Raw genomic sequence first — 57,671 nt, 5'->3', positions numbered from 1 at the left:
GCAACAATCTCTTGAAGCAGCGATTAAAGACTGGAGAGGGGAAGGTGAGCATTTCCTAGAGCAGGAACTTCATGCAACTCTTATCCGAATCGAAGCTGCAATCAAGCAAGCCATTGATACATGGCTAAAGGAAATTGAGCAGGCCATTAGAAAGGACTTTGCCTCGTTCTCGATCGTATATGAACCACAGCCTTTTACGCTTGAAAAGCCTTTTTACGAGCGTTTAATCGATTTAGATAGTAAACCTTATCTGACCTATTTTAAGTCCTTAAAAGCATTTTTTGAAGAAGGTGACGCAAAGCGGTTGAAGGAGCGTATAGTGGAGGATGTATCAGAACAAACGAAGAATGTGTTATTGGAGCTTGAAGAAAAGACAAAAGCAGCAGTAAATGATATTATTACTGAGCTTGAACAGGATAGTAAAAAGCAAATTAGTTTATCTCTACATCGTGAAATTGACCGATTTGATGCTCTACTTGATTCGAAGGAACAGGTAAAGATGGAGCAAGAACTACGATTGGTGCAAAGCTTAATATAATAAAAGAAGAGGCTGTGCCAAAAGGTTGTTTTTTAACCTTTTGGCACAGCCTTCATTGTCTTTATTTTATTGTTCATTGTCATCAAGAATATTTAAATTTTGTTGGCTGGTAACAGAATCATCATCTTCTGTTCTAGCTGGTTTACCATTCCCAGGTGTTTTATTGTCAGCGTCACCTTCTTGTGAGCTATCATCATCAGGATTTTCCTCATCGCTAGGATCTTCAATCTCATCAAGAGGATCTTCAATCTCATCAAGAGGATCAGGAATTTCATCGTCATCGATAGGTTCTTCCTCAACTGGTGCTGGAATAGTTACTTCGGCGCTTACAGGCTTACTCTTAACGTTTGCACTTTCATCAAAAATAGCAACAACTTCAAAACGGTACGTTGAGCCAGGCTCAGGGCTACTATAAGCGTATTGCATATCCTTCATTCGATCGAGTGTTTGCGGGCTTTCCTCATCAATAGTTAGCTGGAGTTCGAACGTCACCTTTTCACGATGTTCTTCAGGATAATTCCAGCTTACAATGATTTGATTGCGTTCTTCATCATAGCCAGCAGTAAAGTCAGTCGGTTCAGGAATTTTCATGAATTCTTCCGATACTCTTGTTGGCTCATTTCCTCTTACGAACAGTTCATAGACGATTTCGCTCTGAGGAGTGAATTCACTTGGCAGTAGTCCAGTTGACCGTTCTACACCAACTCTTACAACTGAATTTGGCATCGTAAAGTCTTCATTTTCTTTATCCTTTGAAACGCCCTCGATGATTTCTTTAAAAATAAGTTGAGCAAGTGGGCTCCCTTGATCTAAATAATTATTCTCCCCATTTTTAGAAAAACCGGTCCAAACCGCAACTGAATAGTTTGTCGTATACCCAGCAAACCATTTGTCAGGCACACCACCGCTTGGGATGTTGTGAGCCTTTTGAATCTCTTCAGAGAAGTTTGTTGTTCCGGTCTTTCCAGCAACATGTAAATGAGGGATGTTTGCTGTTCTACCTGTTCCTTCAGTCATGACAGACTTTAACATATCAGTAATCATATATGCTGTATAATCACTCATTGCTAATGTTGATTGAGGTGTCATATCAATGACTCGGCCATCTGGAAATTCTATCTTTCGAACGGTATAAGGCTTTGTATAGTAACCATTGTTTCCAAAAGCAGCATAAGCCCCTGCTAGATGTAGCGTTGAAACACCTGTCTCGAAACCACCTAAACCATACGCCTCAGGCATTGTTGATTGTCCATTTGGTAATTCAATCGGAACACCAAGTCGTTCTGCAAAACCTTGCGCTCGGTCAACGCCGACCTCTTGTAATGCTTTAATTGCAGGCACATTTTGTGATTTTGTCAGTGCCCGTCTCATTGACATAGGACCTTCATAATTTCGACTGAAGTTACGCACTTGGTCCCCAGTATTATACGTATGCGGTTCATCGACAATGACCTTTCCTGTTGACCATTGAAGATATTCAATGGCTGGACCGTAGTCTAAAATAGGTTTAATTGTCGAGCCAGGCTGTTTTTTAATTTCAGTCGCATAATTAAGTCCACGTTGGATTCCGGTATCTTCACGACCACTGCCAATCGCCTTAATTTGCCCTGTTTTCGTATCAACTAATGTAACACCTGCTTGAAAATCTTCATTTTCAGGGTATTGCTTAATATATTCGTCTGTTTGTAGAACGTTTTCTACATGCTGCTGTGCTTCAACATCTAGAGTTGTATAAACCTTTAACCCAGCGTTGTATAAATCGTTGACCGTAATCCCATCCATTTGTTCGAGCTCGGATAACACTTGGTTGTAAAATGCTTCATATGGATAAGCTTCACGTTCGGTTTGATTTATTTGCTCTGAGATTGGAACATTTTTTGCTTTTTCAGCCTCATCTGCTGTAATTTTCCCATGTTTCTCCATCAGCGAAATAACAAGGTTTCTTCGCTTCTCGGCAGCCTCAGGGTTTTTTGTCGGGTCATAATAGCTTGGTCGACGAGGAATACCAGCTAAAAGAGCTGCATCCTCAATTTCTAACTCTGTTACAGACTTGCTGAAATACGTTTGTGAGGCTTTTTCAATTCCGTATGCCCCTGACCCTAAATAAATTTGATTCAAATACATCTCCAAAATTTGGTCTTTGGTGTAACGTTGTTCTAGTTTAATAGCTAAATATTGTTCCTGTACTTTTCGTGTAAGCTTTTTCTGTTCATTTAAGAAAAGGTTCTTAACAAGCTGTTGGGTAATCGTACTAGCACCCTCAGCTCCGAATCCATCGGTAATATTGGCAGCAACCGCACCGAAAAGGCGACGAATATCGATGCCAAAATGCTGTTCAAAGCGCACATCCTCAACGGATATGAAGGCATCTTCAACGACTTGCGGAACATCTTGAATACTTACATTAATTCGCCGTTCTGTCGCATCAAGCTGGGAAACAAATTCATCATTGTCTGAGTAGATTTGTGCCGCTTGAGAAAGGGTAAGTTTTTCTTCTTCTAAATCAGGAGCCCCTTGAATCATTGCAAAAATTGTTACGCCTCCACCAATAATGGCTAAAACAATAATAGTAGTAAAAATAATAACTAGTTTCTTAAATAAACTTTTTTTAGAAGGTTTTTTTCCCTTTTGTTCATTATTACGTTTTTCTAAACGGGATTGTCGCCTTCCTTGTCTTGTATTTTCTGACATTGAAAATCGTTCCTTTCTAAATCAGCTAGTCCCTTTAACCAAAATAAACATCTTGAACAACAGATAAATAATCAATACGTGGATGATATCCTATTTTAATCAAATGGCCATATTTTTCAATATCTGTTTTTAAAATTGATTTCCGTTTTTGGTCCTGCTTTTCATAATAATCAATCAGATGGACAGCATCTAAAAGGTATACTTCGTCTGTTATTGTAAAACGAAGCAAAACGAAGCAAATTCCTTTTTGTGCAACGATTTGTTTCATATGCGAAACTTGATGTTCGTGAAAGTTTTTTAAAGGAAATGACTGCTTATTTTTCGTTTCTTTTGCTTCAAAATCAATGTACCGACCTTGAAATACACCATTAAAATCTGTAGTTGAGGCTTGTTTAAAATAAGCTTCTTTTATTACAGCTGCACTACGTTTCGGATAATCGACTTGAACAATTTGGACTGGAGTTGGTTTTTTATGAATGACTGCTTTTCCTTGATGAAGGTAGTATTCATTTGTTTCATTAATGTCTTCCTCAAGCGTCATGCCACGGTTACTATACGTCATTTGTTTTGCTTGCTTCTTTTTCATACTAGGCTGTGTTGTCGTATAGCGCCTCCCATTCGGATATCGAATCGTCATTATTTTTCACAATCCTTTCCAAATTCGATCGTATGCATGTTTAAAATTTTTCAGAACCAGCATTTACAAGGATAGATTCCATCACATTATCTTATCATAAAGAAGGAAAGGATGGGTAATGTGATTTTTGATAAAATCGTGTAGTTTTTATGTGAAAGGGTGATTTGATGGCTAGCTCTCTCAAACAAGATGTACTTGAGTCGATAATAAAAAAGACCGAAAAAGGAAATATCGATAATATTTCACGTACCGTATTTTATGAAGCATTTTATAACCGTAACCCTGAAATCCGTTGGGCACTACTTGCAGGTCTAGTTTCAAGAAATGCTGGCTGGAATATGACGGATCTAGAGAGCAAATGGTTTCAAAAACTTTTAAATGAAAACGATCGACGTGTAGTATTCTCTACCTATGAACGAGCTAATTGGACGATTTTTCAAGATGCATTCCCACAGCTTCTCATATATGAGTGGTCGAAAAAAAGCGGAGAACCACTGTTTCATTTCCTACCTAAATTCGGGGTTTCAAGATTCATGGAAAGGGAATGGAAAATGTTTTGGGAAAGGCGGGATGAACATCGTTTATGTACAGCCTTAATTATAAATGAGCAAAATGTAATTCAAAAACCTGTACTTGAAGACCCGGTTTATGAAAAGCATGTATTTTCAACGCTTCGATATTTTTTGGAGGAGCATGCACACTTTAGTTATGTGCTGTTTCCGACAAGGACGGGGGAGTTGTATGGCTTTTATGTACGCAATTTTCGAAAAGTAGAGTCAAGGATTTGGCTAGGAAAGCAGCTAGAGATGCTTCTTTTTCATCCTGATATTTATGGGAAAATTATAGATTTTCAGAAACATACGGTACATACAGGCTCAAGAAAAGATTATGAACAATTTTTAAACTGGGAAACGCAAAATAACAGTCCGTTGCTTCGTTTAACATATCCTATTATTAAACATGAATATTCAAAAAATAAAACAGACTGGTACAAAAGAGAAACAAGAGCACTGAAAAAAATGTTTATTCCTGTAAAGGAACAGACTCCGCAAGAGCGAACAAATTGGGTGAGACGAAAACAACTAGAGCTCTATTACGCCGGAAAAATAAAAGACTGGTTAAACGATTAAAAGGGGTACCCAGGTTTGTTTTGACCTTTTGGGCACCCCCTCCGACTGGTTAGAAAACAGTTGGTTTATTCGTTATTCGGCTGGGCGATTTGGGCCAGCGAGTTTTTTATCACCAGCATACCCATCGACCATTGTTTTACCTTCTCTAATCTCTTCTTTTTGTGAGGCTGTCGGTTGCTTATTTTCGTGTTTTTTATTCAAACTGGGACCCTCCTTTTTTTGATTCGGTTATATTATGTCTTTAATTATGAGGTTCCATGTATTGAATTTGTTCAAAGTATGCAATATTAAGACTTTCTTTGACGAATAGCAACTAGTTTTGTCAATAGTGAAGGTAAGAGACGGAAACAGACCGAATAAAAGGGCAAAGGAAACTCGGGAGGGATAAATATGAGAACGTTTATTGATGTAGCTGAATTATCACAACGACTTGAAATCGATTTCACGACCCTGAAGCAATGGACAAATTATTTTGGTATGGAATGGAAGGTAAACGAGTTAGGTCATGAAGGTTTAACAGAAAATCAGCTTAAAACTCTTGTCTCAATAAAATCCCAATTACAACTAGGAAAAGTACTTGATGAGATAGATTTGGATGAAGTTAAGGCAAACATGGTTGATGCCAGAGTGTACGAGAATAAGCTTAACCATGTGATTGAACAAGTGACTGATTTAGAACAACGAATCTCACAAAAAGCAGACGAGGTTGTAAGCTATCAGTTATTAAAGCAGCGGTCAGAATTAGAGGAAATGTTTGAAAAGCTTACTCGTTTAGAACAGCGTATTTCAAAAATGGAAAACAAAGTAAAGCAACCTGAACAACACGAAATGGACTACAATCATAACGAACTGCCACTAGCCGCAGGTGAAGGTACAAAAAAGAAACGAAGAACGTTGCTGGAGATTTTTTCATAAATGTAGATCCATTTATTAGCCGAGGGTAACTCGGCTTCTTTTTATAAGCGTAGATTTAAACATTCGAATATACTTAACTTTGCAACGTATCCATCGTTTGCTAAGATGGACGTGGAGGTGAAGAGTTTGATAGAGCAAGAGCGGACAAGATTAAGTCAACTTACGAAAGAGTTGCTAAAAATGAATGAAGAAGCCGAACGGTATTATATAGAGGTCGTTAAACAAGAGGGGTATGAAGTGGATTTTTACGGTAAAGTAAAGCCTTTTGCGGATAAAATGAAACAGCTTACTGACGAGTGGCTTCCGTTAGCTGAACAATTTGTAAAAACAGAGAAGCCGTTGAACTTACACCCGATTCAGTTAACACAGACTGTTGAAAATATTGAAATAGTCGCAATTAAGTCCTTTTTTGCTGATACAGGAAAGAAACGTCAAATTGAAACGTTTAAATCGGTTGCTTTTGTTCTTCACCAAGTAATAAACAGTTTACAAAAGCATTAGAGAGGGAGCTGAAAGTATGAAAGCAATCGTTGAAATGGATTGGGTAGCCCAAAGGGTGGAACAAGACTCGTTACGAGTAATTGACTGTCGGTTTAAACTAGGTGATTCTGAGGACGGGCAAAACAGGTATAATGAAAGCCATATTCCAGGAGCTGTCTATCTTGACTTAGAAAAGGATTTGTCTGGACCAATACAAGTACATGGGGGCCGTCATCCTCTACCAGATTTGAACGAACTAACAAGCAAGTTAGGTGCAATTGGAATTGATGAAACTGTAACAGTTGTTGCATATGATGATGAAGGAGGCCCTTTTGCTTCAAGATTGTGGTGGCTTTTACACTACCTCGGTCATGAGAACGTTTATGTCATGAATGGAAGTTTTTCAGAATGGGCGAAGCAATATAAGACGGCTAAAAAGATTCCTCAATTTGAAACGAAGGTTTTTAAGGCGAATATTAAACCAGACCTTCTTGCTTCCCGTACTGATGTATACAATATGGTGAAGAGTAGAAGGGGGGCACTTATTGATTCTAGAGAAACGCCCCGTTTTGAAGGAAAAGTCGAACCGATTGATAAAATTGCTGGTCATATTCCAACAGCGAAAAACTTCTTTTGGCGAGATGTATTAAAAGAGCAGGGGACTTTGAAAAAAGACGATGAGCTAGCATCCCACTTTGCAACAGTAAATGCGAATGATTCAATTATTGTTTACTGTGGCTCCGGTGTAACAGCGTGCCCAAATGTCCTTGCACTGAAGCAATTAGGTTATAACAGTGTTAAATTATATATCGGTAGTTGGAGCGATTGGATTTCATATAAGGATGCAAAAATTGAACGTACGGAATAGGAAAGAGGTCTAAAAGGATAACTTTTAGACCTCTTTTTAATACAGAGTTAAATAGTTAAAACTGTTTTATAACAATTTTAAAATTATGTTTTGAGGAAAACCTTGATTATTCAAGGTTTTTAGTTTTATTGTAGTTTTGTGTCGATAAAAAAACAAAAAAATATAAAAGAAACAGTTGTATTACAGTTTTGTCTGTTATAATATAAAACCAAGAAATAATTAACTGTTTTAAAACAGAGAACGGAGGGGCAGTTGATGACATCATAAATTAGATTGAGTAGAAAGAGGAAAGTGAGAAAGTCGGTCAAAAAAAGAGAAAAGAGAAAAGGGAGATGGAGAATATGGGAAATCAAATGAATCGGAATGAAGTAGAAAAACTACAAGAACAGTGGGGGTTAGATTCGCGTTGGGCAGGGATTACTCGACCGTATTCTGCTGAGGAGGTAGTTCGGTTACGTGGTTCTTTGCAAATAGAGCATACTCTCGCACGTCGTGGTTCTGAAAAACTATGGAAAATGCTTATTAATGAACCATTTGTAAACGCTTTAGGTGCGTTAACTGGTGGGCAGGCTGTTCAGCAGGTGAAAGCTGGATTAAAGGCTATTTACTTAAGTGGGTGGCAAGTAGCGGCGGATGCTAACTTGGCAGGTCATATGTACCCTGATCAAAGCTTGTACCCGGCGAACTCTGTTCCGCAAGTAGTAAAGCGGATTAACAACTCTCTTTCTCGTGCTGACCAAATTCAACATATGGAAGGTGAGGGTGATGTTGATTATTTTGCACCGATTGTCGCTGATGCTGAAGCTGGGTTTGGAGGGCAATTGAATGTCTTTGAATTAATGAAAGCGATGATTGAGGCAGGGGCATCAGGAGTTCATTTTGAAGACCAGCTAGCTTCTGAAAAGAAATGTGGTCATCTCGGTGGGAAAGTCTTAATCCCGACACAAACAGCGATTCGTAATCTTGTTTCCGCTCGCCTTGCTGCTGATGTTTCGGGAGTACCAACAGTTCTTATCGCTAGGACAGATGCGGATGCGGCTGATTTAATTACGAGTGATATTGATCCTGTGGATGCTCCTTTTATTACTGGTGAACGTACAACAGAAGGGTTTTACCGGACAAAAGCCGGGATTGATCAAGCAATTGCTCGCGGCCTTGCTTATGCGCCTTATGCGGATTTGATTTGGTGTGAAACGTCGAAGCCTAGTCTTGAGGAGGCGAAGCGATTTGCGGAAGCGATCCATGCAAAATTCCCTGGTAAACTATTAGCTTACAATTGTTCTCCGTCGTTTAATTGGGAGGCGAACCTAGACAAAGAAACGATCGAAACGTATCAAGTGGAATTAGGGAAGATGGAATACAAGTTCCAATTTGTGACGCTAGCGGGATTCCATGCTTTGAATTATAGTATGTTTGAGCTTGCGCGAGGTTACAAAACAAGAGGGATGGGGGCTTATTCAGAGCTTCAGCAAGCGGAATTTGCGGCTGAAGAGAATGGATACACAGCAACACGCCATCAAAGGGAAGTGGGAACAGGCTACTTTGATGAGGTTGCGCAAGTAGTATCCGGTGGAACTTCTTCAACGACAGCTTTAAAGGGTTCGACTGAGGAAGCGCAATTTCAACGATGATAATTAGGGCTATGGTCTGGAAAGTAGGGCCTGTCTTAAAGCTTAAAGCGTGCAAAGTAATGGCTCTGTTCGCTATACGATGAGAACACCGCTCATCGTGAGGCCACTGAAAAACTACTTCTTTGTAACTCAAAGAAGTAGTAATGGCTCCACGCGTTGCGCGCCCTGTTATGAGAAAACCACTCATAGCAGGGCTTTCAAAACCAGGCAACGGCTCCGCACATTACTTAAAGGGTACTGAAAAAGGGAAACCCACCCTTTTTCAGTGCCCTCCTCATCGTAAGGTTTTTAAAAGGTGTAGCGACTACGCTCATTGCATGAAGGTTGTGCCAAAAGGTTAAAAAACAACCTTTTTGGTACAGCCTCTTCTTTTATGGTTGGGATGAAAGTTACTATATGTCCAGTTGTTAATATTTATATTAACTTTACGAGGTTTGTTTATTAGTCGATTCAAACTAAGACGTTCTACCTAAATCCTTGTATTTATTAGTTTTAAAGTAGAATCGATAAACGAATAATCCTATTGTGAATTTTCTAAATTTATACTAATATTAATTTATGGATAAATAAGTTAATGTATTTATAAATGTTAGGCTTGTTTATCGATGGAACAATCGAGAGAGGGAGGGAAAATGAAGAATTTACACTCGCTTTAAAATGTATGCGTTTTCAAAAAAGTGAAGAGAGGGGAAAAATGAATGAAAAAAAATTTAGTTAAAAGGTTAACGCTTGGATTGTTACTTCTTGTTTTGATTATTCCGATAACGGTGCTTGCAAAGACTACGGAGCAACAAGTTAGTAAACCGAATAGCAATAAGCCTTACCAAAGTTACGAGGGTGAGGTGCCTCAATTTCAGAATGTCTCCGTTCATGATCCGTCAATTATAAAGGTTGATGATACATTTTATGTGTTTGGCTCTCATATTGCAGCAGCTAAGTCAACTGATTTAAAGAGCTGGACTGATTTTGCAAATGGTTATACAACCCCTAATAATGTTATTTATGGTGATTTGTCAGAAAACCTAGCTGAATCCTTCAAATGGGCTGGTGAAGATGACGCTGATAGTAAAGGGGGATATGCTGTTTGGGCGCCTGAAATTTTCTGGAACGAAGATTACGTTCATGAAGATGGAACAACTGGAGCATATATGATGTATTACAGTGCATCGTCTACGTATATTCGTTCAGCGATTGGGTATGCGGTGTCAAAAGAAATTGAAGGTCCGTATCAATATGTTGATACACTTGTGTATTCTGGCTTTACTGAAGGTGAAGCATATGATGCAAATAGCGATGTGAATAAAAAGTGGACTAATACGAATATTCAAAGCTTAATTGATGAAGAAGTACTAGCGGGACCAAGTGATAATTGGTTTAATGCGAATGGAAGCTACAATAATAGTACGTTTCCGAATGCAATTGATGCAAACCTGTTTTATGATGATGAAGGAAAGCTATGGATGACTTATGGCTCGTGGTCTGGTGGGATTTTTATGATCGAGATTGATAAACAGACTGGTGAAGCGATTTATCCTGGTGAAGATGGAAAAACATCAGATGAACGGTTAATTGACCGTTATTTTGGTATTAAAATTGCAGGTGGTTATGGAAAATCTGGAGAAGGTCCGTACGTTGTTTATGACGAGAGTACAGGCTACTACTATTTGTATGTAACCTATGGATGGTTAGGTGCAGATGGTGGCTATCACATGAGGTTATTTAGATCTGAAAACCCAGAAGGTCCTTATGTTGATGCTGAAGGTAAACCGGCTGTTTTACCTACCAACACAGATAATGCTCCGTTCGGAAATAAACTGATGGGGAACTTTTTGTTTGATCGGAAAATTGGAGAGCCTGGCACAGGGATTGGTTATGGTTATGTTTCCCCTGGGCATAATTCGGTTTATTATGATGATGAAACAGGGCAACAATTTTTAGTATTCCATACTCGCTTCCCGGAAACAGGTGAGATGCATGAGTTGCGCATTCATCAAATGTTTATGAATAAAGACGGATGGCCGGTTGTTGCACCTTATCGTTACGCTGGCGAAACGCTTGAAAAAATCAATAGACAAGACGTTATTGGTGAATATCAATTTATTAATCATGGAAAAGACAATTCTGCTGAAATAAAAAAATCTTCATTTATGCGCCTGAATAAAGATAATACTATCTCGGGGTCTGTTGAAGGTTCATGGAAAAAGACAGGTCATAGCGAAGCTGAATTGACCGTTGATGGTGTTGTCTATGACGGAGTATTTGTTCACCAATGGGATCCGACTTCAGAGCAATATGTCATGGCGTTTACAGCAGTGTCGGATAAAGGTGTATCCATTTGGGGAACGAAATTATTGGAGAAAACAGATGAAGAAGTTGTTGCGGATGTAGTGGCGGACCTTGATTTAGGTGATACCGACAATGTTATCTCTAAATTGTCGCTTCCGACAGAAGGGACGAGAGGTGCGGTCATTTCGTGGGAGACCTCAGATGCTAATGTTGTAACAGAAACAGGTGAAATTAGTAGACCTGAAGCTGGGGATGAGAGTGTGTCTGCTACCTTAACGGCAACTGTAACAAAAGGTGATGTAACTGAAACGAAAGAATTTAACATTACTGTGCTCCCGTACAACGAAGTAGGTATGTCTGCTCACTTTGAATTTGAAAATGATTTAGTGGATCAGAGTGGCAATTTTGGTTCTGGTACTGTAACAGGTGATCGTATTGATAATGAAGGTGGAGAAATTACGTATGTTGACGGTAAAATTGGGAAAGCGGCCGTTTTCAACGGTGAATCAGGTATTCGTTTACCGAATGGTTTAATTTCTAGCAATACGTACTCGGTGTCATTATGGTTGAACCCAGAAGAATTAACACCATTCACGACAACGTTCTTTGGAGCGAGGGATAGTAATAACTGGGTAAGTCTTGTTCCGAATGGTCCGGTAGACGGCAATACAATGGTTTGGTCTAATGGCGGGAGATGGTACGATGCTGTCACTGGCATGACGATCCCTACAAGTGAATGGACGCATCTTGCGTTTACTGTCGATAACGGAAGTATTGCAGTTTATGTTAATGGTGAAGAGAAGTTTTCTGGTGAGAACTTTACAAATGTATTTACAACAACGGATGCAAGCTTTAGCTTAGGAGTTAACTGGTGGGATACGCCTTATAAGGGCTTGATTGATGATGTACGTATTTATGAAGGGGTTCTTTCGGCAAATCAAGTAGCTGAGTTAACAAGTGTTAATGAATAAGCAAAGAAAAGAAGAAACGCTCGTGTTTTTAAGAGGCGCAGAAAAAGGTACTTTTCCCTTTTTTAATGCCCTCGAAGCAATGTGCGAAGCTATTGCTATTTAATCAAGCCACTGAAAAAGGTTGATTTTTACCTTTTTCAGTGGCTTTGTTTTTAACTGTGTGTTTCTTCTGTATGTAATGAGAGTGGTTTTTTACTAACGATGACTCCATCTTCATCGGCGTATAGATAAGAACCTGGTTCGAAAAGGGCTCCGGCGAAGTGAACTGGGATATTTTCAATCCCTTTTCCAAGTTTCAAGCTTTTCATGGGGGTTGTGCCTAATGCTAAAATTCCGATAGCCATTTCGTTAATTTGAGCACTATCTCGGATGCATCCATACACAAGAATTCCTGATAATTGTCTGTTTACTGCGATTTGAGCGAGATTATCACCGATCAAGGCGCGCTGTGTTGAGCCGCCTCCGTCTATAACTAAAACGCTGCCGGTTGGAATGGTTTGTAAGGCACGTTTTACGAGGGTGTTATCTTCAAATACTTTCAAGGTGTGGATAGGTCCATTAAAAGAACGTTTATTACCGAATCTCTTAAAAATAGATTCCGTTATTTGTACTTTATCGGGAAAGTGATCGCAAAGGTCGGCTGTAAAAACAGGGGTGCGCTTCACGGGTTTCCTCCTTAAGAAATAGTTTAGAAAAAGCTGACTCTAAGGGTGGAATGTTAAGTCAGCTTTTTCAGTAAGATAATGAAGTTGTTTAAGACTACTGTATCAGGTGTTTAGTTATGTGGGGTCTTTCGTAAGCATTTATCGCATTGTGTAAAATACGTTTCGTGCATTTCTTCAATGATATCACCGCAATTCGTGCAGATTTTAGGTTCTAATACCCGGAAAGATTCTGCTTTAGGGGTCATTTGATACGTTGTATTCATTTCTATCGCTCCTCTCTGTTGTGTAACAGGCTTTAATTTTTAGTTGTGTTCTGTTTGACTTAGGCATTTATCACATTGATTTAAATAGGATTCGTGCATCTCGACCATGGGTTTTCCGCAATCAGTGCAAATCTTCGGGTCGATTTGTCTAAAAAACTCTGCTCCTGGTGTCATGTTTAAATCCCTCCATCTGTTTTGTTGGTTTCATTGTATTATAACAGTTTGTTAAAATCAATACTGTTTTATAAAAAAGTCAGATTATTTTGTTTTCCTTCTGAAGATAAAAAAAGGAGTGGCAGGTTATGTAACCTGTCACTCCTTTATTCAGAGGCTAAAAAGCCCTATAATGTCATTTCTATTATCAAGAAACCCATAAATTATGTAGGGTAATAAAGATTATCCGTTGTCACGGAATGAGTAATAAATCATGACAATTAACGTTGCAAATGACATTATACCTAAAAGTGTAATAAGCATACCTGAAGGTTCAGCATGAGCCGTTTCTTCTCCGCCACCACCAGCTGCAAGTGCCACTTGAAATGGTATTACGAAGAATGTAAGCAGACATGCTACCAACATCGAGATTTTTTTTAGCATTTTCGACCCTCCTCGTTTCCAACAAACACTAGTCTTAACAGTTTTCTATCCATTCCATTATAGAATTGCCGTTTCAATTAATCAATAAAGGAAACAAAGATGCCACAATTTATTATTTATTTATTGATAATATTTTCATACAGCTTATGTTTGAATAAAGTTAAAAGCTTCTGGGGTTCGCAAACGTTTGGCAATATGATAAGATAAACCTATTGTCCAAGCTTTATTAACATATAATATTGATTATTTAATAAGTAAGAAAATTGAGATTTTGAATATGAAAGGAATACGTAAATGGCACACATACATTTAGAAGATATTATTATTGCGAACCAGCGATTGAAGGACGTTGTGACGCACACACCATTACAAAAAAATCTTGTTTTGTCCGAACGATATGATTGTAACGTGTACTTAAAGCGTGAAGACTTACAGGTGGTACGCTCCTTTAAAATTCGTGGGGCATTTCATCAAATTTCTAGTTTGACTCAGGAAGAATTGAATAATGGTGTTGTTTGTGCAAGTGCAGGGAACCATGCTCAAGGCGTAGCCTATTCATGTCAAGCTTTGCAAATAAATGGAAAAATCTTTATGCCGTCAACAACTCCGAGACAAAAGGTAGATCAAGTGAAGTTTTTTGGGAAGGAATATGTTGAGGTTATTCTTTCAGGTGACACGTTTGATGATTCGTTTGCGGAAGCGATGAATTATTGTAATGAGCATCAAATGGCATTTATTCATCCGTTTGATCAAGAAAAAATCATTGCGGGTCAAGGAACGGTCGGAATGGAAATTATGAATGATATTGATGAAAATATTGACTATTTATTTTCGTCAATTGGTGGCGGTGGTTTAATAAGTGGTGTTGGGACGTATATTAAAAGTATTAGTCCTAGGACAAAGATTATCGGCTGTGAGCCAGAAGGTGCTCCTGCAATGAAAGAATCATTAAACCTAGGCAGAGTAATCGAACTTGAAAAGATTGATAAATTCGTAGATGGTGCAGCCGTTAAAAAGGTAGGCGATTTACCTTTTGAAATTTGTAAATCTGTCATTGATGATATTATCCTTGTGCCTGAAGGGAAAATCTGTACTACTATTCTTGAGCTGTATAACAAAAACGCAATTGTTGCTGAACCTGCTGGCGCAATGTCCATCTCTGCGTTAGATTTCTATAAAGATGAGATCAAAGGTAAAACAGTCGTCTGTATCGTCAGTGGTGGAAATAATGATATTGGTCGAATGCAGGAAATGCGAGAGCGTTCTTTAATCTATGAAGGATTACAGCATTATTTTATTATCCAATTCCCACAACGGGCAGGGGCTTTACGAGAATTTATTCAAGATGTTCTTGGTCCAGATGATGACATTACCCGTTTTGAGTATACGAAGAAAAATAATAAGGGTAGTGGTCCTGCAATTATTGGTATTGAATTAAAATGTGACAAAGATTATCATCAATTAATTGAACGACTTGATAAAAAAGGCTTCGGCTATCATGAAATTAACAAGAATGAAAGTCTTTTTAATCTCTTAATCTAGTCATATTCAAAGACTTGTCCGCTTCTGGGCAGGTCTTTTTGATTTAGTGAAAAATTAGTTTCCGAATAGGAACGATGGTGTATAATAAAATCATAGATACGGCATTGTTGTCGATTAGGGGGCGTCGAATGTGACAGAACATCAAAAAGGAATATTACTCGAGAGCGGTACAAATGAACTCGAAATTATCGTTTTCTCCGTTGGGACGGGGACGTTCGGTATAAATGTAATGAAGGTAAGAGAAATTATTCAATCACCACCTGTTGTTGAGATGCCGAATAGTCATCCTCACATCGAAGGAATTATCCGCTTACGTGACGAAATCATAACCGTTGTCAACTTAGCTAATGTTCTTGGTTTTCCGCAATCAGAGACACCTGGGCAAGATAAGCTTATCGTATCGGAGCTTAATAATATAAAGGTGGCCTTTCGGGTTCAAGCGGTATCAAGAATTCATCGTGTTTCTTGGACTCAAATTGAAAAGCCATCTGAGCTGTCACAAGGACTTGAAGGTGCTGCAACTGGTGTCGTGAAAATGGACGAGCAGATGATTATCCTTTTAGATTTTGAAAAAATTGTGTACGATATTAACCCTGAAAATGGGATGAGTGTGAAAGATGTAAAAGCGTTAGGGAAAAGGAATCGAAGCGACAAAAAAATTGTTGTAGCAGAAGATTCACCTATGTTACGTAAGCTTTTGCATGAAACGTTAGCAGAGGCCGGCTATGATTGCATAACGTTCTTTGATGATGGAAGAGCAGCTTGGGATTATTTGGAGTTTGTGAAAGAAGAACATTCGGATATTAAAAAGGAAATTCAACTTATTATCACAGATCTTGAGATGCCGAAGATGGATGGACATCACTTGACGAAACGGATAAAAACAGATGAAAAGTTACAGGAAATCCCTGTTGTTATTTTTTCATCGCTCATTACAGAAGACTTATTTTATAAAGGGAAACATGTAGGGGCAGATGCCCAAGTGAGTAAGCCTGAGATTGTAAAATTAATCGAAATTATCGATAAATTAGCTCTTTAAAAGCAAGTGAGAGGCGATAGGAGATAAAATCTCCTATCGCCTTTTTTGTATATTTTATGTATAAAAAAAGTGATTTTTTTGGGAAAACAGACATTTCAGACAATTCGGATGAATAAAAATTCATAATTATACATTGACGATTTCAGTTGGATCCCTTATCGTTTATTTGGGAGGAGAGTATATGTGCGAGACGTTAAAAAAAGTCGGAATGGTTTTTTTAGGATTAATACTAACTACATTTGGGTTATACCTGTTGGAAATACATGAGTTAACGTTTGGTGGAACTGCTGGGATTGCTACAGTTATTTCACATTGGTTTAATGGTTCATGGAGCATGCTGTTTTTTCTAGTCAATATTCCTTTCTTTATAATCTCTATTCAAAAAATTGGAAAATGGTTTACGCTGTCCAGTTTGTTTTCAATTACAATGATTTCACTTTTAAGTCAATTCATCACAGTAGAAGCAATCGAGCTTCCACTTTGGTTAACAACCATACTAGCGGGACTCTTTATCGGAGTAGGAGTAACATTTGTTTTAAATAACGGTTCATCATTAGGTGGGATTCATATTCTCGCTTATTATTTAGATATGAAATGGGGAGTAAACCGCGGAACGATCATCTTTGTTAGCGATGCTTTCATCATTTTGATTGCGGCGAGTCTAGTTGGATGGAATCAGGCGTTTCTTTCTGTCTGTGTGATTGCAATTGCTAGCTTTATCATTGGACGATATAAAAAAGTAGCTGTTCAGTCGGCAGCTGATGATGCTGATTCAGTTTTGATTCCTACACAAGCAAAACACGAGTAGAGAAAACTACTCGTGTTTCGTTCGTTAAAGACGTTTTGCCCCTATGTAGCGAGTTGACCAATAGGATTGGTCTAGCGAGCTAACAGTTACGCCAGTTGAAGAGCCAGCGTGAACAAACTGATTTCCGCCAATATAGATACCCGCATGGGAAGGGCCGCTTTTGTAGGTTGTGAAAAATACTAGGTCACCAAGTTGTAAATTTGAAACAGATTGACCAGCAGAATAAATCTCTTGTACCGTCCTTGGTATTGAAACGCCTTGGTTTTTAAAGACATATTGTAAAAAACCGCTACAATCAAAGCCCGCTGGCGAAGTGCCTCCCCACTTATAAGGACTCCCTTTTAGAGAAAGAGCTGAATCAACAAGCGAAGAGTCATGATTTACACTTTCAGTCTGGACAGTTTGTTTTTCAGTAATTTGCTCTATCTCCTTTGAGTAAGGTGAAATTTCTTTTTCTTCATTGATAAGGACGGCTCTCGTTTCAGGACCGACAACTCCATCAACTTGGAGATTATGGGCAGCTTGAAATGCACGTACTGCTTTCTTTGTTTTTGCACCGAATATACCGTCTACCCCTTGATAGTATCCATATTTCTCAAGTTGTTCCTGAATCGATTTAACCTGCTCTCCGGTCGCTCCCTCTTTTAGGAGTGATTGTCCTGAGAGTGTTTCGCTTGGTTCAGATGTTGTAATCGCTTTTGTTGGATCATTTTCATTTTCATGAACAATAGCATCTTTTGACACTTGGTGTTTAACAATCGATTCTGATGTGAGAAGATGCCCTAGTGTAATAGGACCTGCAATGCCGTCAGTGATTAGAGAATGGCTAGCTTGATACTGAATAACAGCCTGCTTCGTTCTTGGACCAAAAATGCCATCATGTGCTCCTTTATAATAAGCTAATGCCTTTAAATAGGCTTGTAGGGATAGCACATTTTCCCCTTGATCGCCAAAACGGATAATCTGGTTTTCTTCAATTTTTTTTGCCTGCGGTACATCAGCAGCCTCCGCTCGTTTTAGATCAAACGGAATGTGAAGTGCACTTCCAACGATAACAGTTGAAATTAACAATTTCCCTTTTGATGTCGCCTTCATCTTTATTCCTCCTGCTGTGGACTTCTTGTGTTGACTTACAATCATTGTATGAGGTCGACCACGACATAGAACTGGAATGTGATATTCACTATGTTATACTTAGGAGGAATGTGGCTTTAATAGGAGGGATTCGGTGTGAAATTAAAAAATAAAAAAGTGATTCAGCTAGTCGATCATGACTTTGAAGATTTAGAATTATGGTACCCGGTGATGCGCTTAAGAGAAGAAGGTGCAACGGTACATATGGTAGGAGAAAAAGCGAATCAGCAATACAAAGGTAAATACGGGGTTCCTGCAATTTCAGAGTATTCCTTCTCCGAAATAAAGGCAGAGGATTACGATGCTTTACTTGTTCCTGGAGGCTGGGCTCCTGATAAATTAAGAAGATTCCCTGAAGTTCTTTCAATCGTTAAACATATGGATGAACAAAAAAAGCCGATTGGACAAATTTGTCATGCTGGCTGGGTGCTTATTTCCGCCAAAATTTTAACCGGACGTACGGTTACAAGTACACCAGGTATTCGTGATGATATGGAAAACGCAGGTGCCAACTGGTTAGATGAGGCTGTTGTAGTTGATGGACATTTAGTATCAAGCAGACGTCCACCGGATCTACCTCCTTATGCAAAAGCATTTGTAGATGTATTAGCAGGGGAGTAATGGCCTATGGAATTCCACTTTTTTGGAACCGGGGCTGGTGTTCCTTCGATTCAAAGGAATGTTAGTGCTGTTGCGGTACGGTTACCACAAGGTATCCAGTGGTTATTTGACTGCGGAGAGGCGACTCAGCACCAAATCTTACAATCGGCAATTACGCTTACGAAGATTGAGCGAATTTTCATCAGTCATTTACACGGCGATCATATTTTTGGTTTGCCTGGCTTACTTGGATCGAGATCATTTCAGGGGGCTGAATCTCCCCTGACGATTTACGGACCTAAAGGCTTAAATGATTTTATTCAAACTTCACTAAATGTTTCACGTACCCATCTTCGTTATCCGTTACATATTGTTGAAGTAAAACAGGGGATGCTTTTTGAAACAAATGATTTTATAGTAGATGTTCTTGAGTTAGACCACGTAATGCCGTGCTTTGGGTATCGAATGAAAGAGCAAGATAAGCCCGGTACTTTACAGGTTGAACGTTTGCGAGAGTTGGGCATAACGCCAGGTCCCATTTTCCAGAAAATAAAGACCGGGCAAAATGTTCGCCTAGATGATGGGCGAGTCATAAATGGTAAGGACTTTGTAGGTCCGACAAAGCGGGGGCGTACCATTGTCGTTGCAGGCGATACGAGACCGACAGAATCGATGGTGGAATTTGCATTTGGGGCAGACATTTTAGTTCATGAAGCAACATTTCGTGAAGACAAGCAGGAGCATGCCGCTCAATTTGGTCATGCAACTGTAAGAGAGGCAGCAGCACTTGCGAAAAGAGCGAATGTGAAGACATTGATCTTAACACATATAAGCTCTCGATATTCTGGGGAAGAAATGGAAATTGAGAAGGAAGCACGTTCCATTTTTCCTGCAACTTTATTAGCTCATGATCATATGGTTCACTCCGTGTAAAAGCGAATAAAAATCACCTTGGATGCACAAAGTAAGACCATTCATCCAGAGGAGGAATGGTCATGACAGAACGTACCCAAATGAAAGAAATGTTACAAAAAGCAGAAGAAGTTATGGAGGTGGCACAGAAAGCGCTGGAGGATTCTCATCGAATTAATGAAGGTGATCCTATGGAATATTCGAATGCTCAGTTGGAGCTTGAGCATATAAGTGAGGACTTAGATGCATTAATGCATGCTGCGACTCCCGAGCAACGATATGAATTAGAAAGAACACAGCAGCAAATTCGCCAACTTCAAAACAATATGATTTTAAAGCAATAGGGGGAAGTGAAGGTCTGATGGGCCTTCACTTTTTATATGTAGAACGTATAATGGATCGGGAGTTAAATGGTGTGCGAAAACGTGTGATGTTTGCTACAATAAGGAAGAAAGACAAACAAAGAAGAGGGACGAGTCATGAAGAATATCACGAATGAATTGATTCAAGAAAAGTTAGATTCCCGTGAGGCTCTTACGATTCTTTTTGTTTATACACCACTATGTGGGACTTGCAAACTAGCAGGTAGCATGCTTGAAGTGATTGAAGCTTCAAACCCAGCTTTAATGATTCACAGAATAAATATTAATCATGCACCCAACTTTGCGCAAACGTGGAAAATAAAAAGTGTTCCATGTTTACTTATTTTTCAAAAAGGTTTAGGTGTAGAGAGGATTTATGCGTTTCAATCAATTTCTTATTTACATGCTATAATGAAGCCTTACATAGCGGTAGCTGAATTGCAAACAAATCGTTATTAACGAAAGGGGAATATGACTATGTCAATGCATTATGAAGAATATATGCGTCAAGTTGTGATGCCGATGAGAACGGAGCTAACTGAAGCCGGTTTTAGGGAGTTAACAACTGCTGAGGAAGTGGATCAGTATATGGCTCAGGCGGAAGGGACAACACTTGTTGTTATTAACTCTGTTTGTGGTTGTGCAGCAGGCTTAGCTCGTCCAGCAGCGGTTACATCTCTTGTTCATACAAATACACCAGATCATTTGGTGACGGTCTTCGCCGGACAAGATAAAGAAGCAACTGCGCAAATGCGTTCTTATTTTAGTGAATATCCACCATCATCACCATCAATGGTATTATTAAAAGGAAAAGAAGTCGTTCACTTTATTCCGCGTGAGCAAATCGAGGGCGCGACTCCAGAATCAATTATTCGAAATTTAGCGCATGCATATAACGAGCATTGTGCAAATTAATAGTAAAGCCCCTCTTTAAAGAGGGGCTTTTCACTTATGACGAAAAGGAATGATACGAATGAATGCACCGACATTTGCTTTAGAAAATATCCAAACAAATGAACAATGGTCATTAGATCAATTTATAAATCATAAATTGATGATTACCTTTTGGGCTTCATGGTGTCCGGATTCTCAAAAAGACCTTAAACAAAAACAGGCGTTGTATGAATCAACGAATTCGGATGAAGTCAAAATGATAACAATCAATGTAACAGGGCGTGAGCGCGGTGGTGACATAAACAAGTTTCTAGAAGAAAACCATATTACATTTCCGGTCCTTGCAGACGATGGTACGAAAACATACGATGCCTATCGCTGTATGGGTGTACCGACAACCGTTCTTTTAAACGAACATCATGAAATAATCGCCACTTATCATGATAAATCGACGTTTATGGATATAATGAAAGGGTTGTCCACCCTTCTTCGTTAAGGGCGAACTCCGTAAAAGACTACCGTCCCCATTGTTTCAAAATTTGGATAACCACTCTGTTTATAAAGCTCTACAACATGCTCACGGTTATAAGGAACCCGATTTAAATGAAGACGATGGCGTCCTTCTTCAATTTCTACAATTAAATAAGATGCAAGTGGATGACCATCAAAAGGAAGACCGACACTCCCTGTATTCGCAATATTCTTTCCGTGAAGAGAACGGATAAAAGGTAAATGTGTGTGGCCACAAATGTAAATATCAGCTTCATCTTTTTGCATGAGCGTGTCTTCTATCTTAGCCGTATCATCTGGTAATACAACATCAAATAAGCTTGTCGGGGTTGCGTGAAAAGCGTGGATGATTAAATCTAAACCATCTTCAATGACGAGCTCTGTAGGAAGGTTATCCAAATATTGAATATCATCCTCTGTTAGGCGCTTGTATGCCCATTCTCTTTCAAGATTCATCATTTCTAATGCGCTTTCAGGTACTTCACCAGATTTTATTCCTCGAACAATCCATTCGTCCGCGTTTCCTTTAATTACTCTCGCATTGCTAAGTCCTCGAATAATATCAAGAGAACGCTTCGGCTCTGGGCCGCGGAAACATAAATCGCCTAAAACAAAAATTTTGTCAACTTGTTGCTTTGCCACATCATGCAACACGGCTTCTAATGCAGTTGCGTTTCCGTGGATATCAGATAAAAAAGCAAATCGCATAAAGAAATACCTCCTTTTTGAACATTATAACAAACATGAATGACAAATCATGCGTCTTTTTCATTATAGAGGAAAATCGTTCAACAAGAAAATGATAGACAAGAAAATTTTTTATTCAGATAGCCATTTATTGGCGCTTCAATATTCCGTATGGTAAGATCATTCTTAGCAATTTGAACGAGGAGGAGATTTGATCATGAAGATTTTATCGATTGAACCGACGCCAAGTCCTAATACGATGAAGCTGACACTTAGTGAAAGCTTAGGAACAAGTGCTAGGCATAATTATAATGTAAAGAATAAAGAGGAAGCACCCGCTTATATTCAGAAACTTTTTGAAATTGAGGGAGTAAAAGGTGTTTATCATGTTGCGGACTTTTTGGCAATTGACCGGAATCCGAAAGTCGATTGGAAGGTGATTTTGCCGCAGGTTCGAACAGTATTTGGTGAGGATGCTGAGCAAAGTAGTCAAGAAAACCAATCTGGGCTAGACCATTATGGAGAAGTTACTGTACAACTTCAAATGTTTAAAGGTATTCCAATGCAAATTAAACTATCTGATGGAGAACAAGAGCGTCGTGAAGGACTTCCGGAGCGATTTGCTGAGGCGGTAGCAAAATCGCAAAAGCCAGATGATAATGTTGTCATGGAACGAAAGTGGATTGATCACGGAATTCGTTACGGTGAATTAGAGGACGTTGCCAAGGAAGTCGCTGAGGAATTATCGGCCGCTTATTCACAAAAGCGATTAGATGAATTAATTGCTGCAGCAAATGGTGTTCAATCTGAAAAGACAGTAGACATCTCAAAACGATTTATCAAAGTTACGAAGGAAATGCTTGAACAGGAAGATTGGCGCGATCGCTACGCAGCATTAGAAAGAATGGATCCGAAAGAAGAGGACTTACCTGTTTTAGAGAAAGCCTTATCTGATGAGAAGGCATCCATTCGCCGCTTAGCAACCGTTTATTTAGGTATGATCGAGAAGCCGGTCGTACTACCATTACTTTATAAAGCATTAAAGGACTCTTCAGTAACTGTACGACGAACGGCCGGAGATTGTTTATCTGATATTGGGGATCCTGCTGCGATTCCAGCTATGATAGAGGCTTTGCGGGATTCTAATAAGTTAGTGAGATGGAGAGCAGCAATGTACTTATATGAGGTCGGGGATGAGCGCGCAATTGAAGCTCTTAAAAAAGCAGAATCTGATCAGGAATTTGAAGTTGCATTACAAGTAAAAATGGCATTGGAACGTATTGAAGGTGGAGAAGAGGCAAAAGGTTCAGTTTGGAAGCAAATGACTGAGTCGATTTCAGCCGACAGAAAGGAGCGGTCGTGATGACGAAGGAACAAATTATTCAAGAACTAAAGCAGAAGAACATGGAGGATATGATAGAGTTAATTGAAGATGCAGAAGAAGGACATCTAGAAGAACTTGAGCTTGTCGAGTCAATTGGACTTGTCTACGACCGAGAGTTAAATACGGCATTAATTGCGTTACTCGAGGAATTAGGTGTTAACATGATATATCTTACTGATGAAGAATAGGTAGAAGGAGGAGTCTGATGCGCCCAATACCTTCGAAACGATTATCGGAAAAAGCATTACCCGTTTGGAGGCTCCAAGCTTTTTTTGAGAGCCTGTTCTTTGCTTTAATACCAGTTGCTTATGGAGTGCTTATTTATTTCTTTTCGTTACCTTTTTGGATCTTATGGACATTAATAGGGTTGTATGCGGTTTATGCAGGGTTGGTTGTGTTTATTTTACCTGGAGTTAGGTGGAGACGTTGGCGCTATGATGTGCTTGACCAGGAAATAGATTTGCAGCATGGTGTGTTTATCGTTAAACGAACACTAATCCCGATGATACGAGTGCAGCATGTTGATACGGAACAGGGGCCGTTATTAAGGCGTTATCGTTTGGCTGCTGTATCCATCTCTACTGCGGCAACCGTTCATAAAATTCCTTCACTAACTTTAGAGGTTGCTGATGAATTACGTGATCGGATTGCGGCACTTGCTGCGGTGGCAGAAGATGAGTGAAATGAAACGATTACATCTAGCTGCTATTTTTGTTTCATTCCTTAAAGGGTTACGAGATTTTATTATTCCAATTGTAGTCAGTTTTTTTCTTGGAGGAACGAATCAAGCGGAAGGTTTTTTTCGATTCGAATACATTTGGCTAGCTATACTAATTTTCATGTTTCTATATGGAGTTGCCCATTGGTTTACATTTCGTTACCAGATAAGCGATGGTGAGCTCTATGTTCAGAAAGGAATTGTCGTTAAGAAGAAGCGCTATATCCAAAAGAAGCGTATTCAGAGCATTGATATCTCAGCTGGCATTGTTCAGCGGCTGTTTGGTCTTGTTAGAGTGAAGATTGAAACAGCTGGCGGAGGAGCAGAACCGGAAGTGAATCTCATCGCTGTTACAAAAGAAGAGGCAGAGACTATTCGCCATAGATTGCTTCATCAACATACACAAAAAGATGAGCTTCAGGAAGTAGAAGGATTCAATGAGATGGGTGAAGCTAGGGAAGTCGAACCAGACGAAAGCTGGGATTTGGGGAGAAGGCGTTTAGTTATAGCGGCGCTTACTTCAAGTGGTATTGGATTAACACTATCAGCTGTCGGGGCACTCTTTAGCCAAATTGAACAGTTTATCCCTGAGACGATATATGAAAGAACATTTGGTTTCGTGTTTGGTGGTAATATTTCATTTTTATTCGGATTATTGTTAACCATTTTTTTAATCGCATGGATGCTCTCTAGTATCGGTACCATCTTAAAATATGGTTCATTTAAAATTGAAAAGTTCGATGAAGAACTCGTAATTACAAGAGGGTTATTAGAACAGCGTCAATTATCGCTTCATCTTCATCGGATAACGGCCATCCGTTTAGTTAGGAATATCTTTCGGCAACCCTTTGGTTATACTTCCATTTATGTCGAGAGTGCTGGTGGTGGTTCAAATGAGGAGCAACTTTCAACTGTACTGATTCCACTGATTCACGTTCGAGAGTTAGAGGAGATTTTTAATAGGTTTTTGCAAAGCTATCCTGTATATCATGACTTGCATCCTGCCCCAAAACGTGCGCTTATTCGTTTTATTATTCGAAATACGATGATTCCATTAATTGGGACTGTTCTCGCAAGTTATTATTTTTTTCCGTATGGTTATGTTGGGGCGATTGTCATAATAGTGATGGTTTTTCTCGCTTATTTACAATACCGTGATACTGGAATAGCGGTTAAAGGCTCGTTTATTTGGTTACGATTTCGAAAACTAAGCCAAGTAACGGTTATTGCAACGAAGAATAAAATCCAGACAGCTGAGAAGCAGGTTTCGTTTCTACAAGGAAAACGAAATTTATCTAATGTTCAAATTTCAGTACTTTCAAGCATAGTTGGAAAAACATTTCTTGTTAGAGACATTGAGTCGCACCATGGTGATTCATGCATGGGGTGGTATTCATACGAAAAAAATCATGACAGAGCAGAATAAGCACTGTCATGATTTTTTATCGTGAAAATTCATTTGTATACGTGACGATAGAACGCTTTCCAAGTTCTGTTGTAAATTCAAAACGGTCATAAATTTCATCATTTCCGCTATCAACTAACGTTCGTTCGTAATGGTGCTGGACCATGACAATTCCTTGCTTTCCTTTATAGGTAAGGAAGTTAACGCCTTTAAATTCTGTTTTTCCTTGAGAATAAAGGAGCTGTCCAAGAAGAGAATTATGACAATGTGTTATATCATCATGCGAAAGTCCATGTGCTTGAAGGCTTTTTTCTAACGACTCCAATGCAGGCTGCTCTAGTTCATTCCTTAAAATGAAATAAGGATCAAACTGCTCTTTATTAATATAAAAGAAATCCCCTTCATTTGGAGAGTAAATGGTGCCATCCTCATCTTTAAAGGTACCATTTTCTACATAAAATCCTTTTGTAAGGTTTCCTTCGATACGCCAATTAAACTCTAGTGGGCAATCCTCCAAATCAAGCTGTTCTCCTTGCTGGTCGATGAGGACAAATCGTTTCCCTTTTTTATGAAAAGAGTACTCTACGAAGTCCTGATCTTGTTGTTTGTTTAACTGCACAGTTTTGGAAGACTGTAATCCGTTTTTGGTTAAATACGTATTCAACTGTTCAATTTCTAATTCTATTTGATTATTTCGTTGGCGTAGTAGTTCAATTCGATAATCAATGGCTTGTACGACTGATTGAGAGTAGGAAAGAGAATCAGGAACATCCTCTGAGTGAAGCCGCGATCCTGGGCACTCAATCAGTTCGTTTTCTTTGTATTTCGGCTCACGAATGTGAACGTTGCCGTTTTCATAGGTTGAATCTGGGAACGTGATAACAGCGATAACTCTAACTTTTCCGCGCCATGGCTTCCTAGGCTCCGCAATAACCTCAAGGAGCTCGCCTACGTAGGACCCATCCAAACCTTCCTCTATTAATATTTTTTGACCAATTACGCTTTGTGCTTGTTTACGATCCATGAAAACCCTCACTTTTTCATTATTAGTTAATATTATAGACAAGAGCTTAACAATTTAGCAAGATCCATATTATTGTTTAGGCCAACTGAGGCATTTTACCGATTAAGTGAAGGAAGAGAAATGGATTATCGGTTTTGCCGTTCGTAACGGAGGGTTTGTAGCCGAATCAAATGCTCCATTTTTTCCATTCTTGCCTTTTCGAGTTGTTCTTGAAAGTCGATAAGGGTTAGCTCCATTCGTGACAAGGAGACAAATACATCTTCCTTTTGTTCAAGTTGATGTTTTAATGAAAGTGCTAGAAATGTATTCATCAATTGCGGAATATCTTGCCGAAACATTCTTCTGACTGTATGCTTCTCTTCGTAATCTAACAAATCAAAGTCTGCTTGAAGCTTCTTTAATTGTTCGATCAATTTTACGAGTCGATTTTCAATTAATGGGTCAACGGTAAATGTTTTTAATGTATCGACATATCTTTTGGCTTCATCATGGAGAAGGCGAACATCCTCGGTTAATGAAGCTTGATGTTTTAAGGAGGAGGCTGTAACTTCTAAACTAGGAAGTGACCCTCCGTGGATAAACGCCTCATCAAGGCGATGGATTCTAAAAAAAATCCCTTGAAATAGTGGAGACTCTTTAATTGAGCGTACATGTGCACGGCCATCCTTCACATAATGGATGGATGCCATTTTACAAATGCCAACCCCATCTTTTGATTTTACATACTTTCGAAAGCAGACAATTGTAATCCGCTTATGAACAGCGGAGTTTGAAAACTTTGTATCCTTCATAAATACTTTAATGGTTTGCTGCGTTACTTTGACTTTAATTAGCCAATTCTTTTGTTTTCTTTTAATGGTTTGTTTTCTATTTTTTCCATCTGCTTTGTCAGTCATACGGTTCAATAATTCTTCTGCTTCGGTAATCATCTCTCGAGTAGCTTCTTCGCGAAGGAGGTGTTCATCAATTGGACGACGATGTGCAGGTGTAAATAAATGTTGTAGGATTTCGGCTAGTGATTTCATTGTGAACATCCTCCTTTTTACTATGACATCATCATTTATTTGCCAATTAGCTTTGTTTCCATTTCTTGATTGAGGGCATTTAATTCTGTTATAAATTGTTTCCCAGAATTAACAATGCGCTCGTTTGATTGTTCGGTTAGCTCAATGGCTGCAAATACATTTTGATATGCTTTTCGAAAGGCTTCAATAGCAATGGCTGGTTCTTCGAGTGTTTTTAATGTTTGCTCGGTATTTTGCTTTAAAAGCTCAGCATTAGAAAGAAGCATAGACTCTGTTGCTTCATTTACATTACGTACCGCTTTAATAACCTTTTGCTGATTGTTCAGTGCTAATTGAATCGATGCCGTAACAGTAATGATATTTTTGGTCATTGTTATCGCATTAAATATAGCTTCCTCGAGCTTTTCATTGTTTTCGATAATGAGATCAACAGATGCAAGTGACTGCTGTAAAACCATGACTGCTTGAGACATGTTTTTGACACGTGAGACGACTTTTTGTTGCCCTTTCTTTAGAGCATTCGGGTTATCGGCCCAGCGCTCAGAGGTCATTTCCTCTTCAAGCATATCATGGAGCTCGTTTCCAATCGTAATTTGTTCATTTAACTTTGAAATACGCTCGCGAGCGACTCCTTTTAGCTGTTGGAGCATTAACGTATCTTCTTGAAGCTTGTCCTTACCACTTAATAAGCCTTCAATAATCTGTTCAACTTGCGCTTCAACCGTTTGGTACTTCCTAGCATATTGCTCAATTGGGCTTTTTCGTAAAAGTTTATTTACCCATTTTTTTAGCTGCCCTTCCTTTAAGTAATTTGGTTCGAGTTCACTAACGGTTTCCCTAAGCTGGTGCAATTGACTAGGAAGTGTATTCGATTGGTCATTCATCATTTCTTTAACAGGCCGTTTCAAAGCTTCTAATGATTCACCCGCTTCACGTTGTGCATGCTCACCGAGGCTATTTAACTTTTCAAGTAATTGATCATAATCTTGCGTCTGTTTGAACTGTTCGATTGCATCGATACTCGTGTTTTGCTCGTTTGTTTCTGTCATGTTTCACCCCTCCTGTATCATTTACGTATTTAACTTAACTAGTGTTTCATTAATATCCTTCAACTTCTTCTCTTGTAGATATTTGTCTCTTTTTATTATGCAGCATTTTTCCACCTAAAACAATCATTCCACAGGTTGATGAAGTTAGTGGAGTAATTCCGTCTAGAGACGGAAGAAAGAAATCTTCCTATTTAATAGAAAAGATTAATGATGTTAACAAAGTAGAAAATTTGCTTGATTAAAATAGGGGAACAATATTTAATGAAGATACTCGTCATTTTTTGAAAGTATATATTAAAAAAAGTCTAGCATTACTAAGCTCCTCCTTAATTATCCAACAACCAACAGTTTCTGTAAAAAAACTACGTAAGATTGGTTATTTATAAGCTGATTTATACAATCAAAAGATAATTCGATTTGGAAAATGAACGTAATTCATAACCGCAAAAACAAACAATAACACTATGATTTATGAGGAATATTCGTTTAATCATGAATTCCTAAATGAGAGACAAAAAAAAGCTCGTTCGTTCCCCAAAAATATAAATGCATTTTTATACGGAAATATATAGTAAATATGCATGACTGGGTGAAGGTTGTAAGAAGTAACACAAAAAAAATTTTCTTAAAAACCAAGATAGTAAGCGTTTCCATATGAAGAGTATGTAAAATTTTTGTTTGCCGAAATGTCAGAAAAATGATATGATCCTGTATATTAGCTCGAAAACTTTTGGGGAGAGTTGATCGAATTTATTTTTTGGAGAAAGGTTGATGCCAATGCGGTACGCTGGATACCCGAAGAAACAAGGCCTATATAATCCGCAATTTGAGCATGACAATTGCGGTATTGGCTTTTTAGCACATATGAAAGGCAAGAAATCGCATCAGGTTGTAGAAGATGCGCTCCATATTTTGAGAAACCTAGAGCACCGTGGTGGTCAAGGGGACGAAGTGAACACTGGTGATGGTGCTGGTATTCTATTACAAATCCCACACCGCTTTTTTGAAAAGGTGTGTTCGGCAGAAGGTATGACTCTTCCTGAAGAAGGACAGTATGGAGTTGGGATGCTGTTTTTGCCACAGGATGAACAAGTACGTAAAAGCTGTGAACAAAAAGTAGAAGAAATCATTAAAGAAGAGAACTTAGAGTTCCTTGGCTGGCGTACAGTTCCAACAGATGATTCAATGCTTGGCAATGCGGCAAAAGCAGCGATGCCATATATTCGACAACTGTTTATTAAACGCAGTGAGAATTTAAAAGAAGAGCTCCAATTTGAACGTAAGCTATATGTAATTAGAAAACGTGCTGAACTTGAAACTGCCAAGCTTATTTCAGCTGATGACTCGTTCTACTTTACGAGTTTATCAAGCAGAACTATTGTTTACAAAGGGATGTTAACGACGGAACAAGTGAACCAATTCTATTTGGACATTCCAGATGAGGATTTTGAAACGGCAATCGCCCTTGTTCACTCGCGTTTTAGTACGAACACATTCCCAAGCTGGGAAAGAGCTCACCCGAATCGTTATATGATTCATAATGGAGAAATTAATACGGTTCAAGGAAATGTGAACTGGATGAACGCTCGTGAGGCGCAATTACAATCAGATGTGTTTGCAGAAGATTTAGAAAAGGTCCTTCCAATTATTGATCAATCTGGAAGTGACTCATCTATGTTCGATAACACGCTAGAATTCCTTGCGCTTTCTGGTCGAACACTTGCTCACTCGGCAATGATGATGGTTCCTGAACCTTGGCAAAATAATGACAAGATGAGTGCAGAAAAGAAAGCATTTTATCAGTTTCATAGTACATTAATGGAGCCTTGGGATGGACCAACGGCCATTGCATTTACAGATGGAAAACAAATTGGTGCCTGTCTGGATCGTAACGGACTCCGACCGGCTCGTTATTATGTTACAAAGGATGACTATATTGTCATGTCATCTGAAGTAGGGGTAATCGATATTGCACCTGAAAACGTGCTTTATAAAGAGCGCCTACATCCAGGGCATATGTTGCTTGTTGATACGGTTGAAGGTCGAATCATCCCTGATGATGAAATCAAACACCAAATCGCAAGTGAACATCCTTATGAAGACTGGGTTAACGAACACTTAACTCAACTAGAGGATGTATTAGAAACGTCTGAAGTAAAAAACACAGACTTTAGCAATCTTGAATCTCGTCAATTAGCATTTGGTTATACGTATGAGGAGCTTTCTAAAGTTATTCAACCGATGGTGACAACAGGGGTCGACCCAGTTGGTTCAATGGGATATGACTCGCCTTTAGCTGTGCTCTCAAAACGACCACAATTGCTGTATAGCTATTTTAAACAGTTATTTGCGCAAGTAACGAATCCACCAATTGATGCAATTCGTGAGGAAGTCGTTACTGCAATGGGAACGACAATTGGTGCAGAACGCAACATTTTAAACCCTGAACCACTTAGCTGTCGTCATATTCAATTGCCGTATCCAATTATAGATAACGAAGAGTTAGCAAAGCTTCGTCATAATAAAATGGATGGCTTTAGTGCGGTAACAATTCCGATTCTTTTCCCTGTAAAAGGAGAGGCTAATCGTCTAGAGAAAGCATTAGATACTGTTTTCAAACAAGCAGATGAAGCCGTTGAAGCTGGTCATACACTATTAATCTTAAGTGATCGTGACATTGATAGTGAGAATGCTGCAATCCCGGCATTGCTTGCAGTATCAGGTCTACACCATCACTTAATTCGTCAAGGGACTCGTACGAAGGTTAGTATTTTAATAGAATCGGGTGAGCCTAGAGAAGTACATCACTTTGCTGTATTACTTGGCTTCGGTGCTGAAGGTATCAACCCTTATTTAGTGTTTGATTCAATTGATGGCTTAATTAGAGACGGTCTTCTAGAAGATATTTCTTATGTTGAAGCTGTTAACAAGTTTATTAAGGCTGCATCAAAAGGAATGATGAAGGTTCTTTCGAAAATGGGAATTTCTACATTCCAAAGTTATCGTGGTGCACAAATCTTTGAAGCAGTTGGTATCCATGAATCCGTTATTGATAAGTATTTCACATGGACGACTTCTCGTATTGGTGGGGTCAACTTAGAAATCATCATGGATGAGACTTTAAAGCGTCATGAGCGTGCTCATTCAGAATTAGAAGGTGTAGATAAAGCGTTAGATCCTGGTGATGACCTACAATGGCGTCGCAATGGAGAAGCGCATCGTTACACCCCTGAAACGGTTCATTTATTACAAGCGGCTTGTCGTACGAATGATTTTAAATTGTTTAAGCGATATGCGAACTCAATTGATAACCCGACAACTGAACAAACGACATTACGTAGCTTATTGAAGTTTAAAGGTGACCGTTCTTCTATTCCATTAGATGAAGTTGAGTCAGTTGATAGTATTGTAAAACGTTTCCGTACGGGAGCAATGTCCTTCGGTTCGATTTCGAAAGAAGCACATGAAACATTAGCAATTGCCATGAATCGCCTTGGAGGAAAGAGTAACACAGGTGAAGGTGGGGAAGATCCAGCTCGCTTTACTCCAGATGAAAATGGTGATTTACGTCGTAGTGCGATTAAACAGGTTGCATCAGGTCGTTTTGGTGTAACAAGTCACTATTTAGTTAATGCAGATGAAATTCAAATTAAGGTTGCTCAAGGTGCCAAGCCTGGAGAAGGTGGACAATTACCAGGAAATAAGGTATATCCATGGGTTGCAGAAGTTCGTGGTTCTACACCTGGTGTAGGTCTTATTTCACCACCTCCACACCATGATATTTATTCAATCGAGGATTTAGCAGAGCTGATCCATGATTTAAAGAATGCGAACCCATCCGCAAAGGTTAGCGTTAAGCTTGTTGCTGGTACAGGGGTTGGAACGATTGCTGCTGGTGTAGCAAAAGGCCGTGCTGACGGTATTATTATTAGTGGTTATGATGGAGGAACAGGTGCGGCTGCAAGAACAAGTATCAAAAATACTGGCCTACCTTGGGAAATCGGATTAGCTGAAACGCATCAAACATTATTAATGAACAATTTACGTGACCGTGTCACGCTTGAAACAGACGGAAAGTTAATGACTGGTCGTGACGTGGTTATTGCTGCCCTTCTTGGTGCAGAAGAATATGCATTCTCGACGGCACCGCTTGTTGTTTTAGGTTGTGTAATTATGCGTAAATGTCATTTAGATACGTGCCCAGTAGGGATTGCAACTCAAAACCCTGAGTTACGTAAGAAGTACACAGGTGAAGCGGATTACATTGTTAACTTCATGAAATTTATTGCCCAAGAAATTCGTGAGTACATGGCTGAGCTAGGTTTCCGCACAATGGATGAGCTTATCGGTCGTACGGATGTTCTTGAAAGAAATGAAGAGATTAACAATGAAAAAGCGAAGACTGTTGATATTTCTAGCTTACTTTATCAACCGAATCCTGGTAACTATGAGAGAAACTACTGCACGAAGCAACAAAACCATCAGCTTGAGGAATCACTTGATATGCGCACTCTTCTTGGCGCAAGTAAGCCAGCTCTTGAGAGCGGAGAAAAGGTTCATGTTGTTGCAGAAGTGAAAAACATCGACCGCGTTGTCGGTACGATTGTTGGTAGTGAAGTAAGTAAACGTTATGGTGCTGAAGGTCTTCCAGAAGATACAATTACGATTGACCTTAAAGGTTCAGCAGGTCAAAGTTTAGGGGCATTTGTACCAAAAGGGATTACGTTACGCCTTGAAGGTGATGCAAATGACTATCTAGGTAAAGGTCTATCTGGTGGTAAAATCATCGTGTACCCGCCAGCAGAATCTACATTTGTAGCAGAAGAAAATATCATCATTGGTAATACAACATTCTACGGTGCGACAGGTGGAGAAGCGTATATCCGCGGAATAGCGGGCGAGCGTTTTGCTGTACGTAACTCTGGAGTTCGTGTTGTTGTAGAAGGTGTTGGTGACCATGGTCTTGAGTATATGACAGGTGGAGTTGTTGTTAACTTAGGAACAGTAGGGAAGAACTTTGCCGCAGGTATGTCTGGTGGAGTCGCTTACGTTCTTGATGAAAACAAGGATTTTGCTGAAAAATGTAATAAAGAAATGGTCTTACTAGAGGAAGTAACAGAGCAAGCAGATGTAGAAACATTAAAGACTATGATTGAAAATCACGCGTCTTATACTGGTAGTGATTTAGCGAAGCGTGTACTAGCAAGTTGGAATGAGATGTTACCACGTTTCGTAAAAGTGATACCAAAGGACTACAAGCGAATGCTTGAAGCGATTGAGCGAGTGAAACAAGAAGGTCTTTCTGGTGTTGATGCAGTTATGGTTGCATTTGATGAAAATAAGAACGATAAATCACGTGTAAGCGGAAAATAAGAGGGTGGGGCGCTTGATGCGTCCCCTCTCCATATTAAGCCGAGAAAATAGATGGCAGTTTGGAGTGAGTGCTATGGGTAAAGCAACAGGTTTTATGGAATATAAGCGAGAAGCCCCTTCTAAGCGCGATCCGTTTGAACGAACAAAGAACTGGCAGGAATTTCAGATTCTTATGCCTGAAGCTGCGTTACGTCAACAAGGGGCGCGATGTATGGATTGTGGAATCCCGTTTTGTCAAACAGGAACAACAATACCAGGTGCTGGTGATGTAGGTTGTCCTGTCTATAATTTAATTCCTGAATGGAATGACTTAGTTTATAGAGGGAAATGGAAAGAAGCTTTAGAGCGTCTTCACAAAACAAATAATTTCCCTGAATTTACAGGTCGTGTATGTCCAGCTCCATGTGAAGGTTCATGTACAGTGGCTCTTAACGATGATGCTGTTACCATTAAGAGCATGGAGTATCATATTGTGGAACGCGGTTTCCAAGAGGGCTGGATTAAGCCAAACCCTCCGCAAAAGAGAACTGGAAAAAAAGTGGCTGTAGTAGGTTCGGGTCCAGCTGGATTAGCAGCGGCGGCACAATTAAACAAGGCTGGTCATACAGTAACTGTTTTCGAAAGAGATGATCGTGTTGGTGGTCTGTTATCTTATGGAATTCCTGAAGTGAAGCTAGCAAACCATGTTGTAGAGCGTCGTATCAACATTCTTAAAGAAGAAGGCATTCAATTCGTAACAAATACGGAAATTGGTAAAGATTATCCTACTTCTAAATTGAAGAGTGAGTTTGATGCAGTAATCTTAGCAACGGGTGCGACAAAGCCTCGTGACGTTCAGATTGAAGGACGTGAGCTTAAAGGCATTCACTTTGCGATGGATTTCTTGAAAGCTAACACGAAGAGTTTATTAGATTCTGAACACGCTGATGGTAAATATATTAATGCTGAAGGCAAGCATGTCATTGTAATCGGTGGTGGAGATACAGGTGCAGACTGTATCACGACGTCTGTGCGCCATGGTGCAAAGTCAATTACCCAATTTGATATTAACCGTCAAAAGTCAGAAGAGCGTCAAGATAATAACCCTTGGCCATTATACCCAATCGTCCATACGGTTGAAGAAGCGCACCAGGAAGCAAAAGCTGTATATGGTTCTGATCCTCGTGCGTATCAAGTAAGCACGACAAAATTTGTTGGTGATGAAAATGGCAATGTGAAAGAGTTACACACGATTGCTGTTGAAACAACAATTAAGGAAGATGGTACGAAGGTACGTACACCGATTCCTGGTACAGAAAAGGTCTGGCCTGCTGATTTAGTTTTCTTAGCAGTTGGTTTTACAGGTCCAGAAGAGAGAATTATCGAAGAATTGTCTCTTGAAACAGACAAGCGTTCAAACATTAAAGCTGAATATGGCGAATATGCGACAAATGTTGAAGGTGTTTTTGCTGCAGGGGATAATCGTCGTGGACAAAGCCTCGTTGTTTGGGCGATTCATGAAGGACGAGAAGCTGCACGTGAATGTGACCGTTTCTTAATGGGAGCGTCAAATTTGCCATAAAAAAATTATGTACTGTAAACGGAATGTAATGGTATTTTCATAGATTTCATGAGAAAATGTAAGTATAGAAATGGAATTTATGAAAGGGCGTATGACTTATGATGCCATGGATGAAGCGTGGACTTCTGATATCTTCTGCCCTCCTTACACTTGGGTTATTTGTTCCAGAATATGCAAGAGATGTTCAAGCACAGGATCTTTCTAAGTTACAAGGAGATAGCAGTGAGAAGCCACTTATTTACAAAGTAAATGAACAAAGCTATGACTTATATCGTTCCGTTTTACCGATAAGTACCGAACAATATATTCACCGAGATGTATCTTCTGTAGAAATTTATAGTAATTATGTTTTAAATCATGCTTACGAGCAAAGTATGATGAAATTCGGTTCAACGATTGCAAGCAAAATTTCTAGTCCCTTTGAAGAGGAGATATTACCTCGCTTGAAGGATATTGTCACAGAAACAACAAGTAATCTTTCGTCAGAGGAATGGAAACAGATAAAGCTGTCTAATCAACCAGCTTCAGGATTAGGAGAGAAAATTTTCCACCTATACAATGGAGATAGTGGCGAGGATTTATTAAGATTCCATGTCCGTAGAGACCAACCACCTAAACAGGGGTACTGGTTTAATTTTCATTATCATACGCACCTTGATGACTATGAAAAGCATCATGATTTAGGGTCCATCTACTGGGGGAAAGACATGCCTCCAAGATGGATGGCATAATAGCAGTATGCGAATGAGCCGGCGAAAGCCGGCTTTTTTCTATTTTATTGAAAAAACGTCCTAAGAAAGAAAATCAGCTAAAAAGCACTGACAAAACGTGTCGAAACATGCTAAGATATTCCTGTTATAATAGAAGCATGGTAATTGAAATGAGATAGTAGAAAACGTATCAAACGATTTGGAGGAAACGATGGCAAAACAATTTCTTTTAATTAGTTTAGCTATGTTAACGTTTATTGCTGTTTGGGGCGTTGTTATTTTGAAGCTAGGACCAACAAATTCTGACTCTAGGTTAGCTTTTCATTCAAGTGAACCAAGTGTGGAAATGACAATGAGTGAGCGGGTAATGTCTTTACCTGACTCAATCACTGAACAGGAATCAGACGAGCCGTTAGAACGTGTGGAAGCTGAAACGGTTAAAGACAACAAGGAACGAAAAGCTGCCGAGGGAGGTCAAGAACACGAGCAGAATACTCAAGGGGAGAACAGGAAAAGCTCACCTTATATCAATTTAAGGGATTATGATTTTAGTGACATTTCTACCTCTGAAGGAGTTCCGATAGATGGTATTTTAGAAAAGCTGGATATCGAATAACAATTCAAGGATTGTTCGTTTTTCGTCTCATTCTACTCGTTATTTTTTGATAAGATAGAAATTAGGTAGAGTTTAAGATGGGAGGGTTTTTAGTGGAAAATGGACAAGTAAAGCGCTTAGTTCCAACCTGGTTGAAATGGGCCATTCGCATTATTCTTAGTTATTTAATTTTATTGGCATCGGTTTTAGCTGTAACTATTATTACAATATTAATCACGTTTTCATTTATTGTTATTGACGGAATGACTGACTCTAGATCATTAGGGGCTTTTTCGGAAGAACGTCTTGTACCAGTTTCTGAGTTTTTCTGGAAGCTCTTTACATGGTTAGTACCAGGGTTGTAAAGGAGCGTTCCAATGCAGCAAGAAATCGGGTTTGTTCTTATCCTGTTTGCTTTTTTTCTCATAACTGGGGTGTTTGGAGGATTTGGTGTATATAGTCTTTTAAACAACAAGAAAAATCGAGCAAAATGGAGTTTTAGTATTGGTTTTTTATGTGTCATTGTTTATATAGTTGGAATGTTTTCTTTAATGTAAAGGAGGGGTTACTTTGTCAGAGCTTGTTCGTGCTTTTTATAAAACGGGTGTCTATATGGCAGAATTAATGGAAGTTCAAGAACAAAATCAGCGTGCTCTTGTAAAAATACTCGCTGTTCTGAAACACCCAACGCAGGGAGATCTGCATCATCCTAAAGAAACCGATGTCCCACTTTTTCATGAACGTAAAGCACTAGCTCAGTATGAAAAAACCTGGGTTCCACTCTCTTCTATGAAACCGTATGAAGGTGAGAAATTAGAGTATGTACCATCACTTGAACAGGCCTGGACAAAATTGTATCAGGAATTAAATACTGATCAGTCTGCGTGGGCAAGGTTATCAATGGAGAAGTTGATCGAAGTAAGGAAGGAGTATGGCTTTTAAGCGATACTCCTTTCATTATTAAAAATAGATTAGAAAGAAGGCCACTGAAAAACTCTTTGAAAGTCACGCTAGGAAGCAGCAATGGCAACGGCTCTGCACATTGCTTCGAGGGCATTGAAAAAGGGAAAAGCCCCCTTTTTCAGCGTCCTCTTAGAAGTTACCCCCTTTCTTTTAGACACCGTCGTAATATGACCAAAGTCTTGCACTTAAGTCTAATAAGAATAAATCATCAGGATTATCAAGATTGCAGCCTGTTAATGCTTCAATCTTACGTAATCGATATAATAGAGATTGACGATGCAAATTTAGTTCGCGTGCCGTTTGGCTTACATTGCTGCGGTTGCGATGATAGGTTGTAAACGTATGGAGTAAATCAATGTTTCGTTCTTTTGAGTAATGAAGTAAGGTGCCTAGTAACGTTTGTGATAGTTCCTTCAGTTCTTTTATTTCAAGCATGCTTTCTAAAACCCGATCGAGCTTCGTATCAGCAAATAAATGCTGGTTCCCAATCCCATAACGTTTACGTCCAATTGATAGTGCACGCTTCGCTTCTTGATAACTTTCGTGAAAGACATTATAACCAAACTGTTTTCCAATTCCCCATGTTATGACTAATTGAGGGTAAAGGAGAGAAAGTCTACGTTCAAGCGCTGAAACATAGGAGTACGCTGTATCAGATGCTAGATTGTTTAGGACCTCCAAAAAAACAATTAATTCTCCTTGTTGGAAGGTGACCATCACCTTTAATGCTAGCCCCTTAGCGACATCTTCCGCTTCCGCCTCTAAACACCGAATTTGTTCACTCATCCAATGATCATGAGACATACGATTCTCTTTTTGGTAGTTAAAAATTTCATCCAAGTTTTCCGGTGAAGCTACAAGCGCTACATAAGGCAAACTGATTTGATAACCAAGGGACTTTGCTCTAGAGAGTACAAGCTCATAGGATTGAATCGTCCCTTTTGCCAAGCTCAAAACAAAATCGTCTCTTAAACGCCACTCCGTTTCTTTCGCGGCATGTTCATGCAAGAAATGGAGTGCAACAGCAGTAGTGACGTGCTCAAGTAAGGTAATCCACTCGTCATATTCTTCGCGATTAAGTGGCTCTTCCCCGAATCCCCCTACTACTAGATACCCTTGTACAGAGCCCGCTGATTGAATAATAAGCTGTAATGCATAGCTATCGTCGTAGTGGATCCAGTGAACGGAATGTTCTGTTGTTTGGTGCATTCCCTCTTTTTCAAGCTGTAATTGAAAGTTCTTTTTCCAACCTTGTTCAAATTCCGTTGTTACCTTCTCACACTTTCCGCGGATAAATCCACGCTTATCCGATATAATAATTGGGCCCTTCACAGTGTTTGAAACAAATTGACAAACGGTTTCTAGCGATGTGCCAGATAGTATATAATCCAAAAGTGTTTTTCGGATATATTCCATTTTTTCAAAGCGTGCGTGCTTAATCGTTTCGATTTGTTCAAGTACTGATTGAATAACATCAGAAAAACGAATGTTCCAATTTAGTTCTAAAAGAATAAAATCATGTTTTTCAGCTAACTGCTTCACAGAGTTAGGAATCGTTTTAACAAATTTTCCTGTTGCTATGGCAAGTGCAGCTGCTCCCGAATCAATGATTTCTTTTACAAAACTTTCGAGCTGTTCTTTTCTTCTACATCCAACAGCAGTTGTGAGAACAAGTTCATTCTTTCGAACAAATTGTTCTACAGGTGTTTCGATAACAGACACCCATTCGACGGGACAATGAGTCATTTCCAATTCACCAGTGTGGACGGTAGCCTCTTTCAAAATATCAAGTTCCTTTACCTCAGCAACTGTTAGTGCCATCCAATCGCCTCCTCGGAATGAATCAGCTAATGTTCCCAGTTTCTTTTATTGTAAAGTGGAGTTGAAATTATGAGCAAGCAAAGTCATTTGATAAATTGCACATGGCCTGTGGTGAAATTTCATACAAAATGGTGAATGAATGTTTTCTTAAACTTGCGTACGATGTTAGTAACAAGTGAAAGGGGTGGCAACATGACAAACAAGAAAAACATTCAACAGGCAACAAAGGCAGTATGGTCTGGAGAGAAGGATTACTTAGCTCATGGTGCAACTCAAGTACCAGTTGTTCATAGTGTCGGATTTGGCTATGACGATGTAGATGAATGGTATGAAGTCGCAATTGGTAAGCGCAAAGGACATATTTATGGTCGGAACACGAATCCGACGGTTCAGGCTTTCGAAGATAAAGTAAAAGAGTTGGAAGGTGCAGAGGCTGCAACGAGCTTTTCAACAGGTATGGCTGCAATCTCAAATTCCTTATTAACCGTACTAAAGCCGGGAGACCGTGTTATCTCTATAAAAGATACGTATGGCGGTACGAATAAAATATTCTCGGAATTTCTTCCACGTCTGAATATAAATGTCGAATTAATAGAGACGGGAAATCATGAAGAAATGGAAAAAGCAATTGAAAAGGGCTGTACTCTCGTTTATTTAGAAACACCAACCAATCCAACCGTCAAGATTACAGATATGAAGCGAATTAGCACAAAGGCTAAGGAGCAGGATGCTCTTGTTTTCGTTGATAATACATTTGCAACACCAATTAATCAAAACCCGCTTTTTCAAGGAGCGGATTTAGTGATTCATAGTGCTACAAAGTTTTTAGGCGGTCATGCTGATGCATTAGGTGGTGTTGTATGTGGTGAGAAAAAACTTGTTGATGCCATTTACCATTATCGTGAAATCAATGGGGCAACGTTGGATCCAATGGCCGCTTATTTGCTTTTACGTGGGATGAAAACATTAAAACTCCGTATTGAAAAGCAACAAAAAAATGCTCAAAAGGTGGCTGAATTTTTACAAACCCATGAAAAGATTGATAAAGTCTTCTATCCAGGATTATCAACACATCATCATCATGACATTGCAAAAAGACAAATGCGTGGATTTGGAGGAATGCTTAGCTTTTCATTAAAGGGAGAATTGGATGCGGTTCGCCAGTTTTTACCTCGTTTAAACTATGCTCATCGTGCAGCCAATCTAGGAGCAGTTGAAACGACGGTTGGTCCAGCTAGAACGACGAGCCATGTTGAAAACACACCCGAGGAGCGTGCGGCTTTAGGTATTCCAGAAGGGCTTGTACGCTATTCAGCTGGAATTGAGGATGGAGACGACTTAATTGCTGACTTGGAGCAAGCATTAGCCGCAATTAAAGAATGAGGTGAGCGCCTTGTCTGAAAAGAAAGCAACAGTCCAAGAAGAGCTATCGCGGTGGAGACGTCATCTCCATCGCTACCCTGAACTTAGTTTCAAAGAATTTGAGACGACGAAATTTATCATTGAAGAGCTCAAACAAATGCCTGGAGTGAAGGTGGAATTCGGGCGAGAAAAAATAGGATTATCGACTGGAGTTATCGCGACCGTTGGAGAGGGCGATGGACCTGTTATCGGGCTTCGTGCGGATATAGATGCTTTACCGATTAAAGAAACGACCAACGTTTCCTATCAATCATGCCATGAGGGTGTCATGCATGCATGTGGTCATGATGGGCATACAGCGATGCTATTAGGCGCAGTTCAAGTACTAGCAACGATAAACCAACAAACCCCCCTATCAGGAAAAGTAAAATGTATTTTTCAACCTGCCGAGGAAACGGAGGATGACCACGGAAAATCCGGCGCTCAATATATGATAGAGGCTGGAGTCCTATCAGACGTTGAAGCGGTTGTAGCGCTTCATTTAGATCCTGAGCTATCCGTTGGGAAAGTAAAGCTTTGTGAGGGGCTTGCGATGGCCAATGTGGATACCTTTACTGCTATCATTCGAGGGACTGGGGGTCACGGAGCATATCCAGACCAAACCGCAGACCCTATTTGGCTCACATCGATACTGTTACCTACGCTATATAGTCTTTGTAATCGTCGGCTTTCTCCCCTCGAGCCCTCAGTTCTTAGCATTGGAATGATTAAAGGCGGTGCCCAAACAAATGTCATTCCTGACTCAGTCAAGCTTAAAGGAACAATGAGAACCTATTCCGAAGAGGCACGGCAGCAATTGGAGAAGGAGCTCCGTACGGCAATAGCCACCGTTGATTCATTAGGAGGGACGACAGAGCTTCATGTTCATAAAGGTGAACCAGCTTTATATAATAATCCAGCTGTCACGTCGATATTGAGAGAGGCGATTAAACATCGTTATCCAACGACAAAATGTCTAAATAAGCCATATGGCATGGGTGGCGAGGATTTTAGCCATATGACGAAACAAATACCAGGTGCAATGCTGTTTTTAGGTGCAAAAAAGGTAGATAAGATTTGTCATTTGCATCAACCGACATTTGATATTGATGAACGTGCGTTAGAAATTGGTACGCAGATTCTTGTGCATACAGTGTTAACATCATTCGCTAAAGGAGGGCTATCATATGGCACATAAATTAGCATTATTAGGCTTTGGCGGTGTCGGTCAGGGACTGGTTCATATTTTAAGAGAAAAGCACCAACGATTAAAAGAGACGTATGGCTGCGAATTTGTGGTTGTTTCGATTTCAGATTTATATAAGGGCTCACTCCATCACCCAGAAGGTTTAGACCTCGATCGTGTAATTGAAGCGATCGAGAAGACAGGAAGTTTAGATTATTATCCTGACCAGTTGGGGTTAGTGAGAGGTTGGTCAAGTGAAGAAACGATTCAAAAAACAAACGCAAAAACCATTGTGGAAATGACGTTTACTGATATCAAAACGGGTCAGCCTGCCATTTCACATTGTCAGGAAGCATTTAAGCATGGAAAACATGTTGTGATGACAAACAAAGGTCCAGTTGCCTTAGCTCATAAAGAATTAGCAGAGCAAGCGAAAGAAAATGGGGTAAGATGGTTATTTGAAGGAGCAGTCATGAGCGGGACCCCTGCATTACGACTCCCATTAGCAACATTGGCTGGAAATGACATCACATCAATCAAAGGTATTCTTAACGGAACAACTAATTATATGCTTACGAAAATGGAAGAGGAAGGTCTTGATTATGATGACGTCTTAAAGGAGGCACAAGAGCTTGGATATGCCGAAGCAGATCCAACTAGCGATGTGGAAGGATATGATGTCCTTTACAAAGTGTTGATTTTGTCTGAGGTCGTTCTTGGCATGCCTTTAAAACGAGAGGACGTAGAATTAAAAGGGATTTCATCGATCTCTATTAAAGAAATAGAGGCGGCCAAGAAAGAAGGAAAGCGCTGGAAGCTAATCGGAAGACTTGAACAAACAGAAAGTGGACTAAAAGCTTCAGTAAAGCCCGAGAAGCTTGATTTAAGTGACCCACTTGCGGGTATAGGCGGTGCAACAAATGCGATTACGTATACGTGTGATTTATCTGGTCCCATCACGCTTGTAGGTGCAGGCGCTGGTATAAAAGAAACTGGGTTTGCCGTGTTGATTGATTTAATTCAACTAGAGAGAAAGCAAATATAATCATCAAAAGGGGTGAAGGTCATGAGTAAACAAATCGTTCAGGAACGTATGTTAATCGGTGGAAAATGGGAAGAACGAGGGAAGACGATTGAAGTCCATGACCCGGGAACAGGTGAAGTGATAGCAACGGTTCCTTCAGCCTCGATTCATGATGTTGATCATGCCATTGAACGTGCAAAGGAAGGAGCGAAAATTTCAGCGAACTTACCTGTACATGAAAGGATGAAAATTCTTCGCGGCGCTGCGGATTGGATTGAACACCGCCAGCATCTATTTGCTACGACGATTTCTCAAGAGGGGAGTAAAACGATTCGGGAAGCACGGAAAGAAGTGACGCGCTGTATTGAGACGTTAAGAATCAGTGCAGAAGAAGCGAGAAGAATTGAGGGAGAAATGATTCCGTTTTCACAAATGCCTGGCCATGAACGTAGAATAGGATATGTGTACCGTTTCCCAGTTGGAGTTGTTGCCGCAATTACACCTTTTAATGATCCTTTAAATCTTGTAGCTCATAAAATTGGGCCAGCAATTGCCTCTGGAAATGCGGTAATTGTTAAACCGGCAACATTGACTCCGCTTAGTGCACTTCGTTTGGCAGAAGCATTTGAGAAGGCGGGGCTGCCAGATAAAATTCTTTCTGTTATAACAGGTTATGGTTCAGAAGTTTGTGATCCGTTAATTACTCATAAGGATGTACGATTTATTTCATTTACTGGTGGCTATGAAACCGGTCAATCAATCATCCGTAAAGCCGGTGTGAAGAAAGTCGGAATGGAGCTTGGATCGAATTCACCGACCATCGTACTAGAAGATGCCAATGTGGAAGAAGCTGTTGATTCAACAGTATCAGGTGCGTTTGGCGTAGCCGGACAAAATTGCTTAAGTGTTCAGCGGCTATACATTCAAGCTTCAATATACTCGACATTTCTTAAACAGTTTGTACAGAAAACGAAACAGCTTAAGGTTGGGAACAAAGCATTAGAAACGACCGATGTCGGACCAATGATTTCAATAAAGGAAGCAAAGCGTGTTGAAAAGTGGATTCAAGAGGCAGCAGTTTCAGGTGCTGAAATAGTGACAGGTGGTAAACGGGAAGGAACATTTATTCAACCTACGATTCTTACAAAGGTTCCAGAATCGGCAATGATTGCGAAAGAAGAAGTGTTTGGGCCAGTTGTTATAATTGAGCCTGTCGAAACACTTGATGATGCAATTGAACGAGCGAATAATGTTGACTACGGATTACAGGCTGGTATATTTACGGCTGATTTAGAGCACGCCTTTGAAGCGATTCATCGCCTTGAAGTAGGTGGAGTCATGGTTAATGATAGTAGTGATGTAAGAATTGATGCAATGCCATTTGGTGGTATTAAAGGCTCCGGTTTAGGCCGAGAAGGCATTCGGTATGCGATTGAAGAGATGACAGAGCAAAGAGTTGTTGCGATTCAATTAAATAAGAAATAGCCTGCATTATAGGCTTAATGAAAGAGGGTGAGACTAGTGTTTCCGTTAGTTGAGTATCGGACGCGTTTAACTGAAACGAAGAAGCGAATGGTCGATCTTGGAGTGGATGTTTTGTTAATATCAAACCCCTCAAATATGTACTATTTAACAGGCTACTCAGCATGGAGTTTTTACGTTATCCAGGCTATGATCGTAACACTTGAGGATGATCAGCCGATTTGGATTGGACGTCAGATGGATGCAAGTGCAGTTGCTAAAACGACATGGTTAGACGAACAGCATATTATTGCGTACCCTGATCATTATGTTCAATCAATTGAAAGGCACCCAAATGATTTTATCGCAAACATTTTAACTGAAATTGGGCAAGGGGCTAGACGAATAGGACTAGAGATGGATGCTCACTACTTTACGGCAAAATGTTTTCAGCATCTTCAAGCAGGATTACCGAATGCAATATTTAAAGATGCATCAAGTCTTGTTAATTGGGTGCGTGTCATTAAATCAGACCGTGAAATTGAATATATGAAAAGGGCAGGGATTATCGTCGGAAAGGCGATGGAGGCTGCTTATAATGAGGCTGATGTTGGAAAACGTGAATGTGATGTTGCAGCAGCAATTTATCATGCACAAATCAAAGGAACGAAGGAATTTGGAGGAGACTATACGTCAATTGTTCCAATGATTCCAGCGAATGATAATACAGCTTGTCCACATTTAACATGGACGGATGAAACGTATAAAGAAGGGACGTATTTAACACTTGAGATTGCCGGAGCATATAAACGTTATCATACACCTATGGCACGAACGATGGCTATCGGGAAGGCTCCTTACAATGTGAAGGAGTTGGCCAAAGTCGTCCAAGAAGGGATTGAAGAAACACTCGCTGTTATTCGTCCAGGACTCACTGCGGAGCAAGTAGAACGTACGTGGAGTCAAGCGATTGCAAAATATGGTCATCATAAAAAGTCACGCCTCGGGTACTCAATTGGATTAAGCTTCCCTCCAGATTGGGGGGAGCACACAGTAAGCTTTCGAGAAGGTGACAAAACCATTTTAAAGCCAAACATGACGTTTCATTTAATGCCTGGTATATGGTATGACGATTACGGAGTAGAAATTACTGAATCCATCAGAATTACGGAAAAGGGTGTAGAAACATTGACGAATTTCCCTAGAGGATTATTTGAGAAACCAATTTTTGATGAATTAAGTTCGTAAGCGATATGGGTGTTGCAGGGGAAATTCCTCTGTTAGCACCCTATTGATGATATTATATTTCGAGTAACGAAAAAGTCGTGAACCTTATTCCGGAAAATGATAAACTAAACAAGGGAAGAGGAGAAATAAAGGAAGGAAGTTGTTAAAGTGAATAAACAAGCCCATATAGGGGTCTATATTATCGCATTTTCTGCGATGGCAACATGGGGAGTTAATGTTGTAATGTTAAAGGTGCTTGTTGAGGCCCTGCCACCTTCAACGATGACATCTTTCCGGATTTTGTTTGCAGGCATAGCCTTACTTGGAATTGCCTATTATACTAAATCCTTTAGAACTTTAACAAAGCTAGAATGGAGAAACACGTTACTAGGTGCATTATTTGGTGTCGTCATTCATCATTATTTTTTAGCACATGGTTTAACGTTAACAAATGCGTCGAACACTGCCTTAATCTTGGCTTTGGTTCCGATTACAACATCCATATTTGCGATTATATTTTTAGGAGACCGTTTGACAAAATGGCGTCTACTAGGAATTGTGTTAGCCTTTTTTGGTGTTTTACTCGTTCAAGGTGGCTCTGGGACACTTGTGATTCATAAAGGGGAACTGTTTATTTTTATTGCTATGCTTGCTCAAGCTCTTGGGATTATTTACATAAAAAAAGCTACACATACATTGGATTCAAAACAGGTAACAGGAATGATGCTCGTGTTCGGTTCATTCTCTTTACTGCTGCTTAGCTTATTTCTTGAGCCACAGGGGCTATCTGAAATGGTAGGAGCACCTCCATTCATTTATGTAGTTTTTTTCATCTCGTCAATTATCGCAACTGCCGGGGGACAATATGCCTTTAACTTTGCGATTCAAAAAATAGGGGCAGGTCAAGCCGCAGTTTTTAATAATTTAGTTCCACTTTTTGGATTACTAAGTGCGGCTGTTTTTCTTGGGGAAACGGTTCACTGGTATCAATTTTTAAGCTTTTTATTCATTATATCGGGCGTATTGTTAGGAACCGGCTATATCGAACGAACATGGTTAAAAACAGCAGCCCCTTTACAAGAAAAAAGCATGTAGCCAAATGGCTGCATGCTTTTCTTAAACAAAAAATAGACGAGCATGAAACTCGTCTATTACAGATTAGCTGACAAAATAATTGATTGAAGGTTGAATCACTGATTGTAACTGTTGCTGTTGTTCAAGTGTTAGTGGAATAAGAGGTAAGCGAACAGAACCAACCTCAAGTCCCTTCATTTCAAGAGCAGCTTTGACCGGTGTAGGGTTTGGTGCTTTGAATAAAGCTTTCATTATTGGCAATAACTGACGATGTTGCATAGCGGCAGCTTGAACCTGACCACCGAGATAGTTACGTACCATTTGCTGCATTTCATTACCGACAATATGAGAAGCAACTGATACGACACCAATTCCTCCAATTGATAATATCGGTAACGTTAAGCTATCATCGCCACTATATAGTGAGAAATCCTCTGGTGTATGTTCAATAATTGTCGCCATTGCTTCTAAATCACCACTTGCTTCCTTAATCGCAACAATATTCGAAATTTCTGTTAAGCGAAGTGTTGTTTCAACATCCAAGTTAACAGCCGAACGTCCTGGAATATTGTAAAGCATTACAGGTAGCTTTGTGGATTCAGCGATGACCTTAAAATGTTGATACAGCCCTTCCTGTGAAGGTTTATTATAATAAGGTGTTACAAGCATAATCCCATCTACGCCCAATTCCTCAGCCTGCTTTGTCAATTCAATTGAAGCTTGAGTATTATTTGAGCCAGTACCAGCAATAATTGGGATTTTTCCATTTGCTGCTTCAACCGTTGTTTTGATTATAAGTATTTTTTCTTCTGTTGAAAGCGTCGGAGATTCTCCTGTTGTTCCCGCTACAACAATTGCATCCGTTCCATTAGTAATAAGATGGTGAACTAGTTTTTTTGTAGCTTCCACGTCCACTTGTCCATTTTGATCGAAAGGTGTCACCATTGCTGTCACAATTCGTCCGAAATTCATCTCACTCACCCTCAATTCCCTAAAAATTTTTATCCGTAGTGGGCTAGCTTCGGCTTAACACAAAAAAAAGCAACAATGAGGGACTCATTGCTGCATGGCAATGTTGTGCACACACAATCATTCCAATGCGTGAGATAGCCCTCCATATAGCCTTTGCTATATGACAGTACTGCACTTATTTAGTACAGTCCCAGCTAAAGAAACGTATGAGCATTCTTTAGCTTCGGCAAATTCCCCTTTTAGTACGTGTCATTAGAGCTCATACCCTTCCACGCCTTACTCATGGCATTTGCACCTCTACCCTCACTTCAACGTTTGAAGTAAAGATTATACGATATTGTGTGTCTACCTTAACAAAAGTTTGCACTGAATGCAATGGTTTCGGCACACTTTCTCTTATTATTTTATTTATTCATGTTTAAATGAGGTGGGTGAAATTGTACAAGGTTTAATAGTAGATCCAATTCCTGGCTACATTGCACTGTTTTTTCCGAGGTGAATCCATACTTTTTGGCAAAATGTAACATCTGTCTTCTTTTTAACTCAATTTCCGTTAGTAACATATTCTTACACTCCAGTATAAAAATTGGAAAAGAAACACGACTTAATTTAAGCGTTCACGTGGAGAGTTTGAATAAGCCCCTCTTTTCACATAAAGCTATTATAGCCAAAACAAAGCAGAAGAAAAGACATTTTGTTGAATTAGTCAGCATTAGCGAAAAATAGAACAAGTTCGACAAAAAACTTAAGAGTTTAGCAATAGTTTGGAAGGAAATGAATGAAAGCCATTCCTAAAAATGAGCAGAATTAGAAGACGCAGAATAAATCAAACTAATCACAGGAGGGATTGAGATGAAACATATACTTTGGATGGTTGTCTTTGTTTGTTGTTTAAGTGGATGTGTTATCGAACAAAAACAACAAATGGGAGCGAATTCTGACCGAACACAAGGATTTAGTGGGTATGGAACCGAAAATGCACGTGATTGGGAAGGTCCATTAATGGACTTAATGGTTCCAGATCGAGCACCTAAAGGATTAACGGATAAATCACAAGAAATTTTAAATGATCCTAACTATTTAATCAATAATCGGAACCTAGGAATGAATCACCAAGGAATTAATAGTCAAGGGGCTCGTATTCAAGCTCACCGGCCAGGAACAATTAGAGATAAACAAATTAGAAGTGATGAACCTTATTTACGTTCAAAAGGGAATGCTAAAGCACAACACCAAGCCTCTCTAACGGAGACAATTGAGCAGAGAGTAAAATCGCTCGAAAGTGTTCATGATGTTCATGTCATTAGTGATGGTCAAGTCGTAGTACTTGGGATTGAATCAAGTGAATCCGATCGAAAAAAGCTCTATCGTTCTGTAAAAAATGAAGTTCGAAACTTAGTTGATATAAACCGTGTACGGATTACAACAAACCGTCAATTAATTAATCGTATGAAAAGGTTAGAGCATCAAATGGCGCCAATCCCATTTGGTGGTACAATTGCTGAAATCATTGATGGATTGGAATCAAATAATCGCTAATATAAAAACGGGTTAACCCATATTTTAGGGCTAACCCGTTTTTTAGATTTAATAAAAACCTAACTCTTCAGCTAAGGATTGGTATTCCATTTCTAATTGCTTATGAGTTAGAATTGCGTTTTCATAATAAACACGTGCATTTTCTACTTGTAATGGATGGATAGGTGTTCGCATATCGCTAAGGATCCGTTCAAAAGCATCGATCTCTGTAAGCATGCTGATTAAAATATCATGAAATGCATCAAATTCAAGAGGGCGTTCTTGTTCTAAAAATTGCTCGCTTTTCGATTTCACGTTTGAAATGACTTCATAAAGCTCTTTTCTTTCCTCATCGGTTAACGTATTGTTTTCTAAATACGGGGCAAGGCTCTCTAACTGGTTAATGGTGTTTCTTAAATAATAGCCAGCATTTTCTGCGTATACTTGTACTGCTGAAGGTAAGTCATTCTTTGCATCATTTTGGTCTGTGTTACTTGCGACACCGTAATAATTTTTCGATGATTGCTGCTGTGCCTCTGCATCACGTGCAATATCGGTTTCAGAATCTGCTCTACATCCTGCAATACTCGTAGCTAATGTAATTACAAGGATGACATGTCTCAGTTTTAACAATTTCTTCACCTCTCGCAATTTGGCTTTACTTTGTTGCTAGTATGAGTGGATTAAGGAAAAAGTATGCATTTTTCTCTTTCGCCCGATATAGATTGGTTATAAAGGGGGAAAGGGGAGAGAGTCATGATTCTCATTTTGGCAGTATCTATATTTTTTCTCCTGTTTTTTTTCGTCATGATGCTAGGGAACCATATAACTGCGTTAATGGAACGATTGTTATCAGAGGAAGCTGATAAGGAGCTGTTGTTAATTGAAGAGAGAATGAAAAAGATAAAGTAATCGTACGAAGGAGTGCTCAAAAGGTGAATGTACCTTTTCGAGTCACTCTTATTTTTTTATAAAAACAGCAAAGACAAGCGCCTGCACAATCAATACCAGCACCAAATAAGATAAATGGAATTCACTTTATGATTGGGGTGAGATTGTGCGCCAATATATCATTATTGGGTTCCTTTATCTTGTTGCTGCTACGACTTTTTATTTATTTGTTATTCAGGGCGATCATGAAACAACAAGTGATATAGATTTGGATGAAATCTTTGAGGATTATCCTCAAGAAAACGAAGCAGGAGATGAGCAAGAGTCAAGCGAAGAAGGCGATTCATCTCCAAAAGAAAACGAAGCAGAAGATGATCAAGAGTCAAATGGAGAGGGGCGTTCATCTGAGGAGGAACAGAGTGAAGGTAGTCAAGAAGTCTTGTGGGGTGTTGATTCAGCGAGTAGGACAACAGAGCAGCTTGCAGCATGTGTAAGGAATCATTTTGGTGAGCCAACTTTTTGGGGGCGGTATTTAGAGGATAAGGAAGAAGTTTCGTTTGGGTTAACAGAGAAGGAAGTAACACTCCTTCATCAAAATGGTTATTCTATTCTTGTTATTTATAATCATTTTATAGATGGAACAACCTACGAGAAAGGAGTAGCAGAAGCGAAAGTAGCTATCGAATATGCTAAACAAATAGGTGTCCCTAACGGGGTTGCAATATTCGCAAATGTTGAACCAGAGTACCCGATTGATTCGCAGTTTATAATGGGCTGGTATGATACTATTTCTGCATCAGATTATGTACCTGCTATTTATGGTGTGTTTTCGGAAGATGGCGATGTCCGAGTTGCGTATGAGGAAGCGGTTAGGGAGGAAGAGACGATTGGTGAAGAGATGATAATCTGGACAAACCAACCTCAAGTAGGTATTACGACAGAGGCTAATGCCCCAGACTTTCAACCAGAAGTACCTGATAGCAGACGAGATGTTGTATGGCAGTACGGTCTTGAAGCAGAGCAATGTAATATTGATACGAACTTACTTCCAGCTTCCGTGTTAGAGTATCTTTGGCAACCTAAGTAGTGTTCAAGCAAATAATCGGTCCTCTTCAGGAATTCGTTCTTGAGGGGGCTTAACATTAGCAAAGCTTTTATATTGACAAAAACTAATGACATTAGTTATAGTGAAACTAATACCATTAGTTTAAGGTTCGGAGGGGTGTTTTATGAAGCTAACAAAAGTAAAATCAGTGTATCAATTATCCTTTATGCCTCGGTTCTTTCCAGTTAATTGTTATCTGGCAGAAGAAGAGAAAGAATTAACTTTAATTGATGCTGCTCTGCCTTTTAGCGTGAAAGCTATTCTCCAAACATCAGCTATGTTAAAAAAGCAGATAACTCGAATTGTGATTACTCATGGCCATTCAGATCACGTTGGGGCATTAGATAAAGTAAAGAAAGCCTTCCCCGATGCTCTTGTTTATATTTCAAAGAGAGATGAGAAATTGCTAAGAGGGGATCGTTCAATACAACCCGGAGAGCATTTTCCAATAAAAGGAGATTTACCGAAAGGCATTACGACGATACCTGACTTATATTTAAATGATGGAGACAGAATTGGCTCATTACAGATTATTTCAACACCAGGCCATACACCAGGCTCAATGTCACTTCTAGATGTACGTACTAAAGGCGTGATTGTAGGTGATGCTTTTCAAACTAGGGGAGGCTTTGCAATTTCGGGTACGTTTAAGCCATTTTTCCCTTTTCCTGCATGGGCAACGTGGAACAAGCAATTGGCGATAGAAAGTGCACGTAAAATTTTACAACTTCAACCTGAATATATTGCGTGTGGTCACGGCAAAATGATCCATCAGCCTTGCACCTTATTAAAAAAATTAATTGATGAAGTCGACCAAACGGCGTAAAGGGGGAAATTACATGTCACCTCGAATTGGACTCGATTATTCTACTGTTGTACAAACAGCGATTCAATTGGCAGATGCTGAAGGGCCTACTAGTGTAACGATTGCAACTCTTGCGAAAAAGCTAGGGGTGAGACCTCCATCCTTATACAATCATATTTCCAGTTTACAGGATGTCCGCAACAAAGTTGTGTTACATGGATTGAATGAGTTATTGAGACGGATTGAAAACGCAACGAGACGAGTTGTGAGAGAGGAGGCTGTTCATCAATTAGCAAAAGCCTATCTGACCTTTGCAAGAGAACATCCAGGAGTATATGAAATGACGTTAGCGCCGGATGTAACAGTAGAAGAAATTGAAAGGGCGAGTGCAGCTATTGTTCAGCTAACTGTCGCAATTATAAAAACATTTGATATAAATGAAGAGGAAAGTCTCCATGCAGTAAGAGGAATTCGCAGCATGCTGCATGGCTTTGCGTCTCTAGAGCGAAATGGGGGGTTTGGGCTTTCTCTTTCCTTAGATGATAGCTATAAAAAAATGATTAATGCGTATTTGCATGGACTGACAATTTACAGAAAATGATGAAAGTGAAAGACAAATAGGAGGCATTCCTCTATACTAAAAAAGTGAAGCAGGAAGAATTACATGTTAAAATCAGAAAGGGGAATAAAGTGGGAACGACACATCTAGCAATAGTTCTTTTTCTACTTACCCCATTTAATTTAAACGCAAGCGAACCAAACGAAACAGCGACATGGGTTTGGCATACTGAGGATATTATTCATCAACCTGATGAGGTGTTAGTTTTTTTACAGAAAAAAGGGGTTTCTCATTTATATCTTCAAGTTAACCAGAATGTCCAGATTGGGCATTATCAACACTTTATCGAGAAAGCCAATCAAATGTCGATAAATGTCCATGCACTTGATGGTTCACCAACTTGGGTCGATCGAATGGGAAGGGTTCAATATATTCCGATAATCAATTGGTTAACGCAGTATCAACAATCGTCAACGACTGAACAGCGTTTTACTGGCTTACATATTGATGTGGAGCCCTACTTATGCCCTCGATGGTTCATGAATAGGCGAGCAACGATAGAAGAATATCAACAAGTCATTTTAGATTTTAAACAGACAACTAGACAATTAAACATTGAATTTGGAATTGATATTCCCTTTTGGTTTGATTCCGAAGTCTATTTTAATAAACGCTTCGGAAGCGGAAAGTTATCTGAATGGTTAATTGATCAGGCTGATTCAACAACGGTAATGGCTTATCGAGATCATGCAGAAAACTTGGACGGGATCATTGATATTGTAAAAGATGAGCTTGTTTATGCTAACAAAAAAGGTAAAAACATATATATTGCGGTTGAGACTGATTGGACAACGGAAGGAAATCTTTTGACCTTTTTAGATAACGGGGAAGCTTCTATGCTACTTGAGCTTGATAAAGTAAAAAGCATCTATAAACGCTATCGATATTTTCGTGGCTTCGCGATTCATCATTATCGAAGCTGGCGTGCATTAAGAAAATGATATGTAGTAAACGATAAGAGAAAAGGGTGATTTGATGGGGATCGGATTAACAGGGAAACGTGTCGTGATAGCAGGTGCTAGAAAGACAGAGGAAATGAGTACAATTATTGAGAAGCAGGGTGGCATTCCTGTCTTAAGACCTTTACAAGGAACGGTTTATTTGGCAGATAAACAAATTGAAACAGAATTTAAAGAGCTAATTCAAACCGATTTTGATTGGGTTCTTTTCACGACTGGTATTGGACTTGAGACCCTGTTAGAGCTAGCTGAAAGACTTACATTGAAAGAGCGATTTATTGAGGTCATTCAAAATGCTAACGTTGCTTCACGCGGCTATAAAACGGTCGGCGTATTAAAAAAAATCGGTGTAAAATCAGTTGCCGTTGATATTGACGGAACGACACAAGGGCTCATGCATTCCCTTGAAAAGTTTGATTTCTCAAATAAACAGGTGCTTGTTCAATTACATGGATTGACCGTACCGAAGCTAACAGATTTTCTTGAGCAAAAGGGGGCAAAGGTTACCGAAATTCTCCCTTATCAACATATCGCACCAGAAAAAGAGACGATTGAATTGTTATGCAGTGAAATCCTTTCTGAAGAAGTCGATGCAATATGTTTTACAACGGCGATTCAAGTACGTTCTCTCTTTGATTATGCTAAGGAACAAGGTTTTGAAAATCAACTTATTGAACGTTTTTCTGACAAGGTAGTTGCTGTATCGGTCGGAAAGGTTACGACTGAAGCGCTAAAAGATGAAGGAGTTGCTCGTGTAATTGCCCCAGTCATTGAACGAATGGGTGCAATGATCGTCGAAGCTGCCCGTTTTTATAGTAGGAATGAAAACTAACTCGGTTTTGGGTCATGGGAAGGCTTGCCCCTTTTCGTGGTCCTTTTTGTCAATTTCACGAAATTGACAAAAAGCTGACAGTAAGACTAAAGTATAATAAGGTTTAGTCTTAAGGAAATAAGAGAAAGAGGACATAATCTATGAATAAATCAAATGAAAACACGCTGCACCTAGCATGGCTCACGTCCTTTATTGCCACTCTAGGCTCACTCTATTTTTCTGAAATACGACAATTTGAACCTTGTACATTATGCTGGTATCAACGGATTCTTATGTACCCGCTAGTCATTATTCTGTTTATAGGAATTGTGAAAAAGGATGCACAGGTTGCCCTTTATTCAAGTGTCCTATCTTTTATCGGATTGTTATTTTCGATCTATCATTATGGAATACAGAAACTTTCATTTCTTGCCTCAAGTGCACCTTCTTGCGGGCGAGTACCCTGTACGGGACAATATATTAATTGGTTCGGTTTTATTACAATACCATTTTTAGCAGGCACTGCCTTTTTCATTATTTTCATATGCAGTTTAGTAGTATTAAAGTCTAATAGGAGGGAGTTATCATGAAAAAATTACTCATTTACGGAGGGATTGTCCTTCTTTTATTTATAAGTCTTGCTGTTGTCTCCAATGTTCAACAAACAAAAAAAGCAGAAGGCAATCCATTCGGAAAGGATAAGTTACATAGTGCGACTACGGATCTGTTAGACGATCCAAACTATCAAAATGTGATTCTTCCAGATGAATTATCAGAAAGGCTGTCACAAGGGGATGACGTAACAGTTTATTTTTACAGCTCGACGTGTCCATACTGTAAGGAAGCTACACCGCGCCTTGTTCCTTTAGCAGAAGAAGTAGGTGTTGATTTAGTTCAGTATAATGTTCTAGAATTTGAAGCTGGCTGGAGTGACTATAACATTGATTCAACACCAACCCTTATTCATTTTGAAAACGGTGAGGAAAAGGAAAGAATCGTTGGCGCTGCATCAAATGAAGAATACACGGCATTTTTTAATGATCATGTTTTGAAGTGAATAGACGAAGGGGTGCCCATTTAAGCTAATTGCAGTGGGCACCTCTTATTTATTATAAAAATAGTAGCGCAAAGCAGGTAGCGATCACTAAACCTAAGATGACGGGTAAAAAGCATTTACGCACAAGGTCCATAACAGGTACTTTGGCAAAACCCGCAACTGCAACGAGTGAAGACCAAGCAATTAATGTTCCGCCTCCTACCCAAATGGAGCCCATTTGCCCAATTGCAGCGAGAGTGGCTGCATCAACACCAACCGTTTCGCTTAATGCCCCAGCAAGTGACCCGACTAGAGGAAGCCCCGAGAAGCCAGAACCATCTAACCCTGTCACCATTCCAATTATCAGGATTCCGAAGGCTGCTAAGAACGCGCTTTCAGGAATAATTTGCTGGCCAGCTTGAACAAGGTCAAATAGGAATGAAGGAGCGTTTTCAGGGTTTTCTACACTAAACACCTTAGCAGAAAGCTCCTCACTGCCAATGAAGAAAAAGCCGGCAATAGGAATAACAGGTCCCATCGCTCTAAATGCGAAGAGGAAACCTTTCACTAGATGGTTACTAACATTAGAGAATGTTTTTTTAAACTGATAGACTGATGAAGCGGCGATTAAAAGAAGAACGGCTGTTCCACCGATTAATGCAGCGCCAGTTCCGCCTTCTAGAGTAGTAATTGAAGCAGAAAACTGGGCAAGCACCATATAAACGACAATCGTTAAAAAGCTAAGTGGCACAAGAACAGCAAACAATTTACTATGCCTCGTGTTTCGAGTCAGGCGTTGTTTTTCTTTGTCAATCAGCTCATCTTCATCTTCGCCGAGATCTTCCCATGCCGTTAAATGTTTTTGAGAAGGATACTTGATCAATTTCCGAATCATGAAGTAAGCCAGCGATATGGCAACAGTTCCTGTAACTAATGATAAAAGAAGTGCCCGATCCGCGACTTCACCTACACTAATATTGGCAGAGGTAGCGGTAAGCATCGGTGCAATTTTTATCACATAGTCCGATGATAGCGCCATTCCTTGCCCTGCTAAAGCAATCGCCACCCCGGCACCAACAGGCGGAAGTCCTGCTTTAATGGCAACAGGTATTAGAATCGCTCCAACTAACGGTACGGCTGGTGTAGGCCAGAAAAATAACGAAATCAAAAACGTCACGATAGCGAGCAGCCAATAAGATAAATGGCCATTTTTCATTACTTTTTGAAATGGAGCAATCATTTGTTCATCTGTCCCAATTTCCTTTAAAGAATGAAGAAGGGCTGTCATTATCGCGATAATGAGAAATATATTAAATAGCTCTGCTGCGGCAGTTAAACTAGCTTGGAAAATGGTTTGTAACCCAAAAACAAAGGAACCACTATACAGCCATCCAACGAAAAACGTCATCAGAATAGCAGGAACAACTACATTTTGCCGACAAAGCATCGTTACAATAATGACACATGTTCCAATCAAATAGATCCAATGTGAACCAGTAAGCTCCATGTGCAATACTCCTTTCAGAAGTATAAAATCACGAACATACAACACTCTATGCACACAGATAGGCACTTGTGATAGTCCCCCTCCCAAGGGCGGTTTTCCCTTGGGAGGGGGACGAAGCGAAAGCGGAGCCGTTGCAATCTTTTTATTCTGAGAAGTGGGTTTCTTCTCAGAAAGCAACGAGCGAAGCAGAGCCCCAAGGGCGGTTTTTCCTTGGGAGGGGGACGAAGCGAAAGCGGAGCCGTTGCGCGCTTGTGGTTAGCGTGCGGGGGATTCTGGTAGGGGATTCG

59 protein-coding genes and 1 riboswitch (1 of these 60 running past the window's edge) are annotated in these 57,671 nt (G+C 39.6%); of the genes, 42 read left to right on the top strand and 17 right to left on the bottom strand.

All coding sequences use genetic code 11. The features are described from left to right. Positions 1-538, top strand: partial view of a dynamin family protein gene (locus B1R93_RS01205; RefSeq protein WP_088102169.1) — the end only. It extends 3,044 nt beyond the left edge of the window; 538 of the gene's 3,582 nt are visible here — the last part of the coding sequence; its start codon lies beyond the left edge, outside the window; the stop codon is at positions 536-538. Positions 539-604: 66 nt separating this feature from the next. On the opposite strand, the gene B1R93_RS01200 is transcribed toward B1R93_RS01205, so the two are convergent. Beyond that, positions 605-3,229 carry a transglycosylase domain-containing protein gene (locus B1R93_RS01200; RefSeq protein WP_088102168.1) on the bottom strand — a complete coding sequence of 875 codons (2,625 nt, stop codon included), beginning with the start codon at positions 3,227-3,229 and terminating at the stop codon, positions 605-607. Between the two features lie 34 nt (positions 3,230-3,263). Further along, a complete protein-coding gene (recU, locus tag B1R93_RS01195; protein WP_088102167.1) occupies positions 3,264-3,866 on the bottom strand; it encodes a Holliday junction resolvase RecU in 603 nt (200 codons plus the stop codon). A gap of 167 nt (positions 3,867-4,033) precedes the next feature. On the opposite strand from recU, the gene B1R93_RS01190 reads away from it, so the two are divergent. Then, positions 4,034-4,996, top strand: a complete 963-nt coding sequence (locus B1R93_RS01190; protein WP_088102166.1) for a DUF2515 domain-containing protein — start codon at positions 4,034-4,036, stop codon at positions 4,994-4,996. Between the two features lie 72 nt (positions 4,997-5,068). Here B1R93_RS01190 and B1R93_RS23585 read toward each other — a convergent pair whose 3' ends face one another. Then, entirely contained in the window at positions 5,069-5,197 is a 129-nt protein-coding gene (locus tag B1R93_RS23585; RefSeq protein ID WP_280949449.1) for a hypothetical protein, read from the bottom strand. A 189-nt stretch (positions 5,198-5,386) separates the two neighbouring features. On the opposite strand from B1R93_RS23585, the gene B1R93_RS01185 reads away from it, so the two are divergent. The 5 genes from B1R93_RS01185 to B1R93_RS01165 all read left to right on the top strand — a co-directional run bounded on the left by B1R93_RS01185 (position 5,387) and on the right by B1R93_RS01165 (position 12,147). Further along, positions 5,387-5,911, top strand: coding sequence for a RacA protein (locus B1R93_RS01185; protein ID WP_088102165.1), 525 nt, complete (start codon positions 5,387-5,389; stop codon positions 5,909-5,911). Positions 5,912-6,037: 126 nt separating this feature from the next. Next, the gene (locus B1R93_RS01180; protein ID WP_245308164.1) at positions 6,038-6,412 is read left to right on the top strand and encodes a YppE family protein; all 375 of its coding nucleotides are present in this window, start codon (positions 6,038-6,040) and stop codon (positions 6,410-6,412) included. 16 nt (positions 6,413-6,428) lie between these two features. After that, complete coding sequence (locus B1R93_RS01175) at positions 6,429-7,259, top strand: sulfurtransferase (protein WP_088102163.1); 831 nt, start codon at positions 6,429-6,431, stop codon at positions 7,257-7,259. Positions 7,260-7,612: 353 nt separating this feature from the next. Beyond that, on the top strand, positions 7,613-8,890 hold the full coding sequence (gene aceA / locus B1R93_RS01170) for an isocitrate lyase (protein ID WP_088103355.1): 1,278 nt from the start codon (positions 7,613-7,615) through the stop codon (positions 8,888-8,890). A 698-nt stretch (positions 8,891-9,588) separates the two neighbouring features. Further along, positions 9,589-12,147 (top strand): LamG-like jellyroll fold domain-containing protein, encoded by a 2,559-nt coding sequence (locus B1R93_RS01165; protein WP_088102162.1) that lies wholly within the window; start codon positions 9,589-9,591, stop codon positions 12,145-12,147. A 152-nt stretch (positions 12,148-12,299) separates the two neighbouring features. On the opposite strand, the gene rraA is transcribed toward B1R93_RS01165, so the two are convergent. The 4 genes from rraA to B1R93_RS01145 all read right to left on the bottom strand — a co-directional run bounded on the left by rraA (position 12,300) and on the right by B1R93_RS01145 (position 13,672). Next, positions 12,300-12,812 (bottom strand): ribonuclease E activity regulator RraA, encoded by a 513-nt coding sequence (rraA, locus tag B1R93_RS01160; RefSeq protein WP_088102161.1) that lies wholly within the window; start codon positions 12,810-12,812, stop codon positions 12,300-12,302. Between the two features lie 110 nt (positions 12,813-12,922). Further along, entirely contained in the window at positions 12,923-13,075 is a 153-nt protein-coding gene (gene yhfH, locus B1R93_RS01155; protein WP_245308163.1) for a protein YhfH, read from the bottom strand. A 39-nt stretch (positions 13,076-13,114) separates the two neighbouring features. Beyond that, complete coding sequence (yhfH, locus tag B1R93_RS01150; RefSeq protein ID WP_088102160.1) at positions 13,115-13,249, bottom strand: protein YhfH; 135 nt, start codon at positions 13,247-13,249, stop codon at positions 13,115-13,117. A gap of 222 nt (positions 13,250-13,471) precedes the next feature. Further along, on the bottom strand, positions 13,472-13,672 hold the full coding sequence (locus tag B1R93_RS01145) for a hypothetical protein (RefSeq protein ID WP_088102159.1): 201 nt from the start codon (positions 13,670-13,672) through the stop codon (positions 13,472-13,474). Between the two features lie 294 nt (positions 13,673-13,966). Here B1R93_RS01145 and ilvA point away from each other — a divergent pair, with 294 nt between their 5' ends. The 3 genes from ilvA to B1R93_RS01130 all read left to right on the top strand — a co-directional run bounded on the left by ilvA (position 13,967) and on the right by B1R93_RS01130 (position 17,061). Then, entirely contained in the window at positions 13,967-15,214 is a 1,248-nt protein-coding gene (gene ilvA / locus B1R93_RS01140; RefSeq protein ID WP_088102158.1) for a threonine ammonia-lyase IlvA, read from the top strand. 130 nt (positions 15,215-15,344) lie between these two features. Then, entirely contained in the window at positions 15,345-16,253 is a 909-nt protein-coding gene (locus B1R93_RS01135) for a chemotaxis protein (protein WP_088102157.1), read from the top strand. Positions 16,254-16,434: 181 nt separating this feature from the next. Next, positions 16,435-17,061: a YitT family protein gene (locus tag B1R93_RS01130; RefSeq protein ID WP_088102156.1), complete on the top strand. Its 627-nt coding sequence runs from the start codon at positions 16,435-16,437 to the stop codon at positions 17,059-17,061. A 24-nt stretch (positions 17,062-17,085) separates the two neighbouring features. Here the strand turns inward: B1R93_RS01130 and B1R93_RS01125 are convergent, their stop codons facing one another. After that, positions 17,086-18,156 (bottom strand): C40 family peptidase, encoded by a 1,071-nt coding sequence (locus tag B1R93_RS01125; protein ID WP_165763699.1) that lies wholly within the window; start codon positions 18,154-18,156, stop codon positions 17,086-17,088. Positions 18,157-18,291: 135 nt separating this feature from the next. Between B1R93_RS01125 and B1R93_RS01120 the strand changes: the two genes are divergently transcribed. The 6 genes from B1R93_RS01120 (at position 18,292) to B1R93_RS01095 (ending at position 21,459) form a co-directional block, all read left to right on the top strand. After that, positions 18,292-18,816, top strand: a complete 525-nt coding sequence (locus B1R93_RS01120) for a type 1 glutamine amidotransferase domain-containing protein (RefSeq protein WP_088102154.1) — start codon at positions 18,292-18,294, stop codon at positions 18,814-18,816. A gap of 6 nt (positions 18,817-18,822) precedes the next feature. Next, positions 18,823-19,728: a ribonuclease Z gene (gene rnz / locus B1R93_RS01115; protein ID WP_088102153.1), complete on the top strand. Its 906-nt coding sequence runs from the start codon at positions 18,823-18,825 to the stop codon at positions 19,726-19,728. A 62-nt stretch (positions 19,729-19,790) separates the two neighbouring features. After that, positions 19,791-20,051, top strand: a complete 261-nt coding sequence (locus B1R93_RS01110; RefSeq protein ID WP_165763698.1) for a DUF2524 family protein — start codon at positions 19,791-19,793, stop codon at positions 20,049-20,051. Between the two features lie 135 nt (positions 20,052-20,186). After that, the gene (locus tag B1R93_RS01105; RefSeq protein WP_088102151.1) at positions 20,187-20,528 is read left to right on the top strand and encodes a thioredoxin family protein; all 342 of its coding nucleotides are present in this window, start codon (positions 20,187-20,189) and stop codon (positions 20,526-20,528) included. An 18-nt stretch (positions 20,529-20,546) separates the two neighbouring features. Continuing rightward, entirely contained in the window at positions 20,547-20,984 is a 438-nt protein-coding gene (locus B1R93_RS01100; RefSeq protein WP_088102150.1) for a BrxA/BrxB family bacilliredoxin, read from the top strand. A gap of 58 nt (positions 20,985-21,042) precedes the next feature. Next, the gene (locus B1R93_RS01095) at positions 21,043-21,459 is read left to right on the top strand and encodes a TlpA disulfide reductase family protein (protein WP_165763697.1); all 417 of its coding nucleotides are present in this window, start codon (positions 21,043-21,045) and stop codon (positions 21,457-21,459) included. Here B1R93_RS01095 and B1R93_RS01090 read toward each other — a convergent pair. Next, positions 21,456-22,181, bottom strand: a complete 726-nt coding sequence (locus B1R93_RS01090) for a metallophosphoesterase family protein (protein WP_088102148.1) — start codon at positions 22,179-22,181, stop codon at positions 21,456-21,458. The two genes, B1R93_RS01095 and B1R93_RS01090, sit on opposite strands and share 4 nt — an antisense overlap. A 196-nt stretch (positions 22,182-22,377) precedes the next feature. On the opposite strand from B1R93_RS01090, the gene B1R93_RS01085 reads away from it, so the two are divergent. Genes B1R93_RS01085 through B1R93_RS01070 form a run of 4 tightly spaced genes read left to right on the top strand, consistent with a single transcriptional unit; the run spans position 22,378 to position 25,688 of the window. Further along, entirely contained in the window at positions 22,378-23,523 is a 1,146-nt protein-coding gene (locus B1R93_RS01085; protein WP_088102147.1) for a conserved virulence factor C family protein, read from the top strand. Beyond that, positions 23,523-23,732 (top strand): hypothetical protein, encoded by a 210-nt coding sequence (locus tag B1R93_RS01080; protein WP_088102146.1) that lies wholly within the window; start codon positions 23,523-23,525, stop codon positions 23,730-23,732. The genes B1R93_RS01085 and B1R93_RS01080 overlap by 1 nt, the downstream gene beginning before the upstream one ends. Positions 23,733-23,749: 17 nt before the next feature. Beyond that, positions 23,750-24,226, top strand: coding sequence for a PH domain-containing protein (locus B1R93_RS01075; protein WP_088102145.1), 477 nt, complete (start codon positions 23,750-23,752; stop codon positions 24,224-24,226). Beyond that, complete coding sequence (locus tag B1R93_RS01070; protein ID WP_088102144.1) at positions 24,219-25,688, top strand: PH domain-containing protein; 1,470 nt, start codon at positions 24,219-24,221, stop codon at positions 25,686-25,688. Before B1R93_RS01075 ends, B1R93_RS01070 begins: the two co-directional genes overlap by 8 nt. Positions 25,689-25,704: 16 nt before the next feature. Here B1R93_RS01070 and B1R93_RS01065 read toward each other — a convergent pair whose 3' ends face one another. The 3 genes from B1R93_RS01065 to B1R93_RS01055 form a co-directional block, all read right to left on the bottom strand. After that, complete coding sequence (locus B1R93_RS01065; RefSeq protein WP_088102143.1) at positions 25,705-26,691, bottom strand: DUF2777 family protein; 987 nt, start codon at positions 26,689-26,691, stop codon at positions 25,705-25,707. Positions 26,692-26,816: 125 nt separating this feature from the next. Beyond that, the gene (locus B1R93_RS01060; RefSeq protein ID WP_088102142.1) at positions 26,817-27,716 is read right to left on the bottom strand and encodes a hypothetical protein; all 900 of its coding nucleotides are present in this window, start codon (positions 27,714-27,716) and stop codon (positions 26,817-26,819) included. A gap of 35 nt (positions 27,717-27,751) precedes the next feature. Continuing rightward, positions 27,752-28,765 carry a toxic anion resistance protein gene (locus B1R93_RS01055; RefSeq protein ID WP_088102141.1) on the bottom strand — a complete coding sequence of 338 codons (1,014 nt, stop codon included), beginning with the start codon at positions 28,763-28,765 and terminating at the stop codon, positions 27,752-27,754. 777 nt (positions 28,766-29,542) lie between these two features. Here B1R93_RS01055 and gltB point away from each other — a divergent pair. The 7 genes from gltB to kapB all read left to right on the top strand — a co-directional run bounded on the left by gltB (position 29,543) and on the right by kapB (position 37,946). Then, complete coding sequence (gene gltB / locus B1R93_RS01050; protein WP_088103353.1) at positions 29,543-34,138, top strand: glutamate synthase large subunit; 4,596 nt, start codon at positions 29,543-29,545, stop codon at positions 34,136-34,138. Between the two features lie 73 nt (positions 34,139-34,211). Beyond that, a complete protein-coding gene (locus B1R93_RS01045; RefSeq protein WP_088102140.1) occupies positions 34,212-35,699 on the top strand; it encodes a glutamate synthase subunit beta in 1,488 nt (495 codons plus the stop codon). Positions 35,700-35,797: 98 nt separating this feature from the next. Further along, a complete protein-coding gene (locus tag B1R93_RS01040) occupies positions 35,798-36,430 on the top strand; it encodes a YpjP family protein (protein WP_088102139.1) in 633 nt (210 codons plus the stop codon). Positions 36,431-36,620: 190 nt separating this feature from the next. Beyond that, the gene (locus tag B1R93_RS01035) at positions 36,621-37,025 is read left to right on the top strand and encodes a hypothetical protein (protein ID WP_088102138.1); all 405 of its coding nucleotides are present in this window, start codon (positions 36,621-36,623) and stop codon (positions 37,023-37,025) included. 92 nt (positions 37,026-37,117) lie between these two features. Next, positions 37,118-37,369 carry a hypothetical protein gene (locus B1R93_RS01030; RefSeq protein WP_245308162.1) on the top strand — a complete coding sequence of 84 codons (252 nt, stop codon included), beginning with the start codon at positions 37,118-37,120 and terminating at the stop codon, positions 37,367-37,369. A gap of 12 nt (positions 37,370-37,381) precedes the next feature. Beyond that, the gene (locus B1R93_RS01025) at positions 37,382-37,561 is read left to right on the top strand and encodes a hypothetical protein (RefSeq protein WP_088102136.1); all 180 of its coding nucleotides are present in this window, start codon (positions 37,382-37,384) and stop codon (positions 37,559-37,561) included. Positions 37,562-37,574: 13 nt separating this feature from the next. Further along, positions 37,575-37,946, top strand: a complete 372-nt coding sequence (kapB, locus tag B1R93_RS01020; RefSeq protein ID WP_280949448.1) for a kinase-associated lipoprotein KapB — start codon at positions 37,575-37,577, stop codon at positions 37,944-37,946. Positions 37,947-38,117: 171 nt separating this feature from the next. Here kapB and B1R93_RS01015 read toward each other — a convergent pair whose 3' ends face one another. Further along, positions 38,118-39,788: a PucR family transcriptional regulator gene (locus tag B1R93_RS01015; RefSeq protein ID WP_088102135.1), complete on the bottom strand. Its 1,671-nt coding sequence runs from the start codon at positions 39,786-39,788 to the stop codon at positions 38,118-38,120. Positions 39,789-39,980: 192 nt separating this feature from the next. Here B1R93_RS01015 and B1R93_RS01010 point away from each other — a divergent pair, with 192 nt between their 5' ends. The 6 genes from B1R93_RS01010 (at position 39,981) to B1R93_RS00985 (ending at position 47,182) form a co-directional block, all read left to right on the top strand. Continuing rightward, the gene (locus B1R93_RS01010; RefSeq protein ID WP_088102134.1) at positions 39,981-41,171 is read left to right on the top strand and encodes a cystathionine gamma-synthase family protein; all 1,191 of its coding nucleotides are present in this window, start codon (positions 39,981-39,983) and stop codon (positions 41,169-41,171) included. 1 nt (position 41,172) lies between these two features. Then, positions 41,173-42,387: a M20 metallopeptidase family protein gene (locus tag B1R93_RS01005; protein WP_088102133.1), complete on the top strand. Its 1,215-nt coding sequence runs from the start codon at positions 41,173-41,175 to the stop codon at positions 42,385-42,387. Continuing rightward, on the top strand, positions 42,377-43,420 hold the full coding sequence (locus B1R93_RS01000) for a homoserine dehydrogenase (protein WP_088102132.1): 1,044 nt from the start codon (positions 42,377-42,379) through the stop codon (positions 43,418-43,420). Before B1R93_RS01005 ends, B1R93_RS01000 begins: the two co-directional genes overlap by 11 nt. Positions 43,421-43,441: 21 nt before the next feature. Further along, positions 43,442-44,884, top strand: coding sequence for an aldehyde dehydrogenase family protein (locus B1R93_RS00995; protein WP_088102131.1), 1,443 nt, complete (start codon positions 43,442-43,444; stop codon positions 44,882-44,884). Positions 44,885-44,920: 36 nt separating this feature from the next. Then, positions 44,921-46,108, top strand: coding sequence for a M24 family metallopeptidase (locus tag B1R93_RS00990; RefSeq protein ID WP_088102130.1), 1,188 nt, complete (start codon positions 44,921-44,923; stop codon positions 46,106-46,108). Between the two features lie 147 nt (positions 46,109-46,255). After that, positions 46,256-47,182: a DMT family transporter gene (locus B1R93_RS00985; RefSeq protein WP_245308161.1), complete on the top strand. Its 927-nt coding sequence runs from the start codon at positions 46,256-46,258 to the stop codon at positions 47,180-47,182. 63 nt (positions 47,183-47,245) lie between these two features. Here the strand turns inward: B1R93_RS00985 and dapA are convergent, their stop codons facing one another. Together dapA and B1R93_RS00975 are read right to left on the bottom strand one after the other, a co-directional pair. Next, positions 47,246-48,133, bottom strand: a complete 888-nt coding sequence (gene dapA / locus B1R93_RS00980) for a 4-hydroxy-tetrahydrodipicolinate synthase (RefSeq protein ID WP_088102129.1) — start codon at positions 48,131-48,133, stop codon at positions 47,246-47,248. 127 nt (positions 48,134-48,260) lie between these two features. Further along, a riboswitch (Lysine riboswitch) is annotated at positions 48,261-48,441 on the bottom strand. Positions 48,442-48,537: 96 nt separating this feature from the next. After that, complete coding sequence (locus B1R93_RS00975) at positions 48,538-48,696, bottom strand: aspartyl-phosphate phosphatase Spo0E family protein (protein WP_088102128.1); 159 nt, start codon at positions 48,694-48,696, stop codon at positions 48,538-48,540. 289 nt (positions 48,697-48,985) lie between these two features. On the opposite strand from B1R93_RS00975, the gene B1R93_RS00970 reads away from it, so the two are divergent. After that, the gene (locus tag B1R93_RS00970) at positions 48,986-49,672 is read left to right on the top strand and encodes a YhcN/YlaJ family sporulation lipoprotein (protein WP_088102127.1); all 687 of its coding nucleotides are present in this window, start codon (positions 48,986-48,988) and stop codon (positions 49,670-49,672) included. 48 nt (positions 49,673-49,720) lie between these two features. On the opposite strand, the gene B1R93_RS00965 is transcribed toward B1R93_RS00970, so the two are convergent. Then, positions 49,721-50,284, bottom strand: a complete 564-nt coding sequence (locus B1R93_RS00965; protein ID WP_088102126.1) for a hypothetical protein — start codon at positions 50,282-50,284, stop codon at positions 49,721-49,723. 123 nt (positions 50,285-50,407) lie between these two features. Between B1R93_RS00965 and B1R93_RS22855 the strand changes: the two genes are divergently transcribed. From B1R93_RS22855 to B1R93_RS00930, 8 genes are all read left to right on the top strand, one after another. Then, a complete protein-coding gene (locus B1R93_RS22855) occupies positions 50,408-50,563 on the top strand; it encodes a hypothetical protein (protein ID WP_165763696.1) in 156 nt (51 codons plus the stop codon). A 145-nt stretch (positions 50,564-50,708) separates the two neighbouring features. Next, entirely contained in the window at positions 50,709-51,629 is a 921-nt protein-coding gene (locus tag B1R93_RS00960) for a glycoside hydrolase domain-containing protein (protein WP_245308160.1), read from the top strand. A 142-nt stretch (positions 51,630-51,771) separates the two neighbouring features. Next, entirely contained in the window at positions 51,772-52,473 is a 702-nt protein-coding gene (locus tag B1R93_RS00955; RefSeq protein ID WP_088102124.1) for an MBL fold metallo-hydrolase, read from the top strand. A gap of 13 nt (positions 52,474-52,486) precedes the next feature. After that, complete coding sequence (locus B1R93_RS00950) at positions 52,487-53,053, top strand: TetR/AcrR family transcriptional regulator (protein WP_088102123.1); 567 nt, start codon at positions 52,487-52,489, stop codon at positions 53,051-53,053. Between the two features lie 89 nt (positions 53,054-53,142). Further along, on the top strand, positions 53,143-54,012 hold the full coding sequence (locus B1R93_RS00945; protein WP_133058591.1) for an amidase: 870 nt from the start codon (positions 53,143-53,145) through the stop codon (positions 54,010-54,012). A gap of 34 nt (positions 54,013-54,046) precedes the next feature. Beyond that, the gene (locus tag B1R93_RS00940; RefSeq protein ID WP_088102121.1) at positions 54,047-54,862 is read left to right on the top strand and encodes a uroporphyrinogen-III synthase; all 816 of its coding nucleotides are present in this window, start codon (positions 54,047-54,049) and stop codon (positions 54,860-54,862) included. A 140-nt stretch (positions 54,863-55,002) separates the two neighbouring features. Beyond that, complete coding sequence (locus tag B1R93_RS00935) at positions 55,003-55,431, top strand: disulfide oxidoreductase (RefSeq protein ID WP_088102120.1); 429 nt, start codon at positions 55,003-55,005, stop codon at positions 55,429-55,431. Next, on the top strand, positions 55,428-55,898 hold the full coding sequence (locus B1R93_RS00930) for a thioredoxin family protein (RefSeq protein ID WP_088102119.1): 471 nt from the start codon (positions 55,428-55,430) through the stop codon (positions 55,896-55,898). Before B1R93_RS00935 ends, B1R93_RS00930 begins: the two co-directional genes overlap by 4 nt. Before the next feature lie 52 nt (positions 55,899-55,950). Here the strand turns inward: B1R93_RS00930 and B1R93_RS00925 are convergent, their stop codons facing one another. Continuing rightward, complete coding sequence (locus B1R93_RS00925; protein ID WP_088102118.1) at positions 55,951-57,384, bottom strand: hypothetical protein; 1,434 nt, start codon at positions 57,382-57,384, stop codon at positions 55,951-55,953. Positions 57,385-57,671 lie beyond the last annotated feature (287 nt).

The sequence above is a fragment of the Halalkalibacter urbisdiaboli genome (genome assembly GCF_002156385.1).
GTDB classification, from domain to species: domain Bacteria; phylum Bacillota; class Bacilli; order Bacillales; family Bacillaceae_D; genus Halalkalibacter_A; species Halalkalibacter_A urbisdiaboli.
Note: the sequence above shows the minus strand (reverse complement) of the source record. Positions and strands in the feature narration are given on the sequence as shown.

Excerpts from the sequence above, each read along its gene's own strand:
- B1R93_RS01110 (WP_165763698.1), top strand. The coding sequence starts at position 19,791 with ATGACAGAACGTACCCAAATGAAAGAAATGTTACAAAAAGCAGAAGAA.
- B1R93_RS01130 (WP_088102156.1), top strand. The coding sequence starts at position 16,435 with ATGTGCGAGACGTTAAAAAAAGTCGGAATGGTTTTTTTAGGATTAATA.
- B1R93_RS01080 (WP_088102146.1), top strand. The coding sequence starts at position 23,523 with ATGACGAAGGAACAAATTATTCAAGAACTAAAGCAGAAGAACATGGAG.
- B1R93_RS01015 (WP_088102135.1), bottom strand. The coding sequence starts at position 39,788 with ATGGCACTAACAGTTGCTGAGGTAAAGGAACTTGATATTTTGAAAGAG.
- B1R93_RS00940 (WP_088102121.1), top strand. The coding sequence starts at position 54,047 with ATGGGGATCGGATTAACAGGGAAACGTGTCGTGATAGCAGGTGCTAGA.
- B1R93_RS00955 (WP_088102124.1), top strand. The coding sequence starts at position 51,772 with ATGAAGCTAACAAAAGTAAAATCAGTGTATCAATTATCCTTTATGCCT.
- B1R93_RS01075 (WP_088102145.1), top strand. The coding sequence starts at position 23,750 with ATGCGCCCAATACCTTCGAAACGATTATCGGAAAAAGCATTACCCGTT.
- B1R93_RS00930 (WP_088102119.1), top strand. The coding sequence starts at position 55,428 with ATGAAAAAATTACTCATTTACGGAGGGATTGTCCTTCTTTTATTTATA.
- rnz (WP_088102153.1), top strand. The coding sequence starts at position 18,823 with ATGGAATTCCACTTTTTTGGAACCGGGGCTGGTGTTCCTTCGATTCAA.
- B1R93_RS01055 (WP_088102141.1), bottom strand. The coding sequence starts at position 28,765 with ATGACAGAAACAAACGAGCAAAACACGAGTATCGATGCAATCGAACAG.
- yhfH (WP_088102160.1), bottom strand. The coding sequence starts at position 13,249 with ATGACACCAGGAGCAGAGTTTTTTAGACAAATCGACCCGAAGATTTGC.
- B1R93_RS01045 (WP_088102140.1), top strand. The coding sequence starts at position 34,212 with ATGGGTAAAGCAACAGGTTTTATGGAATATAAGCGAGAAGCCCCTTCT.
- B1R93_RS01105 (WP_088102151.1), top strand. The coding sequence starts at position 20,187 with ATGAAGAATATCACGAATGAATTGATTCAAGAAAAGTTAGATTCCCGT.
- B1R93_RS01070 (WP_088102144.1), top strand. The coding sequence starts at position 24,219 with ATGAGTGAAATGAAACGATTACATCTAGCTGCTATTTTTGTTTCATTC.
- B1R93_RS01090 (WP_088102148.1), bottom strand. The coding sequence starts at position 22,181 with ATGCGATTTGCTTTTTTATCTGATATCCACGGAAACGCAACTGCATTA.
- B1R93_RS22855 (WP_165763696.1), top strand. The coding sequence starts at position 50,408 with ATGATTCTCATTTTGGCAGTATCTATATTTTTTCTCCTGTTTTTTTTC.
- B1R93_RS01010 (WP_088102134.1), top strand. The coding sequence starts at position 39,981 with ATGACAAACAAGAAAAACATTCAACAGGCAACAAAGGCAGTATGGTCT.
- ilvA (WP_088102158.1), top strand. The coding sequence starts at position 13,967 with ATGGCACACATACATTTAGAAGATATTATTATTGCGAACCAGCGATTG.
- B1R93_RS01040 (WP_088102139.1), top strand. The coding sequence starts at position 35,798 with ATGATGCCATGGATGAAGCGTGGACTTCTGATATCTTCTGCCCTCCTT.
- B1R93_RS00925 (WP_088102118.1), bottom strand. The coding sequence starts at position 57,384 with ATGGAGCTTACTGGTTCACATTGGATCTATTTGATTGGAACATGTGTC.
- yhfH (WP_245308163.1), bottom strand. The coding sequence starts at position 13,075 with ATGAATACAACGTATCAAATGACCCCTAAAGCAGAATCTTTCCGGGTA.
- B1R93_RS00995 (WP_088102131.1), top strand. The coding sequence starts at position 43,442 with ATGAGTAAACAAATCGTTCAGGAACGTATGTTAATCGGTGGAAAATGG.
- aceA (WP_088103355.1), top strand. The coding sequence starts at position 7,613 with ATGAATCGGAATGAAGTAGAAAAACTACAAGAACAGTGGGGGTTAGAT.
- B1R93_RS01190 (WP_088102166.1), top strand. The coding sequence starts at position 4,034 with ATGGCTAGCTCTCTCAAACAAGATGTACTTGAGTCGATAATAAAAAAG.
- B1R93_RS01000 (WP_088102132.1), top strand. The coding sequence starts at position 42,377 with ATGGCACATAAATTAGCATTATTAGGCTTTGGCGGTGTCGGTCAGGGA.
- B1R93_RS00975 (WP_088102128.1), bottom strand. The coding sequence starts at position 48,696 with ATGTTACTAACGGAAATTGAGTTAAAAAGAAGACAGATGTTACATTTT.
- recU (WP_088102167.1), bottom strand. The coding sequence starts at position 3,866 with ATGACGATTCGATATCCGAATGGGAGGCGCTATACGACAACACAGCCT.
- B1R93_RS01125 (WP_165763699.1), bottom strand. The coding sequence starts at position 18,156 with ATGAAGGCGACATCAAAAGGGAAATTGTTAATTTCAACTGTTATCGTT.
- B1R93_RS01100 (WP_088102150.1), top strand. The coding sequence starts at position 20,547 with ATGTCAATGCATTATGAAGAATATATGCGTCAAGTTGTGATGCCGATG.
- dapA (WP_088102129.1), bottom strand. The coding sequence starts at position 48,133 with ATGAATTTCGGACGAATTGTGACAGCAATGGTGACACCTTTCGATCAA.
- B1R93_RS01060 (WP_088102142.1), bottom strand. The coding sequence starts at position 27,716 with ATGAAATCACTAGCCGAAATCCTACAACATTTATTTACACCTGCACAT.
- B1R93_RS01065 (WP_088102143.1), bottom strand. The coding sequence starts at position 26,691 with ATGGATCGTAAACAAGCACAAAGCGTAATTGGTCAAAAAATATTAATA.
- B1R93_RS01185 (WP_088102165.1), top strand. The coding sequence starts at position 5,387 with ATGAGAACGTTTATTGATGTAGCTGAATTATCACAACGACTTGAAATC.
- B1R93_RS01200 (WP_088102168.1), bottom strand. The coding sequence starts at position 3,229 with ATGTCAGAAAATACAAGACAAGGAAGGCGACAATCCCGTTTAGAAAAA.
- B1R93_RS00935 (WP_088102120.1), top strand. The coding sequence starts at position 55,003 with ATGAATAAATCAAATGAAAACACGCTGCACCTAGCATGGCTCACGTCC.
- B1R93_RS01175 (WP_088102163.1), top strand. The coding sequence starts at position 6,429 with ATGAAAGCAATCGTTGAAATGGATTGGGTAGCCCAAAGGGTGGAACAA.
- B1R93_RS00950 (WP_088102123.1), top strand. The coding sequence starts at position 52,487 with ATGTCACCTCGAATTGGACTCGATTATTCTACTGTTGTACAAACAGCG.
- B1R93_RS00970 (WP_088102127.1), top strand. The coding sequence starts at position 48,986 with ATGAAACATATACTTTGGATGGTTGTCTTTGTTTGTTGTTTAAGTGGA.
- B1R93_RS01145 (WP_088102159.1), bottom strand. The coding sequence starts at position 13,672 with ATGCTAAAAAAAATCTCGATGTTGGTAGCATGTCTGCTTACATTCTTC.
- B1R93_RS01085 (WP_088102147.1), top strand. The coding sequence starts at position 22,378 with ATGAAGATTTTATCGATTGAACCGACGCCAAGTCCTAATACGATGAAG.
- B1R93_RS01025 (WP_088102136.1), top strand. The coding sequence starts at position 37,382 with ATGCAGCAAGAAATCGGGTTTGTTCTTATCCTGTTTGCTTTTTTTCTC.
- B1R93_RS01165 (WP_088102162.1), top strand. The coding sequence starts at position 9,589 with ATGAAAAAAAATTTAGTTAAAAGGTTAACGCTTGGATTGTTACTTCTT.
- B1R93_RS01095 (WP_165763697.1), top strand. The coding sequence starts at position 21,043 with ATGAATGCACCGACATTTGCTTTAGAAAATATCCAAACAAATGAACAA.
- gltB (WP_088103353.1), top strand. The coding sequence starts at position 29,543 with ATGCGGTACGCTGGATACCCGAAGAAACAAGGCCTATATAATCCGCAA.
- B1R93_RS01035 (WP_088102138.1), top strand. The coding sequence starts at position 36,621 with ATGGCAAAACAATTTCTTTTAATTAGTTTAGCTATGTTAACGTTTATT.